The following is a 57,344-nucleotide window of genomic DNA, read 5'->3' on the forward strand; positions in this document are numbered from 1 at the left end:
CGAGCGTGACGATCGCCAGGTAGGGGAGCACGCCCCACAGCACGACGCTCATGCCGGTCCTCCCGATCCTCCCGGCCCGCCGGCGAGCGGGAGCAGCCGCGGGTCGGCGGAGTCGAGCCCCACGTCCTCGCGCGGCGGCCCGGCCGCGGCCATCCGGTGCACGGCGGCCCGGTCGGTCGGCGACTCGCCCGGCAGGGTCGCGCACACGTCGTCGAGCACCCCCGCGTACGGGGTGCCGGCCTCGTGCAGCGCGAGCCGGACGAGCTCGAGGCTGGCGCGGTACTCCTGCAGCAGCGCGGGCCCGTCCACGGGGTCGGCGACGGCCGCGTACTCGAGCACGAGCGGCAGGTGGTCGGGGAGCTCGCCGTGCGTGTCGACGAGGAACCCGCTCGCGCGGTAGCGCTCCTTGAACCGGCCGAGCACCTCGCCGCGGCGGCGGGTGTCGCCGTCGGTCCAGTACGACAGGTACAGCGGCTGCCGGTGGGACAGGTCGAACAGGTCGACGTACTCGCGCTGCAGGTCGGCCGGCGGGACTGCGCCGGCGTGGTCGAGGAACGTGCGCAGGCCGCCGCCCGACGTCGTCGCCGGGAGCTCGTCGACCGCGTCCCGCAGCAGTGGGAGACGCTCGGTGAACGCGCGGTCGGGGTACGACAGGCACCACGACGCCACCTGGTGCACGACCCGCTCGGCCGGCCGGCCGCGTGGGGCCCTCACGGTGCCGCCTCCCCGGGCGCGTCACCGGCGTGGTGCTCCGGGAACAGCCCCGGCGGCGTCCCGACGCCGTCCCAGTTGAGCAGGTTGACCCGGCCGCGCATCGACTCGGACGGTGCGATGCCCTCCGACGTCTGCCGCTGCTTCAGCGCGTGGAACGTCTCGACGGCCACCGGCACGGGCCGCCCGGACGCCTCGCCGAACGCCGCCGACTCGTACATCCCCGGGCCCTCGTCGTAGTCGAGCGAGCAGCCGAGCTCCTCGAGCTCGTGGCCGCGCTCCTCGTGGGCCTTCGGGATGACGTACCGGTCGGCGTACTTCGCGATCGCGAGCAGCCGGTACATCGCGTACATCGTCGTGCCCGTCATGCCGACGGACCGGGGGACGGCCTCGACGGCGTCGTCCTCGAGCGTGATGCCGCGCAGGTAGGCGCGCATGGCCGCCAGGCGGCGCAGGACCCCGGTGACGACCTCGGTGTCGCCGGCGGAGAACAACGAGGCCAGGTACTCGACCGGGATGCGCAGCGCCTCGATCGCGCCGAACAGGTTCCCGTGGTCCTCGGCGTCGTGCCCCTGCTCGCGCAGCAGGTCGACGACGGGGGACAGCGGCGGGACGTACCAGACCATCGGCATCGTCCGGTACTCGGGGTGCAGCGGCAGCGCGACCCGGTACGTCTTGGCGAGCGCGTAGACGGGCGACCGGACGGCGGCGTCGAGCCAGTCCTGCGGGATGCCCTGCTCACGGGCGGCGGCGACGACCGTGGGGTCGTTCGGGTCGAGCATGAGGTCGAGCTGTGCCTCGTACAGGGCGCGCTCGTCCTTGACCGACGCGGCCGCCGTGACGCGGTCCGCGTCGTACAGGACGAGCCCGATGTACCGCAGCCGGCCGACGCACGTCTCCGAGCAGACGGTCGGCAGCCCCACCTCGATCCGGGGGTAGCAGAACGTGCACTTCTCGGCCTTGCCGGTCTTGTGGTTGAAGTAGATCTTCTTGTAAGGGCACCCCGTCACGCACTGCCGCCAGCCGCGGCAGCGGTCCTGGTCCACGAGCACGATGCCGTCCTCGGCCCGCTTGTAGATCGCCCCCGACGGGCACGACGCCATGCAGGACGGGTTGAGGCAGTGCTCGCAGATCCGCGGCAGGTACATCATGAACGTCCGCTCGAACTCGAAGCGGATCCGGTCCTCCGACTCGGCGCGCACCTTCTCGACCATGGGGTCCAGGTGGCCGGCCTCCGTGACGCCGCCCAGGTCGTCGTCCCAGTTCGCCGACCAGCGGATCTTCGTGTCCTCGCCCGTGATCAGGCTCTTCGGCCGTGCCACCGGGAAGTCGTCGCCGAGGGGTGCGTCGACGAGCGTCTCGTAGTCGTACGTCCACGGCTCGTAGTAGTCCTCGAGCTTCGGCTGCACCGGGCTCGCGAAGATCGTCAGGAGCTTCTTGACCCGGCCGCCTGCCTTCAGCGCGAGGCGGCCGCGCTTGTTCAGCGTCCAGCCGCCGCGCCACGTCTCCTGGTCCTCGTACCGCCGCGGGTACCCCTGGCCGGGGCGGGTCTCGACGTTGTTGAACCACACGTACTCGACGCCCGCGCGGTTCGTCCACGCCTGCTTGCACGTCACCGAGCACGTGTGGCACCCGATGCACTTGTCGAGGTTCATCACCATCGCCATCTGGGCCATGACACGCATCGGTCAGTACCTCACGTCCTGGCTGCGCCGCCGGATGGTCGTCACCATGTCCCGCTGGTTTCCCGTCGGGCCGAGGTAGTTGAACGTGTACGAGAGCTGCGCGTACCCGCCGATGAGGTGCGTCGGCTTCACGAGCAGCCGGGTCACCGAGTTGTGGATGCCGCCGCGGCGGCCCGTCCTCTCCGTCTTCGGGACGTCGATGGTGCGTTCCTGCGCGTGGTGCACGAAGACGACGCCCGCGGGCATCCGGTGGCTGACGATCGCGCGGCAGACGAAGATCCCGTTCGCGTTCGAGCACTCGATCCAGTCGTTGTCCGCCGCGCCGATCGCCTCGGCGTCCTGCGGGCTCATCCAGCACGTCGGGCCGCCCCGGGACAGCGACAGCATCAGCAGGTTGTCCTGGTACTCCGAGTGGATCGACCACTTGGAGTGCGGCGTCAGGTAGCGGACCGTCACCTGCTTCGCCCCGTCGGGGCCCAGCTCGGGCTCTCCCAGCAGCCGGTGCAGGTCGAGCGGCGGCCGGTAGATCGGCAGGGCCTCGCCGAGGTCGCGCATCCAGTCGTGGTCGAGGAACAGGTGCATGCGGCCCGTCAGCGTGTGCCACGGCTTGAGACGCTCGACGTTCACCGTGAACGGCGCGTACCGGCGGCCGCCCGTCTCCGAGCCGGACCACTCGGGCGACGTGATCACCGGGACCGGCCGCGCCTGCGTGTCGGCGAACGTGATCCGCTTCTCCTCGCTGCCCTCCGCGAGGTCCGCGAGCGGCTTGCCGACGCGGCGCTCCAGGGTCTTGAACCCCTGCACGGCGAGCTCGCCGTTCGTCGTGCCGCTCAGCGACAGGATCGCCTCGGCGAGCTTGACGTCCGTGTCGAGCGCCGGCCGTCCGTCACCCGCCCCGCCGAGCATCACGCCGTTGAGCTTCCCGAGACGGTCGACCTCGTGCTCCAGCCGGTACGTGACGTTCTTGATCGTGAAGCCGAGCCGGTCCGCGAGCGGGCCGAGCGTCGCGAGCTTGTCCGCGATGGCGGTGTAGTCGCGCTCGACGACCTGGAGCAGCGGCATCGTCTTCCCGGGCACCGCGGGGACGTCGCCGCGCAGCCAGTCCCGCACCACCCCGCCGGGCTGCCCGGCCTCGCCGGGGGTGTCGTGCTGGACCGGCACACTCACCACGTCGTGCCGCACGCCCAGGTGCGTCCGGGCCAGCTCGGAGAACCGCTGCGCGACCAGGTGGAACGCGTCGAAGTCGCTGCGCGCCTCCCACGGCGGGTCGATCGCCGGCGTGAATGCGTGCACGAACGGGTGCATGTCCGTCGACGACAGGTCGTGCTTCTCGTACCAGGTGGCGGCGGGCAGGACGACGTCGGAGAGCATCGTCGTCGACGTCATGCGGAAGTCCGCGCTCACGAGCAGGTCGAGCTTGCCCTCGGGGATGTCGTCGCGCCACGTCACCTCCTGCGGGCGCAGGTCGGGCGCCGGCTCGGTCGCGGCGACGTTCGAGTGCGTGCCCAGCAGGTGCTTGAGGAAGTACTCGTTGCCCTTGCTCGACGAGCCCAGCAGGTTCGCCCGCCACAGCACCAGCGTGCGCGGCCATGCCTCGGGGGCGTCGACGTCCTCGATCGCGAACTTCACGTCCCGGTCCGCGATCCGCTGGACCACGTGCTGGACCTCGTCCTGGGCGGTGCCTGCCTCGACCGCGGCGCGCGCCTCGTCGGCCAGGTCGAGCGGGTTGCGGTCGAACTGCGGGTAGAACGGCATCCAGCCGAGCCGCGCCGACTGCGCGATCGTGTCGGCCGTGTGCATGCCGCTCAGGTTCCCCTCGGCCAGGGGAGACGCGAGCGCGTCCGCGCGATACCCGTCGAACCGCCACTGGTCCGTGTGCATGTACCAGTACGACGTGCCCGTCATCGTCCGCGGCGGCCGCGACCAGTCCAGCGCGTTCGCGAGCGACAGCCACCCCGTCAGCGGGCGGCACTTCTCCTGCCCGACGTAGTGCGCCCACCCGCCGCCGTTGCGACCGAAGCACCCCGTGAACGCGAGCAGCGCCAGCACCGCCCGGTACGTCACGTCGCCGTGGAACCACTGGCAGATCCCCGCGCCCATGATGATCATCGACCGGCCGCGGGACTTCTCGGCGTTCGTCGCGAACTCCCTGGCGATCCGCGTGCACGCCTGCGCCGGCACCGACGTGATCGACTCCTGCCACGCCGGGGTGTACGGGACCTCCGGGTCGTCGAACCCCGTCGGCCACTCGCCGGGCAGACCCTCGCGCCCGACGCCGTACTGGGCCAAGGTCAGGTCGAAGACCGTCGTCACCAGGTGGTCGCCGACCCGTCGGACCGGGACGCCGCGCCGCAGCACAGAGCCCGACCCGTCCGGGGCCTCGAAGCAGGGCAGCAGGACGGTGGCGGTGTCGCCGCCGCCGGGGGCGTCGCTGATGCTGAGCGCCGGCTCGACGCCGTCCAGGTCGAGGTTCCAGCGCCCCTCGCCGGAGTCCGTGTAGCGGAAGCCCATCGAGCCGTTCGGGACCACCGGGGTACCCGTCGCGGAGTCGAGGAGCACCGTCTTCCACTCGGCACCCTCAGCCGGTGACGCCCCCGTCGCGCCCGGAAGGTCGCTCTCCCGCAGGAACTTGCCCGGCACGTACCCGCCCTCGCGCTCCTGCAACGTGATCAGGAACGGCAGGTCCGTGTACCGGCGCACGTAGTCGGCGAAGAACGGCACCTGCCGGTCCACGAGGTACTCGCGCAGGACGACGTGGCCCATCGCCATCGCCAGCGCCGCGTCGGTCCCGGCCTGTGCGGGCAGCCACTCGTCCGCGAACTTCGTGTTGTCCGAGTAGTCCGGCGACACCGTGACGACCTTGGTGCCGCGGTAGCGCACCTCCGCCATCCAGTGCGCGTCGGGCGTCCTGGTCACCGGCACGTTCGAGCCCCACATCATGAGGTACGTCGCGTCCCACCAGTCGCCGGACTCGGGCACGTCCGTCTGGTCGCCGAACATCTGCGGGGACGCGACGGGCAGGTCCGCGTACCAGTCGTAGAACGACGTCATCACGCCGCCGATGAGCTGGATGAACCGCGTCCCCACGCAGTGCGACACGATCGACATCGCCGGGATCGGAGAGAAGCCCGCGCAGCGGTCCGGACCGTGCGTCTTGATCGTGTGCACGTGCGCGGCCGCCACCATCTCGACGGCCTCGTCCCAGCCGACCCGCACCAGTCCGCCCTTGCCGCGTGCCTGCTGGTAGCGCCTCCGCCGCTCGGGGTCGCCGACGACGTCGGCCCAGGCGAGCACGGGGTCCTTCAGCCGGGCGCGGGCCTCGCGGTACATCTCGACGAGCACGCCCCGCGCGTACGGGTAGCGCACCCGGGTGGGGGAGTACGTGTACCAGGAGAACGCGGCGCCACGCGGGCAGCCGCGAGGCTCGTAGTCGGGACGGTCGGGGCCCGGTGACGGGTAGTCCGTCTGCTGGGCCTCCCACGTGATGATGCCGTCCTTGACGTACACCTTCCACGAGCACGAACCGGTGCAGTTCACGCCGTGCGTGGAGCGGACCACCTTGTCGTGCCGCCAGCGGTCCCGGTAGAAGACGTCTCCGCGCCTGCCGCCCTCACGGAACACCGCCCGCGAGTCCGGCGTCTCGTCCCACCGGGTGAAGAACCGGCCCGTCCGCAGCAGCGCGTCGGAGGCCGGACCGTCGAGACGAGCAGCGCTGCCGTCCATGGCCCGACCCTAGTGACGCCGGTCCGATGCTGCAGCAGATGGGCGTCGGCGCAGGTCAGCGGCCGACCACGACGCAGAAGAGGGCCGCGCCGACGGCGCGGCCCTCTTCTGTCGTGCCGATCAGTCGGTCGGTGTCAGTCGGCGGCCAGCGACCCGTCGCTGGACAGGACCAGCCCGATCGCCGCGTCCCCCTGCCGCACGGCCTGGCCGATGAGACCGAAGTCGTACGACTTGAACTCGGCGAACTCGAGCCCGTACGTGTCCTCGAGCCCCGGCTGGCAGAACGGCCGGTCCGGGCACTCGGCCGGTCCCGCGAGCACCAGCCCGCCGCACGCCGCGGCCAGGTCGCTCAGGGTCGTGACGTCGTGCTCCTGCGCGAACGCCTCCGTGACGGCGAACGCGTTCTGGTCCTGCGCCGCGGACGGCTTCCCGACGGTGATCCCGGCGGCCCCCGCCAGCGGCGTCAGGGCGGCGACCGTCGCGTCGACGTCGTCGGAGGCGACCGACTCGGCGTCCGCGCCGTTCTGCTGGGCGTTGAGGAAGTCCGCGAGCGTCGCGGCGTACTCCGGTACCGCCGTGAGGCTGCCGTCAGTGATCTGCGGCAGGTACAGCTCGCGGTTGCCGATGGTCCGGACCTCGACCGTGAACCCGGCGGTGCGCAGCGCGGCCGCGTAGATCTCCGCGAGCGTCGCGCTCTCCGAGAAGTTCGCGGCGCCGATGACGAGGGACGTCCCCGACCCCGACTGGTCGGCGGCGGCGATGCCCTCCTGGGTGACGAACTCGCCACCCACCTCGCTGGAGGTCTTGCGGTCGATGTCGACGGCCTTGTTGAGCTCGATCAGCTTCTCGGTGTCGAGCGCCGCGGACACCTCGTCGAGCACCTCGAGGATCTCGGGGTGCTCGGTCGCCGCGGCCTTGTTGACGGCCGGGATGATGTTGTCGGCGTTCTGCAGGCCCTTGTCGTCCTCGAGGACCACGAGCTTGTCACCCTTGACGGGGTCGCACGTGGGCAGCCCGGACGTGCCGGTGACCTGGGCGTCTGCCTCACCGCCCCCCGACCCGGGGGTGCCGCAGGCACCGAGGAGGAGCGTCGCGGCGGCGAGCAGGCTGAGAGCGGTCATGCGTCTGGCGTTCATCGGTCACTCCTGGGGCAGGGACGGGGAGGTGGGCCGGTCAGACGGGGGAGCCTGACCCATTCGAGTCGGTCGACGGCGTGACGGCAACCGGTATCGGTGGTTCGTGGGACGCGGCAGCGGGCCGGTCGGTGCGGTGGGCGGTGCGGCGACGGGTGCGGCGACGGCTCCGCGGGGTGCGACCGTCACGGCCGAGAGCCTGCAGACCGGCGGGGGTCACGAGCCGCTGCGCGACGGCGAGCAGCCCTTCGGCGACCAGGCAGAGCGCGGCGACGAGGAACCCCCCGGCGAGCACCTGGCCGTAGTTCAGCGTGCCGAAGCCCTCGACGACGATCGTGCCGAGGCTGCGGCCCCCGACGAGCGCGGCCAGCGGCACGGTGGCGAGCACCTGCACCGCCCCGGTCCGCACTCCGGCGGCCAGCTGCGGCACGGCGAGCGGTAGCTCCACCGACCACAGGCTGCGCCCGCCCGACATGCCCGTGCCCCTGGCCGCGTCGCGGACGTCCGCGTCGACGTCGCCGAGACCCGTCACGGCCCCCGACAGCAGCGGAGGGACGGCGAACACGGCGCACGCGAGCACGGTCGCGGTGTTGCCGAACAGCCCGCTCGCCGCGAGCAGGGTCAGCAGGGCGAGCGTCGGCAGCGCGCGCGTGGTGTTCGCGACGACGACCCCGGCCGTGCCGCCGCGGCCACGGTGACCGAGCCACAGCCCGACCGGCAGCGCGACGACGGCGGCGAGCAGCACCGCGAGCACCGACACCGTCACGTGCGCGACCGTGAGGGCGAGCACGCCGTTGCGGCCCGTCCAGTTCAGCGGGTCGTTGAGCCAGGCGAACGCCTCCTGCAGGACGTCCACGTCACACCGGCCTGGTGGTGCGGGCCCACGGCGTGAGCCGCCGGCCGACCCCGGCGATGACGAGGTCGCACACGAGGGCGAGGAGGAGGCACAGCACCGTCGCCGTCATGATCTCGGCGTGGTAGTTGCTGCGGAACCCGCGGAACATCAGCTGGCCCAGCCCGCCATAGCCCACCACGACCCCCACCGTCACGAGCGCCACCGTGGAGACCGTCGCGAGCCGCAGACCCGCGACGATGCTCGGGACGGCCTGCGGGAGCTCGACGGTCAGCAGGAGCCGGACCGGGCCGTAGCCCATGCCGCGGGCGGCGTCGCGGACCGCGGGGTCGACGCCCTGCAGCCCGACCAGCACGTTGCGGATGAGCACCAGCAGCGCGTACGCGACCAGCCCGACGAGGACCGTGGTCCGCCCCACGCCCGTGTACGGCGCGAGGACCGCGAACAGCGCCAGCGACGGCACCGTGTACATCACGCCCGCGACGCCGAGCAGCGGGCCGCCGAGCCGTGGCCGCAGGTGCGCGAGCGCGCCGAGGGGCAGCGCGAGGGCGAACGCGACGACGACCGCCTCGAGCGTGAGGGTGGTGTGCTGCTGCAGCGCCGTCAGCACGTCGGCGCTGTTGCGTTGCAGGTACTCCCAGGAGAACCACGGGTTGGACGGTGCTGCCAGCCGCATCCCGCGAAGGTACCCGCCCCCTCCGACAGACGCCCCCGGGCGACGTACGCGACGGCGCCTGTCGGCACCCTGCGCGACGGCGCCTGTCGGCGCACTGGGCTAGCGTCCCTGGGGTGGCAGCGAGCGCGATCAGGTTCGAGCACGTCAGCAAGGACTACGCCGCCGAGCAGGGCCGGGGCGCCGGCGAGCAGGCGGCCGTCCACGACCTGACCCTCGACGTGCACGAGCACGAGGTCCTCGTGCTGGTCGGCCCCTCGGGCTGCGGCAAGTCGACGACCCTGCGGATGGCGAACCGTCTCGTCGAGCCCACGTCGGGGCGGATCCTGCTGCAGGGCGAGGACGTGACGACCAGCGACCCCGTCGCGCTGCGCCGGCGCATCGGGTACGTGATCCAGAACGTCGGCCTGTTCCCGCACCGCACCGTCGCGCAGAACGTCGCGACCGTCCCGCGGCTGCTCGGCTGGGACCGCCGCCGCACGTCCGCGCGGGTCGACGAGCTCCTCGACCTCGTCGGCCTCGACCCCGCCCGCTACGCCCGGCGGTTCCCGCACGAGCTGTCCGGGGGAGAGCGGCAGCGTGTCGGGGTCGCCCGCGCGCTCGCCACGGACCCGCCGGTGCTGCTCATGGACGAGCCGTTCGGCGCGGTCGACCCCGTGGGCCGCCGCCGGCTGCAGACGGAGTTCGCCCGCATCCAGCGGGCGGTCGGCACCACCGTGATGCTCGTCACGCACGACATCGACGAGGCGGTCCGGATGGGCGACCGGGTCGCGGTGCTCAGCACCGGTGCGCACGTCGAGCAGCTCGCCCCGCCGCTCGAGGTCGTGGCCCGCCCGGCGAGCCCGGCGGTCGCGGACCTCGTCGGGCGGGGCCGGATGGCCCGGCTGCTCGCGCTCGGCCGCCTGGAGCGCGACGACCTCGCGGAGGTCGCGTCCGACGACGGGGCGACACCGCCCCCGACCAGCACGGGTGCGGGCGCCCCCGACGCGGTGACCGGCGCGGCGTCGTCGCCCGTCACGCTCGGCGCCGGTGCGGAGCAGGTCCCCCTGGGCAGCGAGCTGGGCGACGTCCTCGCGTCGTTCGTCGGCCGCCCGGACGGGCGCCTGCCCGTCACCGAGCACGGCCGGACCATCGGCTGGGTGACGCCCACGAGCGTGCTGGACGCGCTGCGGCGGCTGACGGACGTCGCCGACGACGGGCCCTCCACTGTGACGCAGCCCCCCGGCCGAGCACCTGATGCGGAGCAGGACCCCGTCGGTACGCTGCCCACGTGACGACTCCCACCGCACGACTCGCGCTCGCGACCTGCGCCGAGCTCCCCGAGCTCGACCCCGACGACCACCCGCTGCTCGAGCTGCTCGTCGAGCGTGGCATCCCGACGGACATCGTCGTGTGGGACGACCCGACGGTCGACTGGGCCACCTACCACCACGTCCTGATCCGCTCGACCTGGGACTACACCGAGCGACCCGCGCAGTTCGCGGACTGGACCCGCCGGGTGACCCGCAGCAGCACGCTGCTCAACCCGGCCGACGTCGTCCAGTGGAACATCGACAAGACCTACCTGCGGGACCTCGAGCAGCGCGGCCTGCCGATCGTCCCGACCATCTGGCTGGACCCCGAGCGCAACTTCGACGCTCGCGCGATCCACACCCGCTTCCCGGCGTTCGGCGACTTCGTCGTCAAGCCGACCGTCAGCGCCGGCTCACGGGACACGGGCCGCTACGCGGCGGACGTCACGTCCAGCCGGTCGCTCGCGATCACCCACGCGAAGAACCTGCTGGGCGTGGGGCGTCGGGTGATGATCCAGCGGTACCTCAAGCAGGTCGACACGGTCGGCGAGACGGCGCTCATCTACATCGACGGGAAGTTCAGCCACGCGGTCCGCAAGGGCGCGCTGCTCGAGGGTCCGTACCGCGAGGGCGAGACCGAGGGCGTGCTGTACCGCCGGGAGGTCATGACGCCGCGCGAGGCGACGGACGCCGAGCGGGCGGTCGCGGACCGGGCGGTCGCGGCCGTCGGCGACCTCTTCCCCGACTCGGCGCAGCCGCTCCTGTACTCCCGGGTCGACCTCCTCCCGGACGACGAGGGCAACCCCGTGATCCTCGAGGTCGAGCTCACCGAGCCGTCGTTCTTCTTCGGCTTCGCCGCGGGGTCGGTCGAGAGGTTCGTGGACGCGCTGGCGGCCCGCCTCTGATTCGTGTCGGGGGCACACCGTCGCACCCGGTACACTTTTCGTCGGCCCAGGCGTTCGCGCCTGGTCCGTCACGTGGTGGCTATAGCTCAGGTGGTAGAGCACCTGGTTGTGGTCCAGGGGGTCGCGGGTTCAAGTCCCGTTAGCCACCCCATGAGTGCGAGAGGCGCCGACCGTCACGGTCGGCGCCTCTCGTCGTCTCCGCCGCGATGGCGGAGCGTGGCGCAGCAGCGCAGGTCAGGCGGTCGCCGCTGGGCCCTTGACCGACGTCGCGACGATCTCCGCGGCGATCCGGCGGGCCGACGCGGAGTCGGGTCCCGGCTGGGCGGGCAGGAGCGCCGCCCGGTAGTACCGCAGCTCGTCGATCGACTCGAGGATGTCCGCGAGCGCCCGGTGTCCGCCGTTCTTGCGCGGCGACGCGAAGTAGACGCGCGGGTACCAGCGCCGGGCGAGCTCCTTGATCGACGAGACGTCGATCACGCGGTAGTGCAGGTGCGCGACCAGCTCGGGCATGTCGCGGTCGAGGAACGCCTTGTCGGTGCCGACGGAGTTGCCGGCGAGCGGCGCCTTGCCGGGGTCCGGCACCCACGTGCGGATGTAGTCGAGGACCTGCGCCTGTGCGTCGGCGAGCGACGTGCCGGCGGACAGCGCGGTCAGCAGGCCGGACGTGGTGTGCATCGTCCGGACGAAGTCGCTCATCTGGTCGACGGCCTCGACGGGAGGGGAGACGACCACGTCGACGCCCTCCCCGAGGACCCGCAGCTCGGAGTCGGTGACCACGGCGGCGACCTCGACGAGCGCGTCGGCGCCCAGGTCGAGACCGGTCATCTCGCAGTCGATCCAGACGATGCGCTCAGCGCTCTCGTGGCCGTTCGAGGGGGCGCCCTCGGGTGTCGTCGTGCTCGTCACTCGGTCAGCCTACGGGGTGAGGGGTGCGAGGAAGCGTCGGTGCGCGCGGGAGAGGTCCGCGGCGTCCGGTCAGGCGGAGGCGTCGTGCTGCCCGGGGACCGTCGAGGCGAGCCACGTGGCCACGACGACGACCACGGCGGCGATGCCGGCGCACCACCGGGTGGCGGCCGCGTCGACGCCCGCCCAGTGCAGCACCCCGAACGTCACCCCGCCGGCGGCGGCGCCGAGCGCGAGCCGTTCGAGCCAGGTGACGACGCGCGACAGGAGGCGTTCCCGCGGAGGGCGCGCCGCGTCGGGTGCGGGGGTGGCGTGACGCCCCATCAGCGAGCCCCGTCGGACGGGTGCGGGGCGATGGGGCGCTGCGGCATGGCGTCATGGTGGCACGGGCGGCGGCCCGTCGGCGCACGCCGTCAGGACGTGCCGGAGCCGTCGAGCCCGAGGCCGGCCGCGCATGCGGACGAGGTGGGGCCCAGGGGGCCCCACCTCGTGGGTGCTCGACGGGCGAGCGTGGGGTCAGCGCGCGAACGCCGTGCCGGCCGTGGTCCCCGCGAGGAGCCAGGACGGGACGGTGACGCGCTGCGGATCCGGTGGACGCCGCGAGGCGTCGCTGGCATGGCGGGCCCGCAGGATGCGTGCCCGGGACCGCATGGTCTCGGCGTGCTCGAGGCGGGCCGCGGCGTCCTGCCGGGCGAGCTCGAACGTGATGGTGGGATGCATGATCGGCTCCTGGACATGACGAACCAGGGCCCGGACGGCCCTGGCATTCGGTGGTGTAGGAGAACCAGACCATGCCGGTGATACCGGCGTCACATCATTTTCGAGGCGTTTCGTCCCGGTGCGGCTCCGCGTCAGGAGGTGCGCTGGAGGGTCCCGATCTGCGTGCCGTTCTCGTCGAACAGGACGAGCTGGTCGTCCTGGACCTGGGCCGACGTCGACCGGCCGAGCCAGTCGTCGACGTCCGCGCAGTACATCTGGGTCTGCGCCCACGGGGAGAAGCTGATGCCGTCGTCGCCGGCGGTCCACGAGCCCGAGAGCTGGTTGCAGCCGTCCGAGCCGCTCGCGCTGCCGTCGTCGCCGAGCGTGAGGTAGGCCTCGCCGACCGTCGTCGAGCTCCCCCAGGTGCCGGCGACGTCGGACGCGCTCGCGGGGGCGGGGCTCGGGCTGGTGCCGGTCGGGCTCGTCGTCACGGCTGCCGTCGCGTCGCCCGACCCCTCGCCGTCGTCGCCCGCGCACGCGCTGAGCGCCCCGAGGGCGAAGACCGAGACCAGGGCCAGGGTGACCGCTCGACGTCCCATGCTCGGCACGCTAGCAGCGGCCCCGGGCGTCCGCTCGGGCGCGAACGGACCCCTGTGCCCTAGCGTGGCCGCAGGCGCCGTCACGGGCGCGTGCGGTCCGGGAGGGCAGCGTGTCCGATGCGACGTTGAGCCTGGTGGTGCTCGCCGTCGTGGTCGCGCTGTTCGTGTGGAACCGGCTCCCGGTCAGCCTCGTCGCGATCCTCACGGCCCTCGCGCTGTACGCCACCGGCCTGGTGGACGCCACGACCGCCGTGTCCGGCTTCGGGGACCCCGTCGTCGTCTTCATCGCGACGCTCTTCGTGCTCAGCGAGGGGCTCGAGGCCTCCGGGGTGACGGCGTGGGTCGGCCAGCTGCTGGTGCGGCGCGCGGGCACCGACCGGACCCCGCTCCTCGTCGCGCTGATGCTGCTGGCCGCGCTGATGGCGGCGGTCGTCACGCCGAACGGTGCGGCCGCGGCCCTCCTGCCGGTCGTGGTGCTCGCCGCCCGACGCTCGCGCCGGGCGCCCTCGCAGATGCTCATGCCGCTGGCCTTCGCGGCGAGCGCGGGGGCGCTGCTGGTGCTGTCGGGCAGCACCGTCAACGTGATCGTCGCGGACGCGCTGGCCGCGTCGACGGGGGAGGGGTTCGGGTTCTTCGAGTTCGGGCTGATGGGGGTGCCGCTCGTCGCGGTGACGATCGCGGTGTCGGTGCTCGGGGGCGCGCGGCTGCTGCCGGACCGGTCCCCGGACGAGCTCCCCGCCGACTTCTCCGACCACCTCGACACCCTGGTGGAGCACTACCGGCTGGAGCGGGGCTTCTTCCGGATGGCGGTGGGTGCCGGTTCCGACCTCGTCGGTGCGCGCCCCGCGGACGTCGCGATGCCGGCGGACGTCATCCTCGTCGGCGCCCAGCACGAGGCCGGTGACCCGGGCCAGGTCGGCGAGGCGATCGCCGAGGGGGACGTCCTGGTCGTGAGCGGGCCGTCGGAGGGCGTCGCCGAGCTCGTCGAGCGGCACGACCTCGTCGTCGTGACGACGCCGCTGACCCGGGACACCCGGGAGGCGCTGCTGGGCCGGGAGAGGGGGGTGGCGGAGGTCGTGGTCCCGCCCCGCTCACGCCTCATCGGCCAGCGGGCCTTCCCGGGCCTGGTGCGCGCCGGGGTCACGGTGCTGTCGATCCGTCGGCTCGGTCGCGCGCGGGGCGCCCAGCCGACGTCCCTCGCCGAGGGCGACATGCTGCTGCTGCACGGCACGTGGCCCGCCGTCGAGGCGCTCGCGACCGACGACACGGTCCTCGTCGTCGACGACCCGGCGCTGGTGCGTCGCCAGTCGGTCGCGCTCGGTCCGACCGCGTGGCGGGCCATCGCGGTGCTGGTCGGCACGGTGGCGCTGCTGGCGAGCGGGGCCGTGCCGCCCGCGGTCGCCGGCCTCGTGGGTGCGGGGGCGATGGTCCTCACGCGGACCGTGCTGCCGCAGCAGGCGTACCGGGCGATCTCGTGGGAGACGGTGGTGCTGGTCGGCGGGCTCATCCCGCTGTCGACGGCGATCTCGACGTCGGGCGCGGCCGACCTGGTCGCCGGCCACCTCGTCGACCTGGTGTCCGGCGGCGGTACCCGGCTGCTGCTGGCGGCGTTGTTCGTCCTGACGCTCGTGCTCGGTCAGGTCGTGAGCAACACCGCGACCGTGCTCATCGTCGTGCCGATCGCGGTGTCCGCGGCGCAGGAGTCCGGCGTCGGGCTCGCGCCGGTGCTGATGCTCGTGGCCGTCGCGGGCGCGGCGTCGTTCCTCACGCCGATCGCGACCCCGGCGAACATGATCGTCATGGGCCCGGCCGGGTACCGGTTCGGCGACTACTGGAAGCTGGGCCTGGTGACGACGGGCGCCTGGTTCGTGGTGGCCGTGGGGCTGATCCCGCTGATCTGGCCGGGGTGAGCGGGCCGACCGCTCACCCGTCACGGGCGAGGGCCGGGGGAGGGTCGTCTCGCTACGGTCGATGCACGGAGTTCCGCCGACCGTCCGCAGGGAGCGCGCGATGAGCACGACGTTCGACCCCACCCCGTCCGTCGCCGCGACGCGCGACGTCCGGGTCCGAGCCGTGGGACGCGGCGAGGCCGGCGTGCGGGCTCTCGGTGTCGCGGTGCCCGCCACCGGAGCCGTCCCGGAGGCCGTCGGGCTGTCCCGTGAGGGGCTCGCCGCATGGGGCTTCACGGGCAAGGCCGGCAGCACGTTCACGGTCGCACGGCCCGACACGCCGGTGGTCGCCGTCGGGGTCGGCGCGCCCGACGACGTCACGACGGCCGTCCTGCGTGACGCAGCAGCGGCGTTCGGGCGTGCGGCGGCCCGCGAGGCGGTCCTCGTGACGGACCTGGCGGCGGTGCCGGCGAGCGACGGTGACACGGCGGCCGCCGCGCAGGCCGTCGTCGAGGGGGTGCTCCTGGGCCGGTACCGCTACGACGTGCTGCGCTCGTCGTCGGACGCGGTGGCCGTGAGCGAGGTCGTCCTGGTCGTCGACGGCGACGTGGCCGACGCGCAGCAGGGTGCCGAGCGCGGGCTCGTGCTCGCCCGGGCCGCGGCGCTGTCCCGCGACCTCGCGGGCACCCCGGCGGGGCACCTCACGGCCCCCGGGCTCGCCGACGTGGCGACGCGCCTCGCCGCGGCGACGGGCCTGCAGATCGAGGTCCACGACAAGGCGGCGCTCGTCGAGCTGGGGTGCGGGGGACTGCTCGGCGTGAACGCCGGGTCGGTGGAGGAGCCGCGCATGATCGTCCTGCGCTACGTGCCGGACTCCGGCGCGGACGGCCACCTCGGCTTCGTCGGCAAGGGGATCACCTACGACTCGGGCGGCATCAGCCTGAAGCCGTCGAACGCGATGCACGCCGCGATGAAGATGGACATGAGCGGTGCCGGGGCGGTGCTCGCCGCGATGACGGTGCTGCGAGAGCTCGCCGTGCCCGTCCGGGTCAGCGCGTACCTGGCCTGCACGGACAACATGCCGTCGGGGTCCGCGACGAAGCTCGGCGACGTGCTCACCACACGCAGCGGCCGCACCATCGAGGTCGTCAACACCGACGCCGAGGGGCGCCTCGTGATGGCCGACGCGATCGCGCTCGCCCGGGAGGCCGGCGTCGACGCGATCGTCGACATCGCGACCCTCACGGGCGCCTGCCTGGCGGCGCTCGGCCCGCTCAGCGCCGGCCTGATCGGCAACGACGACACCATGGCGGAGGTGGTGGAGGCTGCCGCGGAGCGCACCGACGAGCGCGTCTGGCGGCTCCCGCTCGACCGGCGCTACCGGCCCTGGATGGAGTCGGAGGTCGCCGACATCAAGAACCTCGGCGGCGAGTTCGCGGGCGCCATCACCGCTGCGCTGTTCCTCGCCGAGTGGGTGGGCGACGTGCCGTGGGCGCACCTCGACATCGCGGGGCCCATGCGCTCCGAGAAGGACGACGCGTGGCGGACCAAGGGCGCGACCGGGTACGGCGCCCGCCTGCTCGCCGAGGTCGCGGCCGGCTGGGCGGCGACCCGCTAGTCGAGGTAGATGCTCCCGCCCGGGCCGAGCGGGATGCCCAGCAGGTACCAGACCACCAGCAGCGCGCTCCACGTGATCAGCAGCGCGACCGTGTACGGCAGCATCAGCGAGATGATCGAGCCGACGCCGACCTTGCGCCGGTACCGCTCGGCGAAGATCACGATGAGCGCGAAGTACGGCATGAGCGGCGTGGCGACGTTCACCGGCGAGTCGCCGACGCGGTAGGCCGCCATCGCCAGGTCCGGCGAGATCCCGAGCTGGATGAACAGCGGGACGAACACGGGCGCGAAGATCGCCCACTTCGGCACCACGCCGCCGATGAAGATGTCGATCACCGCGGTCATCGCGATCAGCCCGATGATCAGCCACACCGTGCTGAGGTTCGCGGACTCGAGGGAGTCGGCCATGTTGACGGCGACGATGGTGCCGAGGTTCGAGTAGTTGAAGTACGCGATGAACTGGCTGATCACCAGGAGCAGGAAGATCAGGCCGGACAGGTTCGAGATCGTCTTCGTCATCGGGTTGATGACGTCCATCGAGCTCTTCACGGTGCCGGCGCCCCTGCCGTAGCAGAGCCCCATCACGAAGAAGAACAGCAGGATCAGGAAGATGATGCTGTTCAGCAGCGGCGACTGCTCGATGAGGCTGCCGGTCTCGGGGTTGCGCAGGGGCGCGTCGGGCGGCAGCGACAGCGCCAGGACGAGCACGAGGCACCCGAGCAGCCCCCAGAACGCCCACCGCAGACCGTTGCGCTCCTGCCCGGTCAGGTCGCCCGACGCGGGCGCCGGGGCCGGACCGACCTCGGGGTCGTCGGAGGCGGGCGCCTCGTCCGCGCGGTACGGGCCCAGGCGCGGCTCGACGACCTTCTCCGTGAGGATCGTCGCGACGATCGTGACCAGGAGCGTCGAGACGATGCCGAAGAACAGGTTGCCCGTGATCGACACGTGGTTGGCCGGGTCGACGATCGACTCGTTGGTGATCTCCGCCAGCATCCCGTCCACGGGGGTGATGAGGATGTTCACCGCGAAGCCGCCACCCACGCCCGCGAACGCGGCTGCGAGGCCGGCGAGCGGGTGCCGACCCAGGGAGTAGAACACCGCGGCGGCCAGCGGGATCAGCACCAGGTAGCCGGCGTCCGTCGCGATCGACGAGAGCACGCCGAGCAGCACGATGCTGAACGTCACGAACCGCGCCGGGGTCACCTTGACCAGGCGCTTGATGAACGCCCCGATCAGGCCGACCTCCTCGGCGAGCCCCACCCCGATCATCGCGACGAGGATCACGCCCACCACGCCGAACCCGTTGAAGTTCGCCACGGCCGACGTGAAGATGAACCGGATCCCGTCCGCGTCGAGCAGGCTCTGCGCCTGCACCGTGACCGTCTCCACCTGGTCGGAGCCGAGCTGCGCCTGCTCGAACGTGACCTCCGTGCCCGCGGCCTGGAACACGGCCGACAGGATGATGATCAGCGCGATGAGCGCCAGGAAGATGATGACCGGGTGCGGGACCTTGTTGCCCGCGCGCTCCACCGCGTCGAGCACCCGCTGCAGACCGGACCGGGCAGGAACCGTCTCGACCGTGCTCTCTCGCGTTCTCACTCGCTGCCTCCTGGCGAGGGGTCCTGTGACCAGGACCGACAGGAGCGACGCTAGCGCCCGACCGGGACGGAAGGGATGCCGGGAGCGAGTTTCGACACGAGCGATGGTGGTGCGATGCCCTCGCTCGAGCGGCGCCCCCGGCAGGACTCGAACCTGCAACCGACGGATTAGAAGGCCGTTGCTCTATCCGTTGAGCTACGGGGGCCTGAGGTGCGCGCCCAGCCTAGACGGGTCCGGCAGCCGTTGTGAGGCCCGCCGAACCCGTTCGGCGGCATGCCGGCGGATCGTCCGGGTTCGTCCCGGACAGGACAGATTCTCCGCGCGTTGCGTTTGGCCTGGTCAGATGCGCCCGGGACAATGGGCCCCGTGAGCGCGCAGCCCGGCACCGTGCCAGCGCAGCCAGCGAACCCTGCGCTCGTGGCGCAGCAGCCCCTGGCGGTCCGTGCGCGCCACGCGGCGAGCGACCCTCGTGAGGTGCTGGCCAGGCCGCTCGCGGCGCAGTCGCTGCTCGATGCCGTCAAGGACCTGCACCGGGACGTGGAACGTACCCGGTTCCCGCTCGACCTCGACGGCACGGCGTCCGCGCGACAGTCCCGGGCGCGTCTCGTGGACCAGCTCGGCGAGCACCTGGTGCCCCGGCTGACGGAGCTGTCGGCGCCGGCCGTGGTGGTGGTGTCCGGTTCGACGGGTGCGGGGAAGTCGACCCTCGTGAACTCGTTGGTCGGACGCGAGGTGAGCCAGGCGGGCGTGCTGCGTCCGACCACCCGCCAGCCCGTCCTCGTGCACCACCCGCTCGACACCGAGCTGCTCTCGCACCACCCGGTGCTCGAGTCCGTGCAGGTCGTCGCCGACGAGAACGTGCCGCGGGGCATCGCGCTGCTGGACGCGCCCGACCTCGACTCCGTGCTCGAGTCGAACCGTGAGCAGGCGCACCGGCTGCTCGAGGCCGCCGACCTGTGGCTGTTCGTGACGACGGCGGCCCGGTACGGCGACGCGCTGCCGTGGAAGGTGCTCGAGGCGGCGGTGGAGCGCGGCACGTCGATCGCGATGGTGCTCAACCGGGTCCCGCCCGTGTCCCTGCCGACCGTGCGCGGCGACCTGCTGGAGCGGCTGCGCGGGCACGGCCTGGCGGGGTCGCCGCTGTTCGTCGTGCCGGACCTCGGCCCGCACGAAGGGCTGCTCGCACCCGCGGTCGTCGCCCCGGTGCAGCGCTGGCTCATGATGCTGGCCGGGCCGGACCGTTCGCGGACCGTGATCGGCCGCACCCTGCGCGGGTCCTTGGCGGCGCTGCGGCCGTGGGTCGACGAGCTCGCCGAGGCGGTGCAGGCCCAGGCGGACGCCGCCGTCCGCATCGGCCGTGCGCTGGACGAGGCCGTGGACGGACCCGCAGGGCAGGCGGCGGCGTCGCTGCGCGGCGGGGCGCTCGCCGACGGTGCGGTGCGCGCCCGGTGGGCCGAGCTGACCACCGACGGCGCGGTGCTCGCCGACGTCGTCCGCTCGTCCGGACGCATCCGCGGCTCCGCGCGTGACGGCCGAGCGCGGTCCGCCGCCGTCGCGCCGCTCGTGGAGGACCTCACGCGCTCGGCCGCGGCGTCGCTCGCGGCGGCGGGCGCGCACGCGGAGGACGTGCTGCGCGCGGCCCTCACGGGGCCCGGGGCGCCGCACGGCGGTGCGTCGGTCGACGCGGCGTGGAGCAGCGAGGGGCTGCGCCGCACCCGCGTGCACGCCGCGGACCTGTCGGCCCGGGGATGGACGTCGCAGGGGGCCCGGGCCGTGCGCGCCGCGCTCGTCGCGGGACCGCCGGACGACGACCGTCCGCGGCGCGCGCGGGACGTGGCGCGGGAGGCGAAGCGCCGCGAGAAGGCGGAGCGCGCGCTCGGCGAGGCCGGGCTCGGCGCCGTCGCGCTCGCTGGCGCGGCGGGCGTCGACGAGGCGCGGGACCTGCTCGTCGACCTGCTCGGCAGCGCCGGGGAGCAGGCCGTCACGGAGCTGCGGTCCGACCTCGGCGACCGGGTCCTCGCGCAGGTCGCGCTGGAACGGACGTCCGTCGGCGGGGTGCTCGACGACCCCGACCTGGCCGAGGACGCCGCGTCGCGGCTGCGCCTGCGGCTCGCCGTGCTGAAGGGACTGACGTGACCGGGGCCCACACCAGGCAGGGCGACGACGCGGCCGGCACCGGTCCGTCGTCGACGACGTCGTCCGGCGAGCACCACGGGGTGCACCGCGACGTGCTGCACGGCGTCCTGCACGGCCGCGAGACGGAGCTGCTGCACGCGCGCGTCGACGCGCTCGACGCGGCCCTGGTGGTCGGTGGCACGCGGCTCGACGAGCCGGTCGTCGGTCGCGTCGTGTCGGCCGTGGACCGGGTGCGGGAGCGTCTCGAGCTCGGCGTAGACCACACGGTCGTCGCCCTGGTCGGTGGCACGGGATCCGGCAAGTCCAGCCTGTTCAACGCGATCAGCGGCCTGCAGTTCGCGGACGTCGGGGTCAAGCGGCCGACGACGTCCGAGGTGACGGCCTGCGTGTGGGGCGAGGACGGCGGCCCGCTGCTCGACTGGCTCGGCGTCGTGCCGGACCGCCGCATCGAGCGCGAGAGCCTGCTCGACGGGGAGTCCGAGGCGGTGCTGCGGGGCCTGGTGCTGCTGGACCTGCCGGACCACGACTCGATCGCGCCCGAGCACCGGGAGACCGTCGACCGGATGCTCCCGCAGGCCGACGTGCTCGTCTGGGTCGTGGACCCCCAGAAGTACGCCGACGACGCGCTGCACACCGGCTACCTGCGGGGGCTGGTCGGGCACGAGGCGTCGATGCTGGTGGTGCTCAACCAGGTCGACACCGTGCCGTCGGACGTGCGGCCCGAGCTCGCGCGGGACGTCGCGAGGCTGCTCGTGGACGACGGCCTGGTCGGCGTCCCGGTGCACGAGGTGTCGGCGCGGACCGGTGAGGGCGTGGCGGGTCTGCGTGCCCGGCTCGCGGCGGGCGTCGAGACGCGGTCGCTCGCGGCACGTCGCGCCGGTGCGGAGGTCCACGACGCCGCGGGTCTGCTGGCCGCGCAGGTCGCGGCGAGCGAGCCGCCGCCGTCCGCGCTCTCGGTCGGGGAGGTCGTCGACACGTTGTCGGACGCCGCCGGGCTGACGGCCGTCGCGGGCGCGGTCGCCGCCGTGGTGCGGGGTGGCTCGTCCGACCGTCCCGCGTTCGGCGCGGTGCAGGAGGACGCGGTCGGGCTGGCGCGCAGCGCGTGGCTCGACGCGGTCGCACCGAGCCTGCCGCGGCGCTGGGCGCAGGACGTGTCGAGCCGCGTCGCGACGACCGCGGAGCTCCGGCTCGCGGTGACGGACGCCCTCACGCAGGTCACGGTGGCGGCGCGGCGGTCGGTGCTGGCGGCGTGGCTCGTCGTCCTCGCGCTGCTGCTCGGTCTCGGTGCCGTCGTGGTCGGCGGGGTCGCGCTCGGGTCCGGGATGTCGTCGGTCCGGGCCAACCCGTGGGCTCCCGTGGTCGCGGGGGTGCTGGTGGTCGCGGCGGTGCTGGTCGCGGTCGCGGCGGCGTCGACGCGGCGTGCGGCGGCCCGGCGCCGGGCCGCGCGGGTGCTGCGGGACGGCCGGTCCGCGCTCGACGGGGTGGCCCGCGTGCGGCTGCTCGAGCCGACGCAGGCCGTCCTCGCGGAGCACCGGCGGGTGCGCGAGCTCGTCGCGAGCGCCCGGGACTGATCGGGCCTCCGCTCGGGTTGTCGTCGAACCGCCCACAGCCCCCGCGGCGGCCGCCCGGGTCCCGGTCGGGCCGTCGACCCGAGCCGCAGCACGACGGCGTCGCCGACGCTGGCCGCACCCGTCCCGCAGCCCGCGGGACACGCGGCACGGAGGACGCCATGAGCACGCACACCCTGGACCTGACCCTCGTCGGCTGGATCGGCAGCGAGGTCCGCAACTACCCGAGCACGGACGGCTCCACGGAGTTCACCTCGTTCCGGATGGCCAGCACCCGGCGGTGGTTCGACCGCCGCGAGAACGTCTGGAAGGACGGCCGGACCGAGTGGTTCACCGTCAAGCTGTGGCGGCAGGCCGCGCAGAACGCCGGGCACAGCCTGCGCAAGGGCGACCCGGTCGTGGTCCACGGCCGGCTGTCCACGGAGGAGTGGGCAGCCCCCGAGGGGCCGCGCACCACGCTCGTGATCGAGGCGTCCGCGGTCGGGCACGACCTCACCTTCGGCACGACGCACTTCCGTCGGACCCTCAGCCCCGCGGCCGCGGAGCAGGGGGCGGCCGAGGGTGCCGAGGCGCCGGCCGACGTCTCGGGGCTCGACGAGCTCGCCGACGAGGACGCGCTCGTCCCCGCCGAGGACGTGGCCGTCGAGCCCGAGGAGGTCCGGACGCTCGTCGGCGCACGCTGACAGGCGCCGACCAGCGCCGACGTCGTGGGGCCGGGTTCCCCAGCCGTGATCGCCTAGGCTGGGGGACCGGCAACCACCATCCGACGACGCCCGACGTCGCCGCGGACGCCGCTGCGGGCAGGACCGTGAGCTGGAGACAGCCTCCCTGCCCCGCAGCGCCGCTCCGCACGCGCCGGTCGGGCACCTGAGCACCGAGGCGGACGAAGAGCCAGTGGCTGAGTTCATCTACTCCATGTACAAGGCGCGCAAGGCGCACGGCGACAAGGTCATCCTCGACGACGTCTCGCTGAACTTCCTGCCCGGCGCCAAGATCGGCGTCGTCGGCCCGAACGGCGCGGGCAAGTCGACGATCCTCAAGATCATGGCCGGCCTCGACCAGCCGTCGAACGGCGAGGCGCGCCTGAGCCCCGGCTACACGGTCGGCATCCTGCAGCAGGAGCCGCCGCTCAACGAGTCGAAGACGGTCCTCGGCAACGTCGAGGAGGGCGTCGCCGAGATCAAGGGCCAGCTCGACCGGTACAACGAGATCTCCGCGCTGATGGCGGAGCCCGACGCCGACTTCGACGCGCTGCTCGCCGAGATGGGCCAGCTCCAGGAGGCGATCGACGCCGCCGACGCGTGGGACCTCGACACCCAGCTCGAGCAGGCGATGGACGCGCTGCGCTGCCCGCCGCCGGACGCCGACGTGTCGGTCCTGTCCGGTGGTGAGCGCCGCCGAGTCGCGCTGTGCAAGCTGCTCCTGGAGAAGCCGGACCTCCTGCTGCTCGACGAGCCGACCAACCACCTCGACGCGGAGAGCGTGCTCTGGCTCGAGCAGCACCTCAAGGCGTACGCGGGCGCCATCCTGGCCGTGACGCACGACAGGTACTTCCTCGACAACATCGCCGAGTGGATCTGCGAGGTCGACCGCGGCCGGCTCTACCCGTACGAGGGCAACTACTCGACGTACCTGGAGAAGAAGCAGGAGCGCCTGCAGGTCCAGGGCAAGAAGGACGCCAAGCTCGCGAAGCGCCTCAAGGACGAGCTCGAGTGGGTCCGGTCCAACGCGAAGGGCCGCCAGACGAAGTCGAAGTCCCGGCTCGCGCGCTACGAGGAGATGGCGGCCGAGGCCGACCGCACGAGGAAGCTCGACTTCGAGGAGATCCAGATCCCGCCGGGCCCCCGCCTGGGCAACGTGGTCCTGGAGGCGTCGAAGCTGCAGAAGGGCTTCGACGGGCGCACGCTCATCGACGGCCTGAGCTTCACGCTGCCGCGCAACGGCATCGTCGGCGTCATCGGACCGAACGGCGTCGGCAAGACCACGCTGTTCAAGACGATCGTCGGCCTGGAGCCGCTCGACGCCGGCGACCTCAAGGTCGGCGAGACCGTCTCGATCTCCTACGTCGACCAGTCGCGCGGCGGCATCGACCCGAAGAAGACGCTGTGGGAGGTCGTCTCGGACGGCCTCGACTTCCTCAAGGTCGGGAACGTCGAGATGCCGTCCCGCGCGTACGTCGCCGCGTTCGGGTTCAAGGGGCCCGACCAGCAGAAGCCCGCCGGCGTCCTGTCCGGTGGTGAGCGCAACCGCCTCAACCTCGCGCTCACCCTCAAGCAGGGCGGCAACCTGCTGCTGCTCGACGAGCCCACCAACGACCTCGACGTCGAGACGCTCGGCTCGCTCGAGAACGCCCTGCTCGAGTTCCCGGGCTGCGCGGTCGTCGTCTCGCACGACCGGTGGTTCCTCGACCGGGTGGCGACGCACATCCTGGCGTACGAGGGCACCGAGGAGGACCCGGCGAACTGGTACTGGTTCGAGGGGAACTTCGCGTCCTACGAGGAGAACAAGGTCAGCCGTCTGGGCGCGGACGCCGCTCGTCCGCACCGGGTGACGTACCGCAAGCTGCGCCGCGACTGACCCTGCCGGGCCGGGGTCGTCCCGCGGCCCGACAGGCGCACCCCGGAGGGGCCGTGACGGACGTCGCGGCCCCTCCGCCGTCCCCGGGCGCTCGCGCGCCCGAGCGGTGACACCCACGGCCGGCAAGGTCGGAGCCCGCTGCCGCGGAGCCGTGCCGACGGGCGGACCGCACGCCCGCGCGGCATCCTGGGCCCCCAGGAGCGGCGTGTCCGAGCGTCGCCGGCGGGGGAGCGTGCGAGTGGCGGAGAACGAGGTCGCTGCCCTCGTCGACGCCGTCACCGGGCTGCACGCCGCGGTCGCGGACGTCGCGCTGCCTTTCGAGGTCGCGTCCGCGCCGGCAGCACGGGACGAGCACAGGCGGCTGCTGGAGCGGCTCGACGACCACCTGCTGCCACGGCTGCGGCACCCCGACGCACCGACGTTGCTCGTGGTCGGCGGATCCACGGGAGCGGGCAAGTCGACCCTGGTCAGCTCGCTCGTGGGCGAGGCGGTCAGCCCGGCGGGCGTGCTCCGGCCGACGACCCGCTGGCCGGTCCTCGTGCACCACCCCGACGACACGGACCAGTTCACGGGGGACCGGGTGCTGCCCGGGCTGCCCCGGGTCACCGGCGGTGGGACGGCCGACGGCCGGGGCGTGCGGCTCGTCGCGACCCCGGCGGTGCCCCGCGGCATCGCCCTGCTCGACGCCCCCGACATCGACTCCGTGGAGGAGGCGAACCGCACGCTCGCGGTCCAGCTGCTCGGCGCCGGGGACGCGTGGCTGTTCGTGACGACGGCCGCCCGGTACGCGGACGCGGTGCCGTGGGAGCTGCTGGGGGACGCGGCGCGCCGACGGACCCACCTGGCCCTGGTGCTGGACCGGGTCGACGCCGCGGACGCGCCCGCGGTGGAGGCGCACCTGAGGGTGATGCTCGACGAGCGCGGGCTCCCCGGCACCCCCGTGCTGCTCGTCCCGGAGTCCCGCCCCGACGAGGACGGGCTGCTGCCCGAGAGCGCCGTCGCCGCCGTCGCGACCTGGGCGACCGCGCTCGCGTTCGACGCCGCGACCCGGGAGCGCGCGCTCGCCGAGACGCGCGACGGCTCCGCCCTGGAGGCCGCACGCGTGGCGCGGGCCCTGGCGGACGCCGCCGACGACCAGCGTGCGGCCGCGGACCGGCTGCGTGGCGCGGTCCTCGCGTCGTACGCGGCGGCGCGCGAGCTCGTCGCGGAGCGCACCGCCGACGGCTCGATGCTGCGCGGCGAGGTGCTGGCGCGGTGGCAGGACGTCGTCGGCACGGGGGAGTGGGTCCGGTCGATCGAGGGCGGCGTGGCGCGCCTGCGCGACCGGGTCTCCGCGGCGGTGCGCGGCCGGCGCGCGGCGGACCCCGCGATCGTCGAGGCCGTCGGGCACGGGCTGGAGGCGGTCGTGCTGGACGCCGCCCAGGACGCGGCGGAGCGTGCGCACGCCGACTGGTACCACGACCCCGCGGGCCACGCGCTGCTCGACGGTCTCGCGCTGTCGCGGGCGTCGGGCGACCTGCGTGAGCGCGTCGACGTGGCGGTGCGGGCCTGGCAGGGCGACGTCCTCGACCTGGTCCGGGCCGAGGGCGCCGGACGGCGCACCACCGCCCGTGCCCTGTCGTTCGGCGTCAACGGGCTCGGTGCGACGCTCATGGTCGCGGTGTTCGCGTCGACGGGCGGCCTCACGGGCGCCGAGGTGGGCATCTTCGGCGGGACGGCCCTGCTCGCCCAGCGGCTCCTGGAGGCGGTCTTCGGCGACGAGGCGGTCCGTCGCCTCACCAGGACGGCCCACGATCGTCTGGACGCACGCGTGGGCGGGCTGCTCGACGCGGAGACCGCGCGGTTCCTCGCACTCCTGGACCCGGTGGCGGCGCAGGTGCGCGACGGCGGTGCGGTGCGGTCACGGGCGTCCCTCGTCGAGGTCGCCGCCCGCGCCCTCGCCGCGGCCCCGCCGTCGCCGACCGACCGGCGGGAGCGCCCCGGCGGGACCGGTCTGCGCGGAGCCGTGCCGGGGGGCGTGCCGTCGGCGCGGGAGACGGACGAGACGGCCGACGGGCAGCAGCGTGCGGGACGGTGGCGCTGGTGGCGCCGCGGGCGGTCGGGATGAGCGCGGCGGGAGCGTCCTCGCCAACGGACGCGCGAGGCCGCACCGACGCGCTCGACGAGGCGGTGGCCCTGGGACGCCGATGGCTGCCGGCCGACCTGCTCGCCCGCGCCGACGCCGTCGTGGAGCGCGCCCGGCGACGGCTCGCGCTGTCCGGCGAGCACACGGTCGTCGCCCTGGCGGGCCCGACGGGGGCGGGCAAGTCGTCGCTCGTCAACGCCCTCGCGGGGACGGCGGTGGCCCGCCCGGGGATCCTGCGGCCCACCACGGGGCAGCCGCTCGCCGTGATCGTGCCCGACGTCGACGCCGCCGACCCGTCGCCCGGCGCCGGGGAGCGGCCCGCGCCGACGAGCCGCCCGGAGCGCGCGTGGCGGCGTCGGTCGCGCGGCCCCGCCGCACCGGCCGCGACGGTCGGGTCCGGACCGCACGAGCTGCTCGACTGGCTCGCGGTCGACGAGCGGACCGTCGTGGACCGATCACGCTCCCCGCTGTCCGCGGCGACCGGGCTGGTGCTGCTCGACCTGCCCGACCACGACTCCGTGGTCACCGAGCACCGGGCCATCTCGGAGCGCCTGTACGACCGCGTCGACCTGCTCGTGTGGGTGGTGGACCCGCAGAAGTACGCCGACGCGGCGCTGCACGTGCGGTACCTGCGTCCGCTCGCGGGGCACGACACGGTCGTGGTCCTCGTGCTCAACCAGGTGGACCGCCTGGGCCCCGACGACGCGCGGGCGTGCCTCGCGGACCTGCGCCGGATCGTCGCGGCCGACGGCCTCACCGGCGCCCGGGTGCTCGCCGTGAGCGCCACGACGGGCGAGGGGGTCGACGACCTGCGGGCGGCGCTCGCCGAGGCCGCGCGGCGGCGCCGGGCAGCGACGGACCGGGTGCTGGCCGACGTCCGGTCGAGCGCGTTGGCCGTCGTCGAGGCGTGCGGCGACGCACCGCGGCACGCCCTGCCGCAACGCGCGCGGCCCGCCCTCGTCGACGCCCTCGAGGAGGCCGCGGGCGTGCGGGCCGTGGTCGAGGCGACGAGGGTCTCGGCGGTCCGTCGTGCCCGTGCCGCCACCGGATGGCCGCCGACGCGCTGGGTCGGACGCTGGCGTGCGGACCCGCTGCGTCGCCTCGGCCTGGGCGGGTCACGACGTCCGTCCGCGTCGCGGCGCGGTGGCGAGGGCGCCGCCGCTGACGAGGCCGCCACCCGGCGCAGCTCGCTGGGGGGCCCGGGTGCCGCGGCACGGGCGCGCGCCGCGCTCGGGGTCCGGGACTACGTCGACGCCGCGACCGCAGGCGCCCCCGACGCGTGGGTGCTCGAGGCGCGCAGCACGGTCGGGGCCGCGGACCTGGTCGACGCGCTCGACCAGGCGGTCGTCCGCGTCGACGCCACGTCGGCCCCCGACCCCCGGTGGTGGCGTGCCGTGGCGGCCCTGCAGTGGGGTGTGCTGGGCGTGGCGGTCGCAGGGGTGCTCTGGCTCGCGGCCCTGGCGCTCGCCGGGTACCTGCGGCTGCCCGAACCGCCGACCCCGCAGTGGGGGACCGTCCCGTGGCCGACCGTGCTCGCCGTCGGCGGTGCCGTCCTCGGTCTGCTCGTCGCCCTGGTGGCCCGGGTGGCGGCGTCCGTCGGGGCGCGGCGGCGTGCGCGCGGCGTCCGGCGTGCGCTGCGGGGTGCGGTCGACGACGTCGCGGGTCGTCTGGTCGTCGACCCGCTCGTCGCCGACCAGGTCGCACGCGACGGCTGCCGGCACGCGGCCACCCGCGCGGCCGGGCGACGCTGACCAGGGCCGGAACCCCGTGCCCCGCATAGGATCGGCCGGTCGAAGGAGGTCCGATGGCTCGGCTCGAGGTCCCGGTGCAGCTGCGCTGGTCCGACATGGACGCGTACGCGCACGTGAACAACGTCGAGATGCTGCGGCTGCTCGAGGAGGCCCGCATCGAGGCGTTCTGGAGCCACCCCGTGGACTCCGACGGCACCCGGCCGGACGGTGCCTGGTCGACGGCCGTGCTCGACGCCGGACCGAGCTCCACGATGTCGACGCTCATCGCGCACCAGGAGATCGAGTACCTGCTGCCGCTCGGCTACCAGCGCCGTCCCGTGGTCGTCGAGATGTGGATCGGGCGGCTCGGCGGCGCGAGCCTGGAGGTCTGCTACGAGGTGCGGGACCGCCCCGCCGCCGAGGACGGGAGCGCCGTGTTCGCGCGGGCGACCACGACGATCGTGCTGGTCGACACCGGGTCGGGGCGGCCGCAGCGCATCGGGCCCGCGGAGCGGGCGGCGTGGGAGCCGTTCGTCGAGGAGCCGCTGACGTTCCGCCGCCGGCGCTGACGGGGAGGGCCCGTCAGACGTCCGTGCGTGAGCGCTCGACGCGCTCGGCGGCCCGGGCGATGTTGCGTTGCATCCCGCCGAACACGATCCCGTGGAACGGGTAGACCGACCACCAGTACAGGTGCCCGGCGAGCCCGTGGGGATGGAACAGGGCACGCTGCACGAACGCCGTCGGTGCCGTGCTCGGCTCCTCGCCCTCGATGCGCAGCTCGAGCCACGCGAGCCCCGGGACGCGCATCTCGGCCCGCAGCCGCAGCAGGGAGACGGGCTCGACGGCCTCCACCCGCCAGAAGTCGACGGCGTCGTCGACCAGGAGCGTCCACGGGTCGCGCCGGCCGCGGCGCAGACCCGGGCCGCCGACCAGCCGGTCGGCGAGGCCCCGCACCCGCCACGCGAGCGGCCACGAGTACCACCCGCGCTCGCCCCCGAGGGCCTCGAGCACGCGCCACAGCGCGGCCGGGGACGCCGCGACGTCGATCCGGCGCTCGTCGACGTAGAGGGACCCGCCCGCCCAGTCGGGGTCCGTCGGCAGCGGGTCGCTCGGGGCGCCCGGGACGGACGCAGACGTCCACCGTGTCGTCACGGCAGCGTCGTGCACGCGCTGCAGGGCCAGACGGACCGCCCGGTCGAACCCCACGAGGCCGCCCGGCGGGTCCGGGACGTGCGCGGCGATGTCGTGCTCGTCGCACACGACCTCGTGCACGAGGGACTCGACGAGCGGCCGGGCGAGACCGGCGGGCACGGGCGTGACGAGCGAGACCCACAGGCTCGACAGCCGTGGCGTGAGCACCCCGACGCCGACGACGAGCCGCCGCCGCAGACCTGCGACCGCCGCGTACCGCTGCATCATGTCGCGGTACGTGAGGACCTCGGGCCCGCCGATGTCGAACCCGCGGCTCACGTCGGACGGCATCGCCGCGGCCCCCACGAGGTACCGCAGGACGTCCCGGATCGCGATGGGCTGGATGCGGTTGTCGACCCACCGCGGCACCGTCATGGCCGGCAGCCGCTCCGTGAGGTAGCGCATCATCTCGAACGACGCCGACCCCGAGCCGAGGATGACGGCAGCACGCAGCACGGTGGTCGGCACGCCCGACGCGAGGAGGATCTCCCCGACCTCGGTCCGCGACTGCAGGTGCGGCGACAGCTCCTCGCCCTCGGGGTGGAGGCCGCCGAGGTAGACGATGCGGCGGACCCCCGCCTCCCGGGCCGCCTGCGCGAACGCCAGCGCGGTGCGCCGGTCGCGGGCCTCGAACGAGCGCCCCGACCCGAGCGCGTGGATGAGGTAGTACGCGACGTCGGCGCCGGCCAGCGCTGCCCGGATCGCGTCGAGGTCGGACGCGTCGGCCGTCGCCACCTCCACGTCGCCGTACCAGGGCCGGGCGCGCAGCCGGTCGGGGTTCCGGGCGACGGCCCGGACCCGGTAGCCGGCGGCGAGCAGCTCGGGCACGAGCCGGCCGCCGACGTACCCGGTCACGCCCGTGACGGCGGCGACCGGCGCGTCGGGACGAGGCCGGCCGTCCGGACCGGGACCGGGCACGAGGCCGGGGAGCGTGCGTGCCACGGGCTCGGGCGCGAGGTCGTCGGGAGCGACCGCGCCGGCGCCGGGCCGGGGCGGGGCGGCGTCGTCGGGGCCCGTCACGGGGTCAGCATCCGGAGCGTCTCGCGCTCGGCGACGGCCTGCGAGCGGGTCGGGCGGATCGTCGTGCCGTGCTCCCAGAGGTCCACGACCCGCGGGTCGATGTACGACGCGCGACACACGGCGGGGGTGTTCCCGAGCTCCTCGGCGACGTCCTTGACGACCTGCGCCACGACCCGGCGCCGCGCCCGCTCCGACCTGGGAGGCGCACCGGCGGCAGCCAGCCCGCGGGCGGCGAGCACCGTCGCGTGCCACGTGCGGAAGTCCTTCGGCGTCGCGTCGCCGCCGAGCCGCTCCTTGACCGCCAGCCCCACGTCGGCGCTCGTCACGTCGTGCCACCCCGTCGGGTCCTGCCAGGCGAGCAGCTCGGTGCCGGGGTCGTCGCGCCGCACGAGCAGCCGGACGGCGGCGGCCACCTGGTCGTCCTCGACGACCGTGTCGCCGACCTGTCCGGACTTCGCCGGGAAGTGCAGGTGCACCCGGCCCTCCTCGCCGTCGGCCGCCGGACGCAGGACGGTGGCGTGCTCGCGCAGCAACGTCGCCAGGCCGTACGAGCCGTGCCTGGCCGCGTACCCCTCGCCGCCGACGCGCAGGTAGGCGAGGTCGAGCAGCCGGAAGGCGAGCGCGAGCGCCTTCTCGCGGGGCATCCCGTCGAGCGCGAGCTCCCGCCGGACGCGTCGTCGGGCGGCGGGCAGGTTCCGCGCGACGTCGAGCACGTGGTCGTGCTTGAGCCGGTCACGCCGCACCCGCCACTGCTGGTGGTACAGGTACTGGCGGCGCAGGGCGTCGTCGAGGCCGGCCGCCTGGATGTGACCGTTCGGGAACGGGCTGATCCAGACGTCGTGCCAAGCCGGCGGGATCGCCAGCGCGACGATCCGGTCGAGGTGCTCCTCGTCCGTGATGCGGGCGCGGTCGAGGTCCAGGTACATGAAGCCACGGCCGGCCCGGCGACGGGTCCACCCCGGCGCGTCGATGCGCACGCGCCGTAGCCTGACCATGCCGCACAGTGTCACCTGCCGTCACCGGCGGCGCGCGTCGGCGGGCGACGGGCTCGCGGCGACGGCCGGATCCGCCGCCGGACGCGCGGCGGCGGCGCTAGGGTGTGCGCCGCACCGCCGACCAGCGGGGTCGGCCGTCGCGGCCGTCGAGCGACCAGTGGACGGCACGCGTGCGCTTCAACCCTCCGCCCGGCTGGCCGGTCGAGCCCGGCTGGAGGCCGCCGCGCGGCTGGGAGCCGGACCCGGCATGGCCGCGGCCGCCGATCGGGTGGCGGACGTGGGTGCCCGACGACGACGACGTCGTCGACCGACGTGAACGGGTCCGCGCGGTCGTCGTCCTCGGTGCCGGCGAGGTCCTCACGCTCGCCGGCGCGGTCGCAGCGGCCGTCGCCGCACTGCGCGGTGACGCCTGGCTCGGCCGGGTCGGGCTCGCCGTCCTCGGTGTGCCGGTCGCGGTCGTCGGCCTGCGGATGCTGCGGGCCGTGCGCCGGGCGGGCGCACCCGGAGCGGGTCCCGGGCTCCGCTGGGCACTCGTGGCAGCCACCGCCGCGGTCGCGGTGCTGGGCGTCGTCGCCGGCGCGGTCGTGGTGCAGACGGCACGGCTCTCGCCGACGGAGGGCACGTGCGCGCGGGTCGACGAGGAGCTGTACGTGCACCTCGTCCTGTGCGCGGCGCCGCACGACGTCGTCGTGGAGCGCCCCGTCGCCGACCCGCAGGAGTGCCCGCAGGGCATCGCCGCGTGGCTCCCGGGTGCGTGGTACTCCCTGCACGACGACGCGTGGGTGTGCCTCCTCGACGCGCACCTGACCGCGCCCGACGGGTCCGTCGTCGCGGGCTGAGGCGCCGCCGACGACCGGGCCTCCGGCGTCAGTCGGCGAAGCGGACCATGCCCTCCTGGGCGATGGACGCCACGAGCACGCCGTCCTGGGTGAACACGCGCGCGGCACCCAGGCCCCGGCCGCCCTGCGCGCTCGGCGTCGACTGCACGAACAGCAGCCACTGGTCGACCTGCACGTCTCGGTGCCACCACATGGCGTGGTCGAGGCTCGCGATCGACAGCCCGGGGGAGATCCACGACCGGCCGGCCCGGCGCAGGATCGGCTCCAGCATGACCTGGTCGCAGGCGTACGCGAGCAGCGCGCGGTGCAGCAGCTGGTCGCCGGCGGGCACGGGCCCCCGGGAGCGGAACCACACCTTCTGCTGCCCGGACGTGTCGCGGGCGGGGCGCAGGTTGACGTTGTCACCGACGTGCCGGACGTCGAAGGCCGCCTCGTGCGCCCAGAACCGCGCGACCGGGTGGTCGATGCCGTCGAGCCGCTCGTGCACGGACGTCAGACCCTCCGGGCCGGGGACGTCGGCGGGCATCTCGTCGGCGTAGTCGAGGCCGTCCTGCTCCTGCTGGAACGACGCGATCATCGACAGGATCGGCACCCCGCCCTGCAGCGCGTGCGTGCGCCGGGCCGAGAACGACCGCCCGTCGCGCAGCCGCTCGACGGCGAACCCGATCGGCTCGCGGACGTCGCCGGGACGCAGGAAGTACCCGTGCATCGAGTGGGGGAGCCGGTCGGCGTCGAGCGTGCGCCCCGCGGCGAGCAGAGCCTGCGCGAGCACCTGGCCGCCGAACACCCGGCCGCCCGGCTGCTGCAGGCTGCGGCCGGTGAACGTGTCCGGCGCCGCCGGGTCGGCCTCGAGGTCCAGGATGTCGAGCACGGGGACGGTGGGGTCGATCGTCATCGGGTCAGTCCTCGAAGGTGTTGAGCATCGAGTGCGCCGCGCGCTCCAGGTAGTCCCAGAGCTCCGCGCGGTGCAGGGGGGCGAGGTCCAGCGAGTCGACGGCGGCGCGCATGTGCGCGAGCCAGCGGTCCCGGGCGTCGGGGTTCACCTTGAACCCGGCGTGCCGCATCCGCAGCCGCGGGTGCCCGCGCTGGTCGGAGTACGTCGTCGGGCCGCCCCAGTACTGCTCGAGGAACAGCGTCAGGCGCTCGGCGGCCGGGCCGAGGTCCTCCTCGGGGTACATCTCCCGCAGCACCCGGTCGTCGGCGACGCCGCGGTAGAACTCGTCGACCAGCGCGACGAAGGTGGCGTGACCGCCGACGGCGTCGTAGAAGGAGTCAGGCCTCACGGCGACCATCCTCACACGCGCGTGCGACGGGTCCCGGCGATGGGCGGGGGAACCGACGGTGAGTCCCGTTACAGGCCGAGCTCGTCGAGCACCGGCAGGCCCCGACGGACGACGGCCCGGGCGTCCTCCGCTGTGGGTGACGTGAGCGCCAGCTGCGCGAGCCGCCGGCACTCGTCGACCGTCGTCGACGCCAGGACCGCCGCGACGTCGGGCAGCGCGCGCGGCGTCATCGACAAGGACGACACCCCCAGCCCGACGAGCACGACGGCGAGCGCCGGCACGGCCGCGGCCTCGCCGCACACCCCGACGGGGCGGCCCTGGGCGGCTCCACCCGCGCACGTCGCGGCGACGAGCTGCAGCACCGCGGGCTGCCACGCGTCGGACAGGTGCGCGACGGCGCCGAGCATCCGGTCGGCCGCCATCGCGTACTGCGTGAGGTCGTTGGTGCCGATGCTCGCGAACGTGGCGTGCGCGAGGATCGGGCCGGCCAGCAGCGCCGCGCTGGGCACCTCCACCATCACGCCGGACGTGGCCAGCCCGTGCCGGGCGCAGGCCGCGACGAACTGCTCGGCCTCGTCGACCGTGGACACCATCGGCGCCATGACCCACACCTGCGCGGACTCGGCCTTCGCCGCCTGCGCGATCGCGGCCAGCTGGTCCTCGAGCACCCCCGGGTGCCGGGCGACCGTCCGCAGGCCGCGGACGCCGAGCGCGGGGTTCGTCTCCGGGTCCCCGGCGAGGAACGGCATCGGCTTGTCGGCGCCCGCGTCGAGCGTCCGCACCACGACCTTGCGGCCGGGGAACGCGGCGAGCACCTGCCGGTACGCGGCGACCTGCTCGTCGAGCGTGGGTGCCTCGGCGCGGTCGAGGAACGCGAACTCGGTCCGGAACAGGCCGACGCCCTCGGCACCCGCCGCGGCGGCCGGTGCCGCGTCGGCGGGGTCCCCGACGTTCGCGAGCAGCTCGACGCGGTGCCCGTCGGCGGTGCGGCCGAGCCCGTCGAACGTGCGCACCTGGCCGGCGAGGGCGAGGGCCGCGGCGACCTGGTCGTCGTCGGGGGCCACCGTGACCGTCCCGGCGCTGCCGTCGACGAGGACGACGTCACCCTCGCCGACCAGCACGTCGATGCCGCGGGCGGCGACGACGCCGGGGATGCCCCGGGAGCGGGCGAGGATCGCGGTGTGCGACGTCGGGCCGCCCTCGGAGGTGACGACCGCGCGCACGGTGGTCGGGTCGAGCGTCGCGACGAGCGCGGGTGCCAGGTCGGTCGCGACGAGGACGTACGGCTCGTCCCGGGCCGGCAGGCCCGGTGCGGGACGGCCCGTGAGGTCGGCGACGAGCCGGTCGCGCACGTCGGCGATGTCCCGGGCGAGGTCGGCGAGATGGCCGCCGAGCGCCTCGAACTGGGCCGCGACCGCGTCGGCGGCCTCCCACACGGCGCGCTCCGGGACGAGCCGGTCGTCGATGACCCGCTGCGTCGCGTCGGCGACGAGCGTCGGGTCGGTGGCGATCGCGGCGGTCGCGCGCAGGACGCCCGCGGCGTCGCCGGTCGCGCGGTCGGCCGCGGCCTCCAGCTCCGCCTGCACGCGGGCGGACGCGACGGCGATGCGGGAGGCCTCGGCGGCGTAGTCGGTGCCCGGCGGCAGGCGGCGACCCGAGGGAGGCTCGGCGACGGGGTCGGGGAGCAGCGCCACGGGGGCGACCACGCGGCCCGGGCTGACACCGATGCCGGTGACGACCGTGGCGGGGTGCGGACTCACTCGGACCAACCTCCTCGTCGACCTGACGCAGTCTCGTCCCTGGGGCGGCGCCGGTGCAAAGCCGGAACGGCCGCGAAGGACCGGCAGGTCAGGGTTAGGCTGGAGGGTGTGCGCGCCGACCAGCCGGCGCCGGACGAGCCGGGGAGTTCCATGAGCAAGGCAGAGCAGATCCTCGCAGCGCTGGGTGGCGACACGAACGTCGTCGACCTCGAGCCGTGCATCACGCGGCTGCGCGTCGAGGTGACCGACGCACACCTCGTCGACGAGGCGGCCCTCAAGGCCAGCGGTGCGTTCGGTGTCGTCCGCTCCGGCCGCATCGTCCAGGTGATCGTCGGCCCCGAGGCCGACAACCTCGCCGCCGAGCTCGACACCCTGCGCTGACCGTCCCGTCGCGGCGTCCACGATGAGCACGCTGCGGATCGTGAGTCCGCTCGCCGGTGTCGTGCACCCCGTGTCGAGCGTCCCCGACCCCGTGTTCGCGAACGAGATCGTGGGACCGGGCGTGGCCGTCGAGCCTCTGCGGACGCAGTCGCAGGTCGTCGTCTCACCGGCCGACGGCGTCATCGGCGCCCTGCACGCCCACGCCTTCGCCCTGGAGCTGCCGGGCGACAGGTCGGTGCTCGTGCACCTCGGGATCGACACCGTGCGCCTCGCGGGCCAGGGGTTCACGCTGCACGTCGAACGCGGGACGCGCGTGCGCGCGGGCGACCGGCTCGTCACGTGGTCGCCGGTGGACGTCGCGGCCGCCGGGCTGGCGACCGTGTGCCCCGTCGTGGCGCTCCAGGCGGACCGGGACCTGCTCGAGCAGCTCGTCGAGGACGGCGCGACCGTGCAGGCCGGGGACCCGCTGCTCGACTGGCACTGACCGCTCGACCGGGACCGCTCGACCGGCACCGACCGCTCGACCGGCACCGGCCCCGTCAGGACGGCGGGAGCGCCTGGCGGGCGTCCTGACGGTTCACGACGTCGTCGAGCACGGTGTCGTGCGGGTCGCGGGGGACCTGGGTGCCGTCGTCGGTGCGTGAGCCGCCCGTCCCGGACTGCTCGACCGTCTCCGCCTGCTCGTCCGCCGTTCCGGCCCCGTCCTGGGCCGACGTCCCGTCCTTCGACGCTCGCGCGGCCTGGTGGGCCGCGAGCAGGTCGCGCTGCCCGGCGAGCGGCACCCCGGCCCGCTCGAGCTCGTCGCGGGCCGCGACGCGCAGCGCCCGGGCGACCTCCCACTGCATCGCGGGCGACGTCTTCACCTTGAGCCGCAGCGAGACGGCGTCGGCGGCGAGCCGTTCGATGCCGGTGATCGTGGGTTCGCCCTGCAGGTACGTCCCGACCTCCGGGTCCCGGGCGACGCGGCCCGCCGCCTGGGTGAGCAGCGCCCGCACCTCGTCGAGGTCGGCGAAGTAGTCCACGTCGACGTCGACGACGGCCGTCGCCCAGCCCTGGGTCTTGTTGCCGACCCGCAGCATCGACCCGTTCGGCACGTACCAGAGGGTGCCGTCGGCGTCCCGGATCTTCGTGACGCGCAGCGTGACGGCCTCGACGGTGCCGTTCGCCGGCCCGACGTCGACCACGTCGCCCACGCCGTACTGGTCCTCGAGCAGCATGAACGTGCCCGTGAGGAAGTCCTTCACGAGGCTCTGCGCGCCGAAGCCGAGCGCGACGCCGATGATGCCGGCGGACGCGATGAACGGCGCGATGTTCACGCCGAGCGCCGCCAGCACCATGAACACGACCGTGCTGCCGATGAGGATGGTCGCCGACGAGCGCAGCACGGAGTCGATCGTGCGGGCGCGCTGCGCGCGGCGGGCGCTGGCGAGCGGGTCCGCCTTGAGCAGCACGCTGCCGACGCCGGTCTCGCCGATGGGCTTCATGACACCGCGCTGCAGCATCGGCGTGCCTTCGGCGATGTGGTGCGTGACACCACGGATCGCGCGGCGGACCAGCACCAGGACGATGCTGCCGATGACGACGATGAGGACGATCTTCAGCGGCGTCCCGAGGAACCAGGTGACCCAGGCGGCCGGGTCGCTCTTGTCCCCGGGGCCGTGCTCGGAGAGGGGGTCCGTCGGGTCCGGTGTGCTCTCGGCCGCACGGACGACGGCTGCGGTGATGCTCATCGGGCCAGCCCCGTCCGGTCGGCGACGAACTGCAGCTGCTCGACGGTCAGCCCGATCGTGCGCGTCAGCGACCGTCCCCCGTGCCCGACGCCGGTCTCCCGGCGCACGAGCACGGGACGCTCGAGCGGGTCACCGGTGGTCGCGGCCTGCAGCGCGGCGGCGAGCTTGCGCGCGTGCAGCGGGTCGACACGGGTGTCGCCCTCGAACACCGTGAACAGCGTCGCCGGGTACTCGGTGCCGTCGACGACCCGGTGGTAAGGCGAGTACCCGAGCAGCCAGCCGAGCTGCGTGGGGTCGTCGGCGTCGCCGTACTCCTCGGTCCACGTCACGCCGAGCCCGAACCGCTGGTACCGGACCATGTCGAGCAGCGGCGCGGAGCACACGACGGCCGCGAACAGGTCGGGGCGCTGGGTGAGCGCGGCGCCGACGAGCAGGCCGCCGTTCGAGCCGCCCCAGCAGGCGAGCTGCTCCGGGGTGGTCCACCCGGCGGCGACGAGCGCCTCCGCGACGGCGTGGAAGTCGTCGAACACGTTCTGCTTGTGCGCGCGCATGCCGGCGCGGTGCCAGTCCTCGCCCTCCTCGCCGCCACCGCGCAGGTTCGCGACGACGTACACGCCGCCGGCCTCGACCCACGCGAGGGTGGTCGCCGAGTAGCCGGGGTCGAGGGAGATCTGGAAGCCGCCGTAGCCGTACAGGATCGCCGGTGCGGGGGCGAGCGGTCGTCCGTCGGCGTCCAGCAGGTCGGTGCGGGCCAGGACGAACGCGCGCACGGTCGTGCCGTCGGCGCTCGTGACCTCGACCTGGCGGGTGGTCACGGCGGCGACGTCGGCGACGACGCCCGGGGGCTCCGCCCACACCGTGGTGCTGCGGGTGCGCCCGTCGAAGCGGTGCACGCTCGCGACCGTCGTGTGGTCCGTGTACGAGAACCACACGTCGTGCCCGCCGTCGGGCCGGGTGACGAGCCCGGAGACCGAGCCCAGGCCGGGCAGGGCGAGGGTGCCGTCGTCGCCAGGCAGCCGGTCGCCGGTCGCCGGGTCGTGCAGCGTCACCTCGGAGACGGCGTGCCGGCGCCAGGACGCGAGCAGGAGCGTGGGCGTGGTGTCGTCGCCGCCGTCGTCCGTGAACGCGACGTCCTCGAGCACCGCCGCCGGGTCCTCGGCGAGCAGCGTCACCCACGTGTCGACGCCCGGCCGGGCCGGGTCGGTGACGGCCAGCCGGCCACGCGGGGCGTCGAGGTCGGTCTGCACGTACAGGCGCCCGTCGCGCGCCACCCACGCACCCGTCTGCGCGTCGAGCCCGACGGCGACCTCGACGAACACCGGCGGGGCACCGGTGGTGCGGTCCGCGATCCACACGTCCGTCCGGGGTGCGGTCCCCGCGGAGGCGGACACCAGGAGCCAGCGCCCGTCGCGCGAGACCGAGACGCCGTAGTAGTTGGTCATGTCGAGACCGTCGCCGAACACCTCGACGTCCTCGTCGGGCGACGTGCCCACCCGGTGCAGCCACACCCGCCGGTGGTACTGCTGCTCGTCCTCCGGCAGGCCCTGCGGTGCGAGCCGACGCACGTAGTAGAGCTCCTCACCGCCGGGCACCCACGCCACGGGGGAGTACCGCGCGCGGTCGACGGGCCCGTCGACGAGCTCGCCGGTGGCGACGTCCAGCACGTGCAGGACGCTCTCCTCGGTGCCGCCCGACGACACCTGGTAGGCCAGCAGATGACCTTCCTTGGACGGCTGCCACGTGTCGAGCGTCGTCGTCCCCGCCGGGTCCAGGGCCATCGGGTCGACGAGGACCCGCTCGGTGCGGCCCGTCCCGTCCGCGTCCGGCTCGGAGACGACGACGACCGCGTGCTCCTGGTCGCCGGCGCGCCGGGAGAAGAAGTACCGCTCGCCCCGCCACGCCGGTGCCCCCACGACCCCGGCGCCGAGCAGCTCGCGCATCCGCGCCGTGAGCCTGTCGGTGGCGAACGGCCCCGTGAGCCGCTGCCCGTCGCGGTACGCCGCGTACAGCTCGTCCTGGCTCGCCGACCACGCCTGCGTCTCGTCGTCGGACGTGTCCTCGAGCCACCGGTACGGGTCGGCGACGCGGTGGCCGTGCAGGTCCTCGACGAGGTCGTCGCGCCGGGCGGTGGGGTACGTGCGCAGCGTGCGTGCGGTCATGGTCCGCAAGGCTACGACGCGTCGCCGCCGATGCCCGCCGGCCACCCCACCGCCGCCGACCGGCGGGTCGCGCGGACCGTCGGGACGGCCAGGGCGTCGTCGGACGGGACCACGCGCCGGCCCGCCCGCACCCGGCGGCCGGCCGCGTGCCCGTCGTCCGGGCGTCCGCGCAGGTCGCGCCCGCCGCGCGCGGTCGCGTCGTCGCGCACCCTGCCGGGGGGCTCTGGCAGGATCGGGGACGTGGCAGACGACCCGGAGCTCCCGTCCGACGCCTTGCTGCGCCTCGCGAACGCCTACGGCGTGACCGCCGACTACTGGGGATTCGACGGCACGCACAAGGTCGCGTCCGCCACCACCCTGCGCGCCGTGCTCGCCGCCCTGGGCGTCGACGCGTCGTCGCCGGAGCGCATCGCGCTGGCCGCAGCCTTCGTCGAGGACATGCCGTGGCGTCGCACGCTGCCCCCGGTCGTCGTCGTGCGCGCCGGGCGTCTCGCGCACGTGCCGGTGCACGTCGCGCACGGCGACCCCGTCGAGGTCTGGCTCGAGCTCGACCCGGAGGCGGGCGGCGGCCGGCGCGAGCTCACGCAGGCCGACGTGCCGGTGCCGCCGCGCTCGGTCGACGGCCGCCTCGTCGGCCGCGCGACGTTCACCCTGCCCGTTGACCTGCCGCTCGGGTGGCACGAGATCCGCGCCGAAGGTCCGAGCGCAGGTGCCCGGAGCCCCGTCGTGGTCACCCCGGACCGGCTCGAGCTGCCCCCGGCCCTGCAGGGCAGGCGGGCGTGGGGCCTCATGGCGCAGCTGTACTCCGTGCGCTCCCGCGACTCGTGGGGTGTCGGCGACCTGGCGGACCTGGCCGAGGTGAGCTGGCTCGCCGGACGTGAGCTCGGTGCGGACTTCCTGCTCGTCAACCCGCTGCACGCCGCCGAGCCGCAGGCGCCGCTCACCCCGTCCCCGTACCTGCCGACGACCCGCCGGTTCGTGAACCCGCTGTACATCCGCGTGGAGGACGTCCGCGAGGCCGCCTACCTGTCGGCCGCCGACCGGGCGCTCGTCGAGTGGGCAGGTGAGCCGGTCCGTCTGCTCGACACCGACCCGGGACCGATCGACCGCGACGCCGCCTGGACCGCCAAGCGCGCCGCCCTCGAGGTGGTGTTCGCGGCACCGCGCTCCGCGGCCCGGCAGGCGGCGCTCGACGCCTACGTCGAGGAGGAGGGCACGGGCCTCGAGACGTTCGCGCTGTGGTGCGCGCTCGCGGAACGCTACGGCCAGGAGACGTGGCCCGAGGAGGCGCTGGACCCGCAGTCGGACCTCGTCGCGCAGGCACGCGACGAGCTCGCGGAGCGCGTCGCGTTCCACCGGTGGCTGCAGTGGGTCGCCGACGAGCAGATCGCCGACGCGCACCGCGCCGCGCTCGACGGCGGCATGGCGGTCGGCATCATGCACGACCTCGCCGTCGGCGTGCACCCGCAGGGTGCGGACGTGTGGGCGCTGGGCGACGTGCTCGCCACCGGCGCGAGCGTCGGTGCGCCGCCCGACATGTACAACCAGCAGGGCCAGGACTGGTCCCAGCCGCCGTGGCAGCCCGACGCGCTCGCCCGGGCCGCCTACCGGCCGTACCGGGACATGCTGCGCACCGTGCTCCGGCACGCCGGGGCGATCCGCATCGACCACGTGCTCGGCCTGTTCCGGCTGTGGTGGGTGCCGGACGGTGCGCCGCCGTCCGAAGGCGCCTACGTCCGGTACGACCACGAGGCGCTCGTCGGGATCCTGGCCCTCGAGGCGCACCGCGCCGGTGCGGTCGTCATCGGCGAGGACCTCGGGGTCGTCGAGCCGTGGGTGCGTGACTACCTGTCGGAACGCGGCATCCTCGGCACGTCCGTCCTGTGGTTCGAGCGGGACATGCACGGCGCCCCGCTCGCACCCGAGCACTACCGGCCGCTCGTGCTCGCCACCGTCACGACCCACGACCTGCCCCCGACCGCGGGGTATCTCGCCGGTGAGCACGTGACGATCCGCGACCGCCTCGGCCTGCTCACCGAGCCCGTCAGCGTCGTGCGCGCCGCCGCCCGGGCCGAGCGCGACCAGATGATCGCGGTGCTGCGGGAGCGAGGGCTCGTCGGTGACGACCCGTCGGAGCGCGAGATCGTCGAGGCGCTGCACCGTTACGTGACGGCCACGCCGTCCGTGCTCGTCGGGGTCGCGCTGACCGATGCCGTCGGGGAACGACGCGCGCAGAACCAGCCCGGCACCGACCAGGAGTACCCGAACTGGAAGGTGCCGCTCGCGGACAGCGCCGGGCAGGTCGTCCTCGTCGAGGACCTGTTCACGAGCGCGCGCCTGCGGTCGCTCGCGACCGTGCTCAACGCCGACATCGGCTGAGCCCGCCGCGCGGGCCGGGCGGGCGGGGCCGGTCAGCCCCCGGGCGTGGGCGTCGTGCTCGCGCCGGTCTGGCCTTCGAGCGCCTTCTGCTGCGCCGCCGCCATGATGCCGTTGTACGTCTGCGCCATGAACGCGAAGAACTGGTCCGGGCTGTCGATCTCGCCGGGGTACGGGACCCCGCCGATGAGCAGCCGCATCGGCACGTCCAGCGCCGGCACGTTCTCGAAGGGCACGGACTCCTGGGCGCGGGCGGTCGCCTGCGCGGCCCAGCCCGTCCAGTCGCCGTGCTCGATGCAGCTCGCGACGTCGTCGCCGGTCGCGCCTGCACCCGCGACGAGCTCGACGAGCGCGTCGGTGGCGAGCCCGTCGTCGGGGAGGTCGGGCTGCGCCTCGAGCAGGGCGGCGTTGACGTCGTACGCGTGCTCCGGGTCGGTCGACGCGACGCACGCGAACGCGCCGGCGGCCCGCGTCGAGTAGTCGCCGCTGAGAGCCGTGGCCGCGCCTGCGGTCGCGCCGTCGGAGGGCGGCGCCGAGGTCGACGTCGCGCCGTCGAGCACCGCGACCGGGTGGACCTCGAACGTCACGTGCCCGCCCGAGAGCCACTCCTCGAGCATCTTCGAGTTCGTCGACCAGAACGTCGCCGCGTCCGGGCTGCGGTAGTCGAGGTACAGCACGACGTCGATCAGGCCGCCGTCACGCAGGCTCTCCGTCGCGACCGGCGCGGCGCCCTCGGCGAGCGCCGCGGTCGGGCGGACCGAGATCTTGCCCGACTGACCGACGAAGACGGCGCCGTCGCTGAGCATGTTCTCCGGGCCGCCCGTCGGGGCGGCGGACGAGCTGCTCGTCGGGTCCCCGGTCGTCGTGGTCCCCTTGTCGCACGCCGCCGTCAGCGCGAGGACGGCGACCGCCGCCACCGCGGCCGCCACGGTCGCACGGCCCCGGGACCGACCGGTGCGCCGCCGCTCGCCCGGCACGGTCCGGTCGTCGTGGTCCGCGGTGGTGCCACGGGGTGCGTTGCTCATCGGGGCGGAGCCTCCAGCGGGGGTCGTCGGGCGTGCCGACGGGGACGGCGACGAATCATGGTGCCCCACACCACACCGGCCTGCCCAATCCGTCCCTGTGAGCCTGCTGAGCGGGGGACGCGAGCGGCGCGTGACCTGCGACGATGCCGACCGTCACGGCCGGCGTCGGTCGGCCTCCTGGGCGGCCAGCGCGCGACGGACACCGTCGCGCGACTCGCCGACGAGCCGGCGCAGCGCGGGTGCGGCGTCGGGGTGGGCCTCGAGCCACGCGTCGGTCGCGCCGAGCACGTCGACCCGGTCGTCGTCCGCGAGGTCGGTCGGGTACAGGCCGACGACGATGTTCTGCGCCATCTCGTTCGTCCGGTCGGACCAGACCTGCTCGAGCGCCGCGAAGTACGGCTCGACGAACGGCACGAGCAGACCTCGGTCGTGCACGCGGCCGAAGCCGGCGATCGTGGCTGCCTGGAGCGCGTTCGGGAGGTCGTCCCCGTCCACGACGGCGGCCCACGCGGTGGTCTTCGCCTCGGGCGTCGGGAGCGCCGCCCGCGCGGCCGCGGCGGCACGCTGGCCCGTGGCGGTCGCGTCGACCGAGAGCTGCGCGGCGATGTCGAGCTCACCGGCGCGCCCGCCCGTGACGAGCGACGTGAGCAGCTCCCAGCGCAGGTCGGTGTCGATCGGCAGTCCGTCGAGCGAGTCCTTGCCGTCGAGCAGCGCGACGACGGCGTCCAGCTGGGCGGGCGTCGACGCCCGGCCGGCGAACGCCTTCACGAGCTGCAGCTGCGTGTCCGACCCGGCCGCGGCCGCGCGGGCGAGCTCCAGCAGCCGGTCCGCCGCGGCGACCTCGGTCGCCTCCCGGTGCTCGGGCGCGACGTACAGGTCGAGCGCCGTGGAGAGCTGGCGGAGGAGCACGAGCACCACGGACGAGTCGGACTCGTGCGCGACGTTCCGCAGGACGAGGTCGACGAAGTCGCGGGCCGGCGTCTCGCCGTCGCGGGTCGCGTCCCAGGCCGCGGTCCACACGAGGGTGCGCGGCAGCGAGTCCTCGAACGCCGACAGGTGCTCGATCGCGGTCGCCAGCGAGCGGTCGTCCAGCCGGATCTTCGCGTACGCCAGGTCGTCGTCGTTGACCAGCACGAGCGCGGGCCGAGGCCGGCCCACGAGTGCGGGCACCGGGGTGCGCGCGCCGTCGACGTCGAGCTCGACGTGCGCGGTGCGGACGAGGCGCCCGGTGGTGGCGTCGAGGTCGTAGCCGCCGATGGCGAGGCGGTGCGGGCGCTGCACGGGGTGCTCGCCGGGCACCTCCTGGAGCACGTCGAACGAGGTGATGACGTCGTTCTCGTCGACCTCGATCGCGGGGCGCAGGAGCGTCACGCCGGCCTTCTCGAGCCACAGCCCGGACCAGGCGGACAGGTCGCGACCGCTCGTGGTCTCGAGCTCGGAGAGCAGGTCGCGCAGCTCGGTGTTGCCCCACGCGTGCTTCGCGAAGTAGGCGCGCACCCCCGCGAAGAACTCGTCCTGGCCGACCCAGGCGACGAGCTGCTTGAGCACGCTCGCGCCCTTGGCGTACGTGATGCCGTCGAAGTTGACCTCGACGTCCTCCAGGTCGCGCATGTCGGCGACGATCGGGTGCGTGGACGGCAGCTGGTCCTGGCGGTACGCCCAGCTCTTCTCGAGCGAGGAGAACGTGGTCCACGCGCTCGTCCAGCGGGTCGCCTCGGCGGTGGCGAGCGTCGACGCGTACTCCGCGAAGGACTCGTTGAGCCACAGGTCGTCCCACCAGCGCATCGTCACCAGGTCGCCGAACCACATGTGCGCGAGCTCGTGCAGGATCGTCACCGCACGCCGTTCGACGGTCGCCTCGGGGACCTTGGACCGGAACACGTACGACTCGAGGAACGTCACGGCGCCCGCGTTCTCCATGGCGCCCGCGTTGAACTCGGGCACGAAGAGCTGGTCGTACTTCGCGAACGGGTACGGGAAGTCGAACTTCTCCTCGTAGAAGGCGAAGCCTGCCCGCGTGATGTCGAGGATGTTGTCCGTGTCGAGGTGCTCCGCGAGGGACTCGCGGCAGTACACGCCGAGCGGGATGGTGCGGCCGTCGCTGCTCGTGAGCTCGCCGCGCTCCTCGTGGTACGGGCCCGCGATGATCGCGGTGATGTACGGCGCGATGCGCGGCGTCGTCTCGAACGTCCAGGTGGCCGTGCCCTTGTCGACGCCGCCGTTGCGGTTCACGCCGTCCTCGACCGGGGCCGCCTCGCCGACCTGCGGGTAGTTCGACACGACCTTCCAGTGCGCCGGCGCGGTGACGGTGAACGTGAAGGTCGCCTTCAGGTCGGGCTGCTCGAACACGGCGAACACGCGGCGGGAGTCCGCGACCTCGAACTGCGAGTACAGGTAGACCTCGTCGTCGACCGGGTCGACGAACCGGTGCAGGCCCTCGCCGGTGTTCATGTAGGCGGCGTCCGCGACGACCACGAGCTCGTTCTGCGCGGCCAGGTCGTCGAGCCGGATGCGGGAGTCGGCGAACACGTCCGCGACGTCGAGGGCGCGGCCGTTGAGCGTGACCTCGTGGACCGTGGGCGCGATGAGGTCGACGAACGTGCTCGCACCGGGCGTCGCGCCGAACCGGAGGACCGTGCGCGACCCGAACGTGGTGGGGCTCGCGGTCAGGTCCAGCGTCACGTCGTACGACTGCGTCGTCACGACCGAGGCGCGCTCGCGCGCCTCCGCACGGGTCAGGTTCTCAGCGGGCACGCGGGTTCTCCTCGGACGAGATGGTGGTGGCTCGTGGCCGGGCTCGATCATCCCACGCGGCCCACGCCTGCCCGCCGTGGTTATCGGCGGCCGTGCGGCGAACCGACGGCGTCTGGGCTGTGGACGGCTCGACGACCGATGTGCGCGGAACGCCCTCGAACGGGCAGACTCGCCACGGCTCATCTGCCTGCCACCCCGAGGAGGACTCTCGTGACCGTCACGCCTGCCGCACGACCCGTCGTCGACTTCTGGTTCGACCCGGCCTGCCCCTGGGCGTGGATGACCTCCCGGTGGATGGACGAGGTGGGCCGCGTGCGGGACGTGGACGTGCGGTGGCACGTCATGAGCCTGTCGGTGCTCAACGAGAAGCGTGACCTCCCGGAGCACTACCGCGCGCTCATGGACGACTCCTGGGCCGCGGTCCGCACCATCGTCGCGGCCGCCCGCGACCACGGCGACCAGGTCGTCAAGCCGCTCTACGACGCGATCGGCACCCGCCGCCACCCGGGCGGCCGCAAGGACACCGCCCAGATCATCGCGGAGTCGCTGGCCGAGGTCGGCCTGCCCGCCGAGCTCGCCGCGGTCGGTGCCACCGACGAGGTCGACGCGCTCCTGCGCGAGTCCCACGCCGAGGCGATGGCGCTCGTCGGCGACGACGTCGGCACGCCCGTCGTCGCGATCGACGGCGTCGGGTTCTTCGGTCCCGTCATCACGCCCGCCCCGAAGGGCGACGACGCCGGACGGCTGTTCGACGGCCTCGCGCTGGTCACGAGCGTGCCGGGCTTCTACGAGCTCAAGCGCTCCCGGACGGCGGGTCCCCAGTTCTGAGCAGCCGCACCCACGATGCTGGACGCTCGACTGGAACGTCCGGTTCGCCCCGTGTGATCCTGTCGGCGTCCACGACCGCGGGAGCGACATGACCGAGACGCGCACCATCCGCGCCATGGTCGTGGCCGACGTCGTCCTGGTGCTGACCTTCCTCGTGCTGCTCGTGCTGTACGTCGCGGGCGGGTCCTCGGGCGACGGTGGCGACGCCCAGGTCTCGGCGTCGCCCACGTCCAGCGCGCCTGCCGCGACGGCGGGCGCGACCACGGGTCCGGCGTCCTTCCGCCTCCCGAGCGGCAACATCGCGTGCGCGATGGCCGACGAAGGCGTGACGTGCACCATCGCGTCGTACTCCTACGCCCAGCCGGTCGTCGCCGGGTGCACCGGGACGACCGGTCACGTGCTCGTGCTCGACGCCGACGGGGCCGCGTTCACGTGCGAGACGGGACCGACGCCGCAGGTCGCCGGCGACGACGTCGCGACGCTCGAGTACGGCTCGTCGGCGACGGCCGGCGACTACACCTGCACGAGCGCGACCGACGGCGTGACGTGCACGAATGGCGCGGGCGTCGGGTTCCGGCTCGCCCGGGCGAGCTGGACCGAGCTGCCCTGACCCGGCGAGCACGGCCCGGCGCACCCTGACGGGCGCGCCGGGCCGGACCTCACCAGATGCGGACGCGCTCCGCCGGGTCGAGGTACAGCGCGTCGCCCGGCTGCACGTCGAACGCCTCGTAGAACTCGTCGATGTTGCGCACCACGCCGTTGCAGCGGAACTCGTTGGGGGAGTGCGGGTCGGTCGCGATCCGGCGGACGACCTCCTCGTCGCGGCCCTTCGCCTGCCAGACCTGGCCCCAGCCGAGCAGCACGCGCTGCACGCCGGTGAGCCCGTCGACGACGGGCGCCTCGTCGAGCGACGTGCCGAGCGCGATCCGGTAGGCCTTGAGCGCGATCGACAGGCCGCCGAGGTCGCCGATGTTCTCGCCGATCGTCAGCGCGCCGTTGACCTTGTGCGACCCGCCGAGCTGCGCCGGCGAGAACTCGCCGTACTGGTCGATGAGGGCCTTGGTCCGCTTCTCGAACTCGGCGCGGTCGTCCGCCGTCCACCAGTCCTCGAGCCGGCCGTCGCCGTCGTACTTGGAGCCCTGGTCGTCGAACCCGTGCCCGATCTCGTGGCCGATCACGGCACCGATGCCGCCGTAGTTCACGGCGTCGTCCGCGTCCGCGTCGAAGAACGGGGGCTGCAGGATGGCCGCGGGGAAGACGATCTCGTTCATGCCCGGGTTGTAGTAGGCGTTGACCGTCTGCGGCGTCATGAACCACTCGTCGCGGTCGATCGGCCTGCCGATCTTGTGCAGCTCGCGGTCCTGCTCGAAGGCCGACGCGCGCCGCACGTTGCCCAGCAGGTCGTCCGCCGAGACGACGAGCGACGAGTAGTCCCGCCACTTGGCCGGGTAGCCGATCTTCGGCGTGAACGCGTCGAGCTTCGCGAGCGCCTTCGCGCGCGTCTCCTCACCCATCCACTCGAGCCCCGTGATCGACTCGCGGTACGCCTCGACGAGGTTCGTGACGAGCTCGTCCATCCGCTCCTTGTGGGAGGCGGGGAAGTGCTTCTCGACGTAGACCTTGCCGACGGCCTCGCCGAGCACGCCCTGGACGAGGGCGACGCCACGCTTCCAGCGGTCGCGCAGCGCCTGGGCGCCGGTGAGGGTGCGGCCGTAGAAGTCGAAGTTGGCCTCGACGACGTCCTGCGACAGGTAGGGGGCGCGGTCGGTGACGACGTGGTACGTCAGCCACGCCTTCCAGTCCTCCAGCGGCTCGCTCTGCCAGAGAGCGGCGAAGCCCTCGGCGAAGGACGGCTCGCGGACGACGACCTGGTCGAGGGACCCGGCCGGCGCACCCAGCGCGAGCGCCCAGGCGTGCCAGTCGAAGCCCGGTGCGCGCCCGGCGAGGTCCGCGAGCGTCGTCGGGTTGTAGGTCAGGTCGGCGTCGCGGTCCTTCACGACGTCCCAGTGGTGACCGGCGAGCTTCGTCTCCAGCCCGACGACCCGGCCGGCGAGCTCGTCGGCGTGCGCCTCGTCCGTCGCGGCCCGGGCCAGCAGGAGCATGCGGGCGACGTGCGGGCGGAACGCGGCGAGGACCGACGCGTACTGCTCGTCGCGGTAGTACGACTCGTCCGGCAGCCCGAGGCCGCCCTGGTAGAGGTACACGACGTACCGGTCGGGGTCCTTCGCGTCGTTGTCGACCCAGAACCCCACCGCGCCGCCCGCCCCGGTGCGCTGCAGGGCACCGAGAGCACCGGTCAGGTCCGCGGCCGACGTCGCGGCCTCGACGAGCGCGAGGTCCGCGCGCAGCGGTGCGACGCCGGCCGCCTCGACGGTGTCGGTGTCCATGAACGAGGCGTAGACGGCGCCGACCTTCGCCTCGACGTCGTCGTCCGCGGGACCGTCGCCCGCCCGCGAGGCCGCAGCGGCGGCGGCTTCCACGATGATGTCGCGGACCTGCTCCTCCGCCTGGTCATGCAGCGCGCGGAACGCGCCGTCCATGGCCCGGTCCGCGGGGATCTCGTGGCTGGCGAGCCACCGTCCGTTCACGTGGGCGAAGAGGTCGTCCGCGGGGCGGACGTCGGGGTCGAGGGCCGTCAGGTCGATGCCACTGCGCGTCATGCGCACAGCCTACGGACGCGCGGCGCTCGCGGGGCCCCGCGGCCGCTGCGTGGGCGCCGGCCGCGGCACGCCCGACGCTGCGGCAGGATGAGCCCATGCGCATCCACGTCGCCTCCGACCACGCCGGATACGAGCTCAAGGTCGCGCTCGTCGAGCACCTGCGATCCGAGGGCCACGACGTCGTGGACCACGGCGCGCACACGTACGACGCGCAGGACGACTACCCGCCGTTCTGCTTCGACGCGGGTGAGGCCGTGGTGGCCGAGCCGGGGTCGCTCGGCGTCGTCATCGGCGGGTCCGGCAACGGCGAGCAGATCGCCGCGAACAAGGTGCCCGGCGTCCGCGCGGCGCTGGCCTGGAACCTCGACACGGCCCGCCTGGGCCGTCAGCACAACGACGCGAACGTCGTCGCGATCGGGGCGCGCCAGCACTCCGTCGACGACGCGCTCGAGCTGGTCGACGCGTTCGTCGCCGAGCCGTTCAGCGGCGACCCCCGGCACCAGCGCCGCATCGACCTGCTGACGGCGTACGAGCAGCGCGCCTGACCGGGCACGGCGGAGGGCCGGCGTCGCCCGCCCTCCGCCGTCCCCGCCTCGTGCGGGGCGACGCTCAGAACACCCAGCTGCACACCGGTGCGACCGGCCAGCCGAACGCGGCCGCGGCGGCGAGGGCGGCACCGGGACGGCGCTCGGTGACCAGCCCGGCGCGCCGCTGGGCCTCGAGCGACCGGCCCCCGAGGTAGGCGGCGCCGAGCTCGCGCACGTCCAGCTCGAGGTCCGCGTCGTCCTGCGTGCGCTCGACGGTCGCCGCCCACGAGCCGGCCTCGGCGTCGCCCGTGCGCAGCCGCCAGCGGCCGGCGTTCGCGGGCAGGCGGGCGTCCGTCACGTCGAGCACGACGTCGACCGGGGCGGCGTACCGACGGCCCGCGAGCGCCGCGGGGAGGTCGAGCACCCGCACCCACAGGTTGTCCGTGACCTTCGGGACGACCGCGCGGGGGTCGACGAGCAGGTGCAGCAGCGCGTCGTCGACCGGGAGCATCGGCCCCTCGACGCTGGCCGTGAGGTCGAGGTCCAGCAGGAACGACCACAGGCGGTGCGTGGCGGCGGCGTCGACGGCGACCGCCTCGCGGATCTCGACGGTGTGCCGCGGGCCGGCGTGCTCCCACTTCTCCTTGCGGCGCAGCATCGCGTAGGCGCGCGGCTCGCCGTCGGCGGTGTGCACGGTCACGATGCGTAGGGGCTCGCCGCCGTTGCGCCAGGCCGGGGGGTCGACCATGGCGCGGATCCGCAGCTCGTCCGTGTCGCGTGTGATCCAGCCCGGCCGGCCCTGCCCCGCGGCGCGGTGCAGACCGTCGACGAGCGCGGTGTGCGCGTCGCGGTCGACGGTCGCGAACCGCACCGACAGCTCGTCGCTGCCGGGCACGGGTCGCAGCGCGGCACCGCGGCCGACCGACACCCGCACGTTGTCCGAGGCAGACCCGTACCCGAAGCGCCCGTAGATCGCGTGCTCCGCCGCGAACAGCGCCGAGACGGGCTCCCCGCGGCCGAGCGACCGGGCGAAGTGCGTGTCGATCATCGTGTGCAGGAGGCCTCGACGCCGCTGGTCGGGCCGGGCACCGACCCAGGTCAGCCCCGAGCAGTCGACCGTAGCGCCGGGGACGGGGAGCCGGAACGGGAACGACGCGTGCACCGACGCGAACGTCCCGTCGGGCCGCTCGACCGCGACGGTCCGGTCCCACGGGAGGGTGAGCGGCACGAGGGCGTCGGTCTCGGGTGTGGAGTCGAACGCGAAGGCGAGGCGATCGACCTCGAGGAACTCCTGCTTGCGGGTCTCGGGCACCTCGACGACGCGGTACCCGTCAGGGAGTGGGGTCATGGGCTCCATCGTGGCCCAGGCCCGTCCGCGGAGAGAGCCTTTATCGGCGCGTCGCGGCCGGTCGGACGCCCGCGACCTGCGGATACGCTCGGGTGATGAGCACGCACGGGAGGCGGGCGCGGCGCAGCCTCCTCGGTCGCGCCCGGCGTGCCGTGCACCGCCGTGCGCGGCTCCACCTCGTGGCCAGCCTGGTGCTCCTGCTGAGCGCCGTCGCCATCAGCGTGGGTGTGCGGCTCGAGCCGGACTGGGTGCCGCCGTCCACGTTCCTGCTCCTGCAGGTGGTGGCCGTCTTCTTCCTGCGTCAGCGGATGCTCGTGGTGCTGGGCGTCCTGATCCTGGTCCTCACCGCGTGGTTGTGGGCCACCGGGGCGCCGAGCATGATCCCCGGTGTCGTCGTCGTGATCGTCATCTCGGTCGTGGTGACGCTGACGTTCGGCTGGCGCCGGCACCAGATCGGGCTGCAGGGGGCGCCGGGGGACCGCATGCTCGTCGACCTGCGGGACAGGCTCTCCGCGCACGGCCGGGTGCCGCCGTTGCCGGACGGGTGGCGGGTGGACAGCGAGATCCGCTCCGCGCACGCGGACGCGTTCTCGGGCGACTTCATGGTGGCGGTGCTGCGGGCGTCGTCGCTGCTCGAGATCGCGCTCGTCGACGTGTCCGGCAAGGGGCAGGGGGCGGGCGTCCGGTCGCTGCAGCTCTCCGGGGCGTTCGGCGGTCTGCTCGGCGCGATGCCGCGTGAGGGGTTCCTCCCCGCCGCCAACGACTACCTGCTGGACCAGCAGTGGGCCGAGGGGTTCGCGACGGCCGTGCACGTCGCGGTGGACCTCGACTCGGGCGCGTACTGGGTCGCGTCCGCCGGCCACCCGCCGCCCCTCCACCTGCATGCGGGGGCGGGCCGGATCGACGTGGTGAACACCGTCGGCAGCCCGGCGCTGGGTGTCGTCCCGGGCATCGAGTGCTCCCCCCAGGAGGGGCACCTGGACCACGGGGACGTGCTGCTGCTCTACACGGACGGGCTCGTCGACGCACCCGGCACCGACCTGGACCGCGGCCTCGACCGGCTCATGGGGGCGGCCGACCGGGTGCTCGGACCGCGGCGCGGGGGAGCGGCGGCCGTGCTCGCCGGGGTCGCGGCGGCGGACGACGACGACCGCGCGCTCGTCCTCGTCTGCCGGGACTGAACCCGCCCGCGGACGACGGCCGCGCTCAGTCGTCGGGGAACCAGATCGCGCGCCGCAGCGCGACCCGGGTGCCGTCCGTGACCATCGGCGTCCCGTCCGCCACCAGGAGGGCGACCGCGCGCGAGGCGTGCCGGGCGGGCGGGCTGCCGGCGGCGTTGACGACACGCCACCACGGCACCCCCGACCCCGCCCGGCCCATCACCTGGCCGACCTGCCGGGGGCCGCCGCGAGGCGTCCGACCGGCCCGGACGGCGCGGTCGGCGAGCACCTCCGCGATGAGTCCGTAGGTCATGGCCCGGCCGGGCGGGATCGCCTCGACGAGGTCGAGGACCGCCTCGACGTACTCGTCGTCCACGGTCAGGGGGTGAGCACCTGCGCGACCGCAGGCAGGGTCCGGGGGTCGGCCTGGACGAGCATCGTGGTGATCGCGGTCGACCGCCACGCCGGCAGCTGCGCGCGGATGTCGTCCGCCGTGCCGACCAGCGCGATGTCCCGGACGAGCTCGAGGGGCACCGCGGCGATCGCCCGCGCCCGGTCGCCGCCGAGGTAGTGCGCCTGGATCTCGTCGCACGCCTCGGTGTAGCCGAGCCGGTCGAGCACGGCCCGGTGGAAGTTGGCCCCCTTGGCGCCCATGCCGCCGGCGTACAGGGCGACGAACGGGCGCACGACGTCGGCCGCGGACTCGATGTCGTCGCCGAGCACGACGGGGACCGTGGCGGTGACCTCGAACTCCTCGACGGGCCGGCGCTCGGGTGCGCGCAGCGCGAACCCCTCGGCGAGCAGCGCCCGGTACTCGTCGTCCATCCGCGGCGAGTAGAACAGCGGCAGCCAGCCGTCGCCGATCTCGGCGGTCATCACGGTGTTGCGGGGGCCCTCAGCGGCCAGGTGGATCGGGATGTCGGCGCGCAGCGGGTGCACCGTCGAGCGCAGCGCCTTGCCGAGCCCGGATCCCTGGTCGGCGGGCAGCGGGAGCTTGTAGAACGCGCCGTCGAACGTCACCGGCGCCTCCCGGGCGAGCACCTGCCGCACGATCGAGACGTACTCGCGCGTCCGGGCGAGCGGGCGGGGGTACGGCTGGCCGTACCAGCCCTCGACGACCTGCGGACCCGAGGCGCCGAGGCCGAGCACGAACCGGCCGCCCGAGAGGTGGTCGAGCGTGATCGCGGCCATCGCGGCGGCGGTCGGGGTTCGCGCGGAGAGCTGTGCGATGGCGGTGCCGAGCCGGATCCGCGAGGTCCGGGCCCCCCACCAGGCGAGCGGGGTCAGCGCGTCGGAGCCGTACGCCTCGGCCGTCCAGACGGAGTCGAAGCCGAGCTGCTCGGCGGCGAGCACCGCCTCCTGCGCGCCCGGCGGGGGACCCGCCGACCAGTACCCGGTGTGATAGCCCAGCCGCATCGGTTCTCCTCGTCGTCCGGCGTCGTCGTCGACGCGCGCGTCAGGCTACCCGGGCGCGGTCGGCGAGGGTGTTCAGCAGTGCCGCGGCCGTCGCGGCGTCGTCGACGGTGACGACGAGCGAGCGTCCGCCGGTCCGCTCGACGAGGAGCCCCTCGCCGGTGCGCAGGACGATGCCGACGCGCCCACCGCGGCCGACGCGGTAGCCCCAGCCGCCGAACTCGGGGAACGGCCGCACGGGCACGACCTCCGCGCGGACCACCTCGTCGAGCGGCACGTGCTGCCGCGGCCAGCCGAGCCCTGACCGCACGGACAGGCCCCGGGCGTCGACGCTCACGGTGAACGACGCCATCGACGCGACGAGCAGGGCCAAGACGAGCACGGCGGGCACGACGACCGCGGGGGTGCGGACGAGCACGGCGACGAGCAGCACGGGGACGAGGACGACCCCGGCGACGACGAGCACGCCGCGGCTGCGGATGTGCTGCACCCATCCGGCGCGCTCGTCGGGTGCGAGCGGGAGCCGGGCGGCGTCGACGGGCACCGGGGTCGACGTGGGGTGGGGCGCGTCGCCGGGTGTCAGCGCCGCTCCGAGCGCGCCGAGCACGAGGCCCGCGAGCAGGGTGAGCAGCACGACGCCGTCGACGGGTGGGGCGGCCGTCCAGTCGGCCACGCCGCGCTGGAGGGCCAGCGTGCCGAGCACGAGGGTGCTGAGGAAGCCCGCGAAGCCGAGCGAGAAGCCGGTGCCCAGGCGTCGGGTCGTCGCGGCGCGGCCGGCGAAGAACGCGAGGGCCCAGCCGCCCGCCGCGAGCAGGACCGCGGCGAGCGCCGAGGACCAGACGAACGCGACCAGGGAGCCGGAGCCGTCCGGGCCGTCGGGGCCCCAGTGCGTCGCGACGGGGTCCGGCAGGTCGTCGCGCCAGGACAGGGCGACGACGACCGTCGCTGCCGTGAGCACCAGCGGGACGACGAGCGCGACCAGCGTGCTCGCGAGGCGGTGGGGGACCGTGGGCGTGGTCGTCGTCATCGGGTCGTCTCCTCGCTGAGGGCGTCCTTGAGCAGGGCGGTCGTGGTCTCGGGGGCGAGCCCGAGCGAGCGTGACGCGCGCACGACCTCGGTCAGGGCGGCGCGCAGGGGTGCGTAGTCGAGGGCGGCGTGCTCGCTCACCACCGCGCCGCGCCCGCGACGCAGCTCGATGAGCCCCTCGTCCCGCAGCTCCTGGTAGGCGCGCAGGACGGTGTGGAGGTTGATGTCGAGCGCGGCGGCCAGGTCCCGGGCGGCCGGCAGGCGCGTGCCCGGGGTGAGGTCGCCGCGGGCCACGGAGGTCCGCACCTGGGCGGCCAGCTGCGCGAACAGCGGCTCGGCGGAGGTGGGGTCGATGCGGAGGAGCACCCGCTCAGCCTAGTTGTTCGGTGACAACTAGAACAAATTCGTGTCCTCGGAGACGGCCGGCCGTCAGATGTAGATGGCGGGGTCGTCGATCTCGACGTCGAACGCCGCCTTGGCCGGCCGGAGCCGGATCTGCGCAGGCACACCCACGGCGATCGCGCCCGCGGGCACGTCGTGGATCACCACGGCGTTCGCCCCGACCTGCGCACCCGACCCGATCCACACCGGACCGAGGATCTTCGCGCCCGCCCCGACGACCACGTTGTCGCCGAGCGTGGGGTGCCGCTTGCCGTGCCGCATCGTCTTGCCGCCGAGCGTCGACCCGTGGAACAGCACCACGTCGTCGCCGACCTCGGCCGTCTCGCCGATGACCACGCCCATGCCGTGGTCGATGAACAGCCGGCGGCCCAACCGGGCGCCCGGGTGGATCTCGATGCCGGTGGCTGCCCGCGCGAGCTGGGAGACCAGTCGCGCGGGCAGCCGCAGGGACGGCACCCGCCACATGCGGTGCGCCAGCCGGTACACCCACACCGCGTGCACGCCCGGGTACGCCAGGCCGACCTCGAGCATGCTGCGGGCCGCGGGGTCGCGGTGCCGGGCAGCCTCGAGGTCCTCCCGGAGGACGGCGAGGAAGTGCAGCGGTTCAGACATGTGGATGCAGGCCCCTGGGTTGCTCGGGTAGGTCAGTCGAGCAGGTCGGCGTAGAGCACGGTCGACAGGTAGCGCTCGCCGAACGACGGGATGATCGCGACGATCAGCTTGCCGGCGTTCTCCGGGCGGTTGGCCAGCAGCGTCGCGGCGTGCAGGGCGGCACCCGACGAGATACCGACGAGCAGCCCCTCCTCGGCGGCGGCGCGGCGGGCGACGGCCACGGCGGTCTCGGCGTCCACGTCGATGATCTCGTCGTAGACCGTCGTGTCGAGGATCTCCGGCACGAAGTTCGCGCCGATGCCCTGGATCTTGTGCGGGCCGGGGGCGCCGCCGTTGAGGATCGGCGACTCGGCCGGCTCCACGCCGACGATCTGCACACCGGGCTTGCGCTCCTTGAGCACCTGGCCGACGCCCGTGATGGTGCCGCCCGTGCCGATGCCCGCGACGAGGATGTCGATCTCGCCGTCGGTGTCCGCCCAGATCTCCTCGGCCGTGGTGCGGCGGTGGATCGCCGGGTTGGCCTCGTTGGCGAACTGGCGGGCGAGGATGGCGCCCTCACGCTCGGCGACGATCTCGTCGGCCTTGTTGACCGCACCCTTCATGCCCTCGGAACCCGGCGTCAGGATGAGCTCGGCGCCGAACGCGCGCAGCAGGGCGCGCCGCTCCTTCGACATCGTCTCGGGCATCGTCAGGACGACCTTGTAGCCGCGCGCTGCACCGACGAACGCGAGCGCGATGCCCGTGTTGCCGGACGTCGCCTCGACGATGGTGCCGCCCGGCTTCAGCTCGCCGGACTCCTCGGCCGCGTCGATGATCGCGACGCCGATGCGGTCCTTGACGGAGTTGGCCGGGTTGTAGAACTCGAGCTTGCCGACCACGGTGGCGGGGGCGCCGTCGGTGATCTTGTTGATGCGGACGAGCGGGGTGTTGCCGATCAGCGCCGTCGCGTCGTCGTAGATGCGTGCCATGGTTCCTCTTCGGTCGAGCCGCCGGTGGTCCCGACGGCGAGGTGGGGGACGTGGTCCTGCTGGGACGGGGGCACCGCGCGTCGCGGACGAACGACGTCAGGCGGTGGTGGAGCCGCGGGGCGAGCGCTGGCGCACGGGGCGCACCCCGGTCAGGGCATCCTCACGTCGAGGAGCAGCCAGCGCTCTACAGACAGCGACAACAGGCACGCACCGCGTGGGCGTGCGAGGCGGAGGCGGGGGTGCTGGCCTGCACGCTCATCGCTCTCCTTCAGTGCCGCGGCCGGGGGCTGCCCGGTGCCGCAGAGGGGTCGCACGGAATCACGACCGCAGTCGGGCCTGACCGTAGCGTCAACGTGGCGGGTGACGCAAAGGTTCCCCGTCTGGTGGACAGCCGTGGGTGTCTGCGCTGGTCGCAGAGGCAGGACGGTCAGCGGCCCGGGATCCCCACGGCGTCCAGCCAGGCCTCGGCG

At 74.2% G+C, this 57,344-nt stretch carries 50 protein-coding genes and 2 tRNA genes (2 of these 52 only partly in view); 20 read left to right on the top strand and 32 right to left on the bottom strand.

Annotated elements, in window-relative coordinates; genetic code table 11:
• The 7 genes from narI to Cch01nite_RS17810 all read right to left on the bottom strand — a co-directional run.
• On the bottom strand, positions 1-52 hold the 5' end (the start) of the coding sequence (narI, locus tag Cch01nite_RS17780; protein WP_203757823.1) for a respiratory nitrate reductase subunit gamma. The gene continues 692 nt to the left of window position 1, outside the view; the window shows 52 of its 744 coding nt (coding positions 1-52); the start codon lies at positions 50-52; its stop codon lies off the left edge, out of view.
• Entirely contained in the window at positions 49-714 is a 666-nt protein-coding gene (gene narJ, locus Cch01nite_RS17785) for a nitrate reductase molybdenum cofactor assembly chaperone (protein ID WP_203757824.1), read from the bottom strand. Before narJ ends, narI begins: the two co-directional genes overlap by 4 nt.
• The gene (gene narH, locus Cch01nite_RS17790; protein ID WP_203757825.1) at positions 711-2,396 is read right to left on the bottom strand and encodes a nitrate reductase subunit beta; all 1,686 of its coding nucleotides are present in this window, start codon (positions 2,394-2,396) and stop codon (positions 711-713) included. Before narH ends, narJ begins: the two co-directional genes overlap by 4 nt.
• Positions 2,397-2,399: 3 nt before the next feature.
• Positions 2,400-6,119: a nitrate reductase subunit alpha gene (locus tag Cch01nite_RS17795; RefSeq protein ID WP_203757826.1), complete on the bottom strand. Its 3,720-nt coding sequence runs from the start codon at positions 6,117-6,119 to the stop codon at positions 2,400-2,402.
• A 134-nt stretch (positions 6,120-6,253) separates the two neighbouring features.
• The gene (locus Cch01nite_RS17800; RefSeq protein WP_203757827.1) at positions 6,254-7,255 is read right to left on the bottom strand and encodes a glycine betaine ABC transporter substrate-binding protein; all 1,002 of its coding nucleotides are present in this window, start codon (positions 7,253-7,255) and stop codon (positions 6,254-6,256) included.
• A 37-nt stretch (positions 7,256-7,292) separates the two neighbouring features.
• On the bottom strand, positions 7,293-8,108 hold the full coding sequence (locus tag Cch01nite_RS17805; RefSeq protein ID WP_203757828.1) for an ABC transporter permease: 816 nt from the start codon (positions 8,106-8,108) through the stop codon (positions 7,293-7,295).
• A 1-nt stretch (position 8,109) separates the two neighbouring features.
• A complete protein-coding gene (locus Cch01nite_RS17810; RefSeq protein WP_203757829.1) occupies positions 8,110-8,781 on the bottom strand; it encodes an ABC transporter permease in 672 nt (223 codons plus the stop codon).
• A 113-nt stretch (positions 8,782-8,894) separates the two neighbouring features.
• Between Cch01nite_RS17810 and Cch01nite_RS17815 the strand changes: the two genes are divergently transcribed.
• The 3 genes from Cch01nite_RS17815 (at position 8,895) to Cch01nite_RS17825 (ending at position 11,126) form a co-directional block, all read left to right on the top strand.
• On the top strand, positions 8,895-10,052 hold the full coding sequence (locus Cch01nite_RS17815; protein WP_203757830.1) for an ABC transporter ATP-binding protein: 1,158 nt from the start codon (positions 8,895-8,897) through the stop codon (positions 10,050-10,052).
• Positions 10,049-10,975 carry an ATP-grasp domain-containing protein gene (locus Cch01nite_RS17820; protein WP_203757831.1) on the top strand — a complete coding sequence of 309 codons (927 nt, stop codon included), beginning with the start codon at positions 10,049-10,051 and terminating at the stop codon, positions 10,973-10,975. The genes Cch01nite_RS17815 and Cch01nite_RS17820 overlap by 4 nt, the downstream gene beginning before the upstream one ends.
• A 75-nt stretch (positions 10,976-11,050) precedes the next feature.
• Positions 11,051-11,126, top strand: a tRNA-His gene (locus Cch01nite_RS17825).
• A gap of 83 nt (positions 11,127-11,209) precedes the next feature.
• On the opposite strand, the gene orn is transcribed toward Cch01nite_RS17825, so the two are convergent.
• The 4 genes from orn to Cch01nite_RS17845 form a co-directional block, all read right to left on the bottom strand.
• Positions 11,210-11,881, bottom strand: coding sequence for an oligoribonuclease (orn, locus tag Cch01nite_RS17830; protein WP_203757832.1), 672 nt, complete (start codon positions 11,879-11,881; stop codon positions 11,210-11,212).
• Positions 11,882-11,950: 69 nt separating this feature from the next.
• On the bottom strand, positions 11,951-12,202 hold the full coding sequence (locus tag Cch01nite_RS17835) for a hypothetical protein (RefSeq protein ID WP_203757833.1): 252 nt from the start codon (positions 12,200-12,202) through the stop codon (positions 11,951-11,953).
• Between the two features lie 192 nt (positions 12,203-12,394).
• Complete coding sequence (locus Cch01nite_RS17840; RefSeq protein ID WP_203757834.1) at positions 12,395-12,598, bottom strand: hypothetical protein; 204 nt, start codon at positions 12,596-12,598, stop codon at positions 12,395-12,397.
• A gap of 131 nt (positions 12,599-12,729) precedes the next feature.
• Entirely contained in the window at positions 12,730-13,176 is a 447-nt protein-coding gene (locus Cch01nite_RS17845; protein WP_203757835.1) for an META domain-containing protein, read from the bottom strand.
• A gap of 110 nt (positions 13,177-13,286) precedes the next feature.
• On the opposite strand from Cch01nite_RS17845, the gene Cch01nite_RS17850 reads away from it, so the two are divergent.
• Both Cch01nite_RS17850 and Cch01nite_RS17855 read left to right on the top strand, forming a co-directional pair.
• Positions 13,287-15,086 (top strand): SLC13 family permease, encoded by a 1,800-nt coding sequence (locus Cch01nite_RS17850; RefSeq protein WP_203757836.1) that lies wholly within the window; start codon positions 13,287-13,289, stop codon positions 15,084-15,086.
• Positions 15,087-15,186: 100 nt separating this feature from the next.
• Positions 15,187-16,683 carry a leucyl aminopeptidase gene (locus Cch01nite_RS17855; protein WP_203757837.1) on the top strand — a complete coding sequence of 499 codons (1,497 nt, stop codon included), beginning with the start codon at positions 15,187-15,189 and terminating at the stop codon, positions 16,681-16,683.
• Here the strand turns inward: Cch01nite_RS17855 and Cch01nite_RS17860 are convergent.
• Together Cch01nite_RS17860 and Cch01nite_RS17865 are read right to left on the bottom strand one after the other, a co-directional pair.
• Positions 16,680-18,281 carry an AbgT family transporter gene (locus Cch01nite_RS17860; protein WP_203757838.1) on the bottom strand — a complete coding sequence of 534 codons (1,602 nt, stop codon included), beginning with the start codon at positions 18,279-18,281 and terminating at the stop codon, positions 16,680-16,682. The genes Cch01nite_RS17855 and Cch01nite_RS17860 overlap by 4 nt on opposite strands.
• 132 nt (positions 18,282-18,413) lie before the next feature.
• Positions 18,414-18,486 (bottom strand) — tRNA-Arg (locus tag Cch01nite_RS17865).
• Between the two features lie 212 nt (positions 18,487-18,698).
• Here Cch01nite_RS17865 and Cch01nite_RS17870 point away from each other — a divergent pair.
• From Cch01nite_RS17870 to Cch01nite_RS17900, 7 genes are all read left to right on the top strand, one after another.
• Positions 18,699-20,417, top strand: a complete 1,719-nt coding sequence (locus Cch01nite_RS17870; RefSeq protein ID WP_239070917.1) for a GTPase domain-containing protein — start codon at positions 18,699-18,701, stop codon at positions 20,415-20,417.
• The gene (locus tag Cch01nite_RS17875) at positions 20,414-21,988 is read left to right on the top strand and encodes a GTPase (RefSeq protein ID WP_239070934.1); all 1,575 of its coding nucleotides are present in this window, start codon (positions 20,414-20,416) and stop codon (positions 21,986-21,988) included. Before Cch01nite_RS17870 ends, Cch01nite_RS17875 begins: the two co-directional genes overlap by 4 nt.
• Before the next feature lie 158 nt (positions 21,989-22,146).
• The gene (locus Cch01nite_RS17880) at positions 22,147-22,668 is read left to right on the top strand and encodes a single-stranded DNA-binding protein (protein ID WP_203757840.1); all 522 of its coding nucleotides are present in this window, start codon (positions 22,147-22,149) and stop codon (positions 22,666-22,668) included.
• Positions 22,669-22,879: 211 nt separating this feature from the next.
• Positions 22,880-24,562: an energy-dependent translational throttle protein EttA gene (gene ettA / locus Cch01nite_RS17885; RefSeq protein WP_203757841.1), complete on the top strand. Its 1,683-nt coding sequence runs from the start codon at positions 22,880-22,882 to the stop codon at positions 24,560-24,562.
• A 238-nt stretch (positions 24,563-24,800) separates the two neighbouring features.
• A complete protein-coding gene (locus Cch01nite_RS17890) occupies positions 24,801-26,669 on the top strand; it encodes a GTPase domain-containing protein (protein WP_203757842.1) in 1,869 nt (622 codons plus the stop codon).
• A complete protein-coding gene (locus tag Cch01nite_RS17895; protein ID WP_239070942.1) occupies positions 26,645-28,438 on the top strand; it encodes a GTPase in 1,794 nt (597 codons plus the stop codon). Before Cch01nite_RS17890 ends, Cch01nite_RS17895 begins: the two co-directional genes overlap by 25 nt.
• Before the next feature lie 53 nt (positions 28,439-28,491).
• Positions 28,492-28,986, top strand: a complete 495-nt coding sequence (locus Cch01nite_RS17900; RefSeq protein ID WP_203757843.1) for an acyl-CoA thioesterase — start codon at positions 28,492-28,494, stop codon at positions 28,984-28,986.
• A 13-nt stretch (positions 28,987-28,999) separates the two neighbouring features.
• Here Cch01nite_RS17900 and Cch01nite_RS17905 read toward each other — a convergent pair whose 3' ends face one another.
• Positions 29,000-30,628 carry an SDR family oxidoreductase gene (locus tag Cch01nite_RS17905; protein ID WP_203757844.1) on the bottom strand — a complete coding sequence of 543 codons (1,629 nt, stop codon included), beginning with the start codon at positions 30,626-30,628 and terminating at the stop codon, positions 29,000-29,002.
• The gene (locus tag Cch01nite_RS17910) at positions 30,625-31,623 is read right to left on the bottom strand and encodes a DNA topoisomerase IB (protein WP_203757845.1); all 999 of its coding nucleotides are present in this window, start codon (positions 31,621-31,623) and stop codon (positions 30,625-30,627) included. The genes Cch01nite_RS17905 and Cch01nite_RS17910 overlap by 4 nt, the downstream gene beginning before the upstream one ends.
• 170 nt (positions 31,624-31,793) lie before the next feature.
• On the opposite strand from Cch01nite_RS17910, the gene Cch01nite_RS17915 reads away from it, so the two are divergent.
• Positions 31,794-32,462, top strand: a complete 669-nt coding sequence (locus tag Cch01nite_RS17915) for a hypothetical protein (RefSeq protein WP_203757846.1) — start codon at positions 31,794-31,796, stop codon at positions 32,460-32,462.
• A 28-nt stretch (positions 32,463-32,490) separates the two neighbouring features.
• Here the strand turns inward: Cch01nite_RS17915 and Cch01nite_RS17920 are convergent, their stop codons facing one another.
• The 3 genes from Cch01nite_RS17920 to ptsP form a co-directional block, all read right to left on the bottom strand.
• Positions 32,491-33,357 carry an acyl-CoA thioesterase gene (locus Cch01nite_RS17920; protein ID WP_203757847.1) on the bottom strand — a complete coding sequence of 289 codons (867 nt, stop codon included), beginning with the start codon at positions 33,355-33,357 and terminating at the stop codon, positions 32,491-32,493.
• A 4-nt stretch (positions 33,358-33,361) separates the two neighbouring features.
• Positions 33,362-33,745, bottom strand: coding sequence for a globin (locus Cch01nite_RS17925; RefSeq protein WP_275407229.1), 384 nt, complete (start codon positions 33,743-33,745; stop codon positions 33,362-33,364).
• 68 nt (positions 33,746-33,813) lie between these two features.
• Positions 33,814-35,505, bottom strand: a complete 1,692-nt coding sequence (ptsP, locus tag Cch01nite_RS17930) for a phosphoenolpyruvate--protein phosphotransferase (protein WP_203757849.1) — start codon at positions 35,503-35,505, stop codon at positions 33,814-33,816.
• A 108-nt stretch (positions 35,506-35,613) separates the two neighbouring features.
• Here ptsP and Cch01nite_RS17935 point away from each other — a divergent pair, with 108 nt between their 5' ends.
• On the top strand, positions 35,614-35,886 hold the full coding sequence (locus Cch01nite_RS17935) for a PTS sugar transporter subunit IIB (RefSeq protein ID WP_275407230.1): 273 nt from the start codon (positions 35,614-35,616) through the stop codon (positions 35,884-35,886).
• Between the two features lie 40 nt (positions 35,887-35,926).
• On the top strand, positions 35,927-36,370 hold the full coding sequence (locus tag Cch01nite_RS17940; protein ID WP_308439312.1) for a PTS sugar transporter subunit IIA: 444 nt from the start codon (positions 35,927-35,929) through the stop codon (positions 36,368-36,370).
• A 55-nt stretch (positions 36,371-36,425) separates the two neighbouring features.
• Here the strand turns inward: Cch01nite_RS17940 and Cch01nite_RS17945 are convergent, their stop codons facing one another.
• From Cch01nite_RS17945 to Cch01nite_RS17955, 3 genes are read right to left on the bottom strand one after another with little or no spacing between them, the layout of a single operon-like run.
• Positions 36,426-37,616, bottom strand: a complete 1,191-nt coding sequence (locus Cch01nite_RS17945; RefSeq protein ID WP_203757852.1) for a mechanosensitive ion channel family protein — start codon at positions 37,614-37,616, stop codon at positions 36,426-36,428.
• Positions 37,613-39,775, bottom strand: a complete 2,163-nt coding sequence (locus Cch01nite_RS17950; protein WP_203757853.1) for a prolyl oligopeptidase family serine peptidase — start codon at positions 39,773-39,775, stop codon at positions 37,613-37,615. Before Cch01nite_RS17950 ends, Cch01nite_RS17945 begins: the two co-directional genes overlap by 4 nt.
• Before the next feature lie 11 nt (positions 39,776-39,786).
• Complete coding sequence (locus tag Cch01nite_RS17955; RefSeq protein WP_203757854.1) at positions 39,787-39,984, bottom strand: hypothetical protein; 198 nt, start codon at positions 39,982-39,984, stop codon at positions 39,787-39,789.
• A 31-nt stretch (positions 39,985-40,015) separates the two neighbouring features.
• Here Cch01nite_RS17955 and malQ point away from each other — a divergent pair, with 31 nt between their 5' ends.
• Positions 40,016-42,154, top strand: a complete 2,139-nt coding sequence (gene malQ, locus Cch01nite_RS17960; protein ID WP_203757855.1) for a 4-alpha-glucanotransferase — start codon at positions 40,016-40,018, stop codon at positions 42,152-42,154.
• A gap of 32 nt (positions 42,155-42,186) precedes the next feature.
• Here malQ and Cch01nite_RS17965 read toward each other — a convergent pair whose 3' ends face one another.
• Positions 42,187-43,176: a DsbA family protein gene (locus tag Cch01nite_RS17965; RefSeq protein ID WP_203757856.1), complete on the bottom strand. Its 990-nt coding sequence runs from the start codon at positions 43,174-43,176 to the stop codon at positions 42,187-42,189.
• Between the two features lie 153 nt (positions 43,177-43,329).
• Entirely contained in the window at positions 43,330-45,930 is a 2,601-nt protein-coding gene (gene pepN, locus Cch01nite_RS17970; RefSeq protein ID WP_203757857.1) for an aminopeptidase N, read from the bottom strand.
• Positions 45,931-46,140: 210 nt separating this feature from the next.
• On the opposite strand from pepN, the gene Cch01nite_RS17975 reads away from it, so the two are divergent.
• Positions 46,141-46,758 (top strand): mycothiol-dependent nitroreductase Rv2466c family protein, encoded by a 618-nt coding sequence (locus Cch01nite_RS17975; protein ID WP_275407231.1) that lies wholly within the window; start codon positions 46,141-46,143, stop codon positions 46,756-46,758.
• 88 nt (positions 46,759-46,846) lie between these two features.
• Positions 46,847-47,368, top strand: coding sequence for a hypothetical protein (locus Cch01nite_RS17980; protein WP_203757859.1), 522 nt, complete (start codon positions 46,847-46,849; stop codon positions 47,366-47,368).
• Positions 47,369-47,417: 49 nt separating this feature from the next.
• On the opposite strand, the gene Cch01nite_RS17985 is transcribed toward Cch01nite_RS17980, so the two are convergent.
• Complete coding sequence (locus Cch01nite_RS17985; RefSeq protein ID WP_203757860.1) at positions 47,418-49,418, bottom strand: M13 family metallopeptidase; 2,001 nt, start codon at positions 49,416-49,418, stop codon at positions 47,418-47,420.
• Positions 49,419-49,513: 95 nt separating this feature from the next.
• Between Cch01nite_RS17985 and Cch01nite_RS17990 the strand changes: the two genes are divergently transcribed.
• Complete coding sequence (locus Cch01nite_RS17990; RefSeq protein WP_203757861.1) at positions 49,514-49,963, top strand: ribose-5-phosphate isomerase; 450 nt, start codon at positions 49,514-49,516, stop codon at positions 49,961-49,963.
• Positions 49,964-50,027: 64 nt separating this feature from the next.
• Here Cch01nite_RS17990 and Cch01nite_RS17995 read toward each other — a convergent pair whose 3' ends face one another.
• The gene (locus tag Cch01nite_RS17995) at positions 50,028-51,293 is read right to left on the bottom strand and encodes a GNAT family N-acetyltransferase (protein WP_203757862.1); all 1,266 of its coding nucleotides are present in this window, start codon (positions 51,291-51,293) and stop codon (positions 50,028-50,030) included.
• 95 nt (positions 51,294-51,388) lie between these two features.
• Here Cch01nite_RS17995 and Cch01nite_RS18000 point away from each other — a divergent pair, with 95 nt between their 5' ends.
• Positions 51,389-52,474, top strand: a complete 1,086-nt coding sequence (locus tag Cch01nite_RS18000) for a PP2C family protein-serine/threonine phosphatase (RefSeq protein WP_203757863.1) — start codon at positions 51,389-51,391, stop codon at positions 52,472-52,474.
• A gap of 25 nt (positions 52,475-52,499) precedes the next feature.
• Here the strand turns inward: Cch01nite_RS18000 and Cch01nite_RS18005 are convergent, their stop codons facing one another.
• The 7 genes from Cch01nite_RS18005 to Cch01nite_RS18035 all read right to left on the bottom strand — a co-directional run.
• Positions 52,500-52,829 carry an MGMT family protein gene (locus Cch01nite_RS18005; RefSeq protein ID WP_203757864.1) on the bottom strand — a complete coding sequence of 110 codons (330 nt, stop codon included), beginning with the start codon at positions 52,827-52,829 and terminating at the stop codon, positions 52,500-52,502.
• A 2-nt stretch (positions 52,830-52,831) separates the two neighbouring features.
• Entirely contained in the window at positions 52,832-53,869 is a 1,038-nt protein-coding gene (locus tag Cch01nite_RS18010) for an LLM class F420-dependent oxidoreductase (RefSeq protein ID WP_203757865.1), read from the bottom strand.
• 40 nt (positions 53,870-53,909) lie between these two features.
• A complete protein-coding gene (locus tag Cch01nite_RS18015; RefSeq protein ID WP_203757866.1) occupies positions 53,910-54,893 on the bottom strand; it encodes a DUF1648 domain-containing protein in 984 nt (327 codons plus the stop codon).
• A complete protein-coding gene (locus tag Cch01nite_RS18020) occupies positions 54,890-55,258 on the bottom strand; it encodes a GntR family transcriptional regulator (protein WP_203757867.1) in 369 nt (122 codons plus the stop codon). Before Cch01nite_RS18020 ends, Cch01nite_RS18015 begins: the two co-directional genes overlap by 4 nt.
• A gap of 63 nt (positions 55,259-55,321) precedes the next feature.
• Complete coding sequence (gene epsC, locus Cch01nite_RS18025) at positions 55,322-55,906, bottom strand: serine O-acetyltransferase EpsC (protein ID WP_203757868.1); 585 nt, start codon at positions 55,904-55,906, stop codon at positions 55,322-55,324.
• Between the two features lie 32 nt (positions 55,907-55,938).
• Positions 55,939-56,874, bottom strand: a complete 936-nt coding sequence (cysK, locus tag Cch01nite_RS18030) for a cysteine synthase A (protein WP_203757869.1) — start codon at positions 56,872-56,874, stop codon at positions 55,939-55,941.
• 427 nt (positions 56,875-57,301) lie between these two features.
• Positions 57,302-57,344 carry the end of a GDSL-type esterase/lipase family protein gene (locus Cch01nite_RS18035; RefSeq protein ID WP_239070946.1) on the bottom strand. It continues 611 nt past the right edge of the window, so 43 of the gene's 654 nt are visible here — the last part of the coding sequence; its start codon lies off the right edge, out of view; its stop codon occupies positions 57,302-57,304.

Origin of the sequence: Cellulomonas chitinilytica, assembly GCF_016862675.1 — a bacterium.
GTDB lineage: Bacteria > Actinomycetota > Actinomycetes > Actinomycetales > Cellulomonadaceae > Cellulomonas > Cellulomonas chitinilytica.

What these genes read in the sequence shown, in the direction of transcription:
- Cch01nite_RS17880 (WP_203757840.1), top strand. Translation starts at nt 22,147, where the DNA reads ATGAGCACGCACACCCTGGACCTGACCCTCGTCGGCTGGATCGGCAGC.
- Cch01nite_RS17965 (WP_203757856.1), bottom strand. Translation starts at nt 43,176, where the DNA reads ATGAGCAACGCACCCCGTGGCACCACCGCGGACCACGACGACCGGACC.
- narH (WP_203757825.1), bottom strand. Translation starts at nt 2,396, where the DNA reads ATGCGTGTCATGGCCCAGATGGCGATGGTGATGAACCTCGACAAGTGC.
- Cch01nite_RS17945 (WP_203757852.1), bottom strand. Translation starts at nt 37,616, where the DNA reads ATGAGCATCACCGCAGCCGTCGTCCGTGCGGCCGAGAGCACACCGGAC.
- Cch01nite_RS17980 (WP_203757859.1), top strand. Translation starts at nt 46,847, where the DNA reads ATGACCGAGACGCGCACCATCCGCGCCATGGTCGTGGCCGACGTCGTC.
- Cch01nite_RS17795 (WP_203757826.1), bottom strand. Translation starts at nt 6,119, where the DNA reads ATGGACGGCAGCGCTGCTCGTCTCGACGGTCCGGCCTCCGACGCGCTG.
- Cch01nite_RS17910 (WP_203757845.1), bottom strand. Translation starts at nt 31,623, where the DNA reads ATGGTCAGGCTACGGCGCGTGCGCATCGACGCGCCGGGGTGGACCCGT.
- Cch01nite_RS17835 (WP_203757833.1), bottom strand. Translation starts at nt 12,202, where the DNA reads ATGGGGCGTCACGCCACCCCCGCACCCGACGCGGCGCGCCCTCCGCGG.
- Cch01nite_RS17990 (WP_203757861.1), top strand. Translation starts at nt 49,514, where the DNA reads ATGCGCATCCACGTCGCCTCCGACCACGCCGGATACGAGCTCAAGGTC.
- Cch01nite_RS17810 (WP_203757829.1), bottom strand. Translation starts at nt 8,781, where the DNA reads ATGCGGCTGGCAGCACCGTCCAACCCGTGGTTCTCCTGGGAGTACCTG.
- Cch01nite_RS17845 (WP_203757835.1), bottom strand. Translation starts at nt 13,176, where the DNA reads ATGGGACGTCGAGCGGTCACCCTGGCCCTGGTCTCGGTCTTCGCCCTC.
- Cch01nite_RS17900 (WP_203757843.1), top strand. Translation starts at nt 28,492, where the DNA reads ATGGCTCGGCTCGAGGTCCCGGTGCAGCTGCGCTGGTCCGACATGGAC.
- Cch01nite_RS17840 (WP_203757834.1), bottom strand. Translation starts at nt 12,598, where the DNA reads ATGCATCCCACCATCACGTTCGAGCTCGCCCGGCAGGACGCCGCGGCC.
- Cch01nite_RS17995 (WP_203757862.1), bottom strand. Translation starts at nt 51,293, where the DNA reads ATGACCCCACTCCCTGACGGGTACCGCGTCGTCGAGGTGCCCGAGACC.
- cysK (WP_203757869.1), bottom strand. Translation starts at nt 56,874, where the DNA reads ATGGCACGCATCTACGACGACGCGACGGCGCTGATCGGCAACACCCCG.
- Cch01nite_RS17985 (WP_203757860.1), bottom strand. Translation starts at nt 49,418, where the DNA reads ATGACGCGCAGTGGCATCGACCTGACGGCCCTCGACCCCGACGTCCGC.
- Cch01nite_RS18015 (WP_203757866.1), bottom strand. Translation starts at nt 54,893, where the DNA reads ATGACGACGACCACGCCCACGGTCCCCCACCGCCTCGCGAGCACGCTG.
- epsC (WP_203757868.1), bottom strand. Translation starts at nt 55,906, where the DNA reads ATGTCTGAACCGCTGCACTTCCTCGCCGTCCTCCGGGAGGACCTCGAG.
- Cch01nite_RS17920 (WP_203757847.1), bottom strand. Translation starts at nt 33,357, where the DNA reads ATGACGATCGACCCCACCGTCCCCGTGCTCGACATCCTGGACCTCGAG.
- Cch01nite_RS17800 (WP_203757827.1), bottom strand. Translation starts at nt 7,255, where the DNA reads ATGAACGCCAGACGCATGACCGCTCTCAGCCTGCTCGCCGCCGCGACG.
- Cch01nite_RS18010 (WP_203757865.1), bottom strand. Translation starts at nt 53,869, where the DNA reads ATGCGGCTGGGCTATCACACCGGGTACTGGTCGGCGGGTCCCCCGCCG.
- Cch01nite_RS18000 (WP_203757863.1), top strand. Translation starts at nt 51,389, where the DNA reads ATGAGCACGCACGGGAGGCGGGCGCGGCGCAGCCTCCTCGGTCGCGCC.
- Cch01nite_RS17950 (WP_203757853.1), bottom strand. Translation starts at nt 39,775, where the DNA reads ATGACCGCACGCACGCTGCGCACGTACCCCACCGCCCGGCGCGACGAC.
- Cch01nite_RS17855 (WP_203757837.1), top strand. Translation starts at nt 15,187, where the DNA reads ATGAGCACGACGTTCGACCCCACCCCGTCCGTCGCCGCGACGCGCGAC.